The sequence below is a fragment of the Cupriavidus lacunae genome, assembly GCF_003353055.1.
GTDB lineage: Bacteria > Pseudomonadota > Gammaproteobacteria > Burkholderiales > Burkholderiaceae > Cupriavidus > Cupriavidus lacunae.
In genome coordinates, this window is the sequence record NZ_QKWJ01000051.1 from 1 (window position 1) to 51,438 (window position 51,438).

Annotated in this window: 46 protein-coding genes and 4 pseudogenes; 21 read left to right on the forward strand and 29 right to left on the reverse strand. The window is 68.3% G+C overall.

Going from position 1 to position 51,438, the window contains the following annotated elements; all coding sequences use genetic code 11:
- Positions 1 to 180: 180 nt before the first annotated feature.
- On the reverse strand, positions 181 to 876 hold the full coding sequence (locus DN412_RS28625) for a transglycosylase domain-containing protein (RefSeq protein ID WP_115214657.1): 696 nt from the start codon (positions 874 to 876) through the stop codon (positions 181 to 183).
- Between the two features lie 58 nt (positions 877 to 934).
- A pseudogene (locus DN412_RS28630) lies at positions 935 to 1,315 on the reverse strand (Ldh family oxidoreductase); the annotation flags it as partial.
- Between the two features lie 344 nt (positions 1,316 to 1,659).
- Here DN412_RS28630 and DN412_RS28635 point away from each other — a divergent pair.
- Both DN412_RS28635 and DN412_RS28640 read left to right on the forward strand, forming a co-directional pair.
- Positions 1,660 to 1,905, forward strand: coding sequence for an RNA-binding protein (locus tag DN412_RS28635; RefSeq protein ID WP_115214658.1), 246 nt, complete (start codon positions 1,660 to 1,662; stop codon positions 1,903 to 1,905).
- A 49-nt stretch (positions 1,906 to 1,954) separates the two neighbouring features.
- The gene (locus tag DN412_RS28640) at positions 1,955 to 2,779 is read left to right on the forward strand and encodes a tyrosine-protein phosphatase (RefSeq protein ID WP_115214659.1); all 825 of its coding nucleotides are present in this window, start codon (positions 1,955 to 1,957) and stop codon (positions 2,777 to 2,779) included.
- A gap of 1 nt (position 2,780) precedes the next feature.
- Here the strand turns inward: DN412_RS28640 and DN412_RS28645 are convergent, their stop codons facing one another.
- Together DN412_RS28645 and DN412_RS28650 are read right to left on the reverse strand one after the other, a co-directional pair.
- Positions 2,781 to 4,016: an acetate/propionate family kinase gene (locus tag DN412_RS28645; protein WP_115214660.1), complete on the reverse strand. Its 1,236-nt coding sequence runs from the start codon at positions 4,014 to 4,016 to the stop codon at positions 2,781 to 2,783.
- Between the two features lie 47 nt (positions 4,017 to 4,063).
- Entirely contained in the window at positions 4,064 to 5,044 is a 981-nt protein-coding gene (locus DN412_RS28650; protein ID WP_115214661.1) for a phosphate acetyltransferase, read from the reverse strand.
- Between the two features lie 210 nt (positions 5,045 to 5,254).
- Here DN412_RS28650 and DN412_RS28655 point away from each other — a divergent pair.
- The 5 genes and pseudogenes from DN412_RS28655 to DN412_RS28675 form a co-directional block, all read left to right on the forward strand.
- A pseudogene (locus tag DN412_RS28655) lies at positions 5,255 to 5,695 on the forward strand (SDR family oxidoreductase); the annotation flags it as partial.
- A 74-nt stretch (positions 5,696 to 5,769) separates the two neighbouring features.
- Positions 5,770 to 6,012: an RNA-binding protein gene (locus tag DN412_RS28660; protein ID WP_078195421.1), complete on the forward strand. Its 243-nt coding sequence runs from the start codon at positions 5,770 to 5,772 to the stop codon at positions 6,010 to 6,012.
- Between the two features lie 105 nt (positions 6,013 to 6,117).
- Positions 6,118 to 6,912 carry a TOBE domain-containing protein gene (locus tag DN412_RS28665; RefSeq protein ID WP_115214662.1) on the forward strand — a complete coding sequence of 265 codons (795 nt, stop codon included), beginning with the start codon at positions 6,118 to 6,120 and terminating at the stop codon, positions 6,910 to 6,912.
- A 95-nt stretch (positions 6,913 to 7,007) separates the two neighbouring features.
- Positions 7,008 to 7,607 (forward strand): LysE/ArgO family amino acid transporter, encoded by a 600-nt coding sequence (locus tag DN412_RS28670; protein ID WP_115214663.1) that lies wholly within the window; start codon positions 7,008 to 7,010, stop codon positions 7,605 to 7,607.
- A 17-nt stretch (positions 7,608 to 7,624) separates the two neighbouring features.
- Entirely contained in the window at positions 7,625 to 8,164 is a 540-nt protein-coding gene (locus DN412_RS28675) for a class IV adenylate cyclase (protein ID WP_115214664.1), read from the forward strand.
- Here DN412_RS28675 and DN412_RS28680 read toward each other — a convergent pair.
- The 5 genes from DN412_RS28680 to DN412_RS28700 form a co-directional block, all read right to left on the reverse strand.
- Positions 8,134 to 8,856 (reverse strand): ATP-binding cassette domain-containing protein, encoded by a 723-nt coding sequence (locus DN412_RS28680; protein ID WP_115214665.1) that lies wholly within the window; start codon positions 8,854 to 8,856, stop codon positions 8,134 to 8,136. The genes DN412_RS28675 and DN412_RS28680 overlap by 31 nt on opposite strands.
- 11 nt (positions 8,857 to 8,867) lie before the next feature.
- Entirely contained in the window at positions 8,868 to 9,578 is a 711-nt protein-coding gene (modB, locus tag DN412_RS28685; protein ID WP_115214666.1) for a molybdate ABC transporter permease subunit, read from the reverse strand.
- A gap of 18 nt (positions 9,579 to 9,596) precedes the next feature.
- The gene (modA, locus tag DN412_RS28690; RefSeq protein WP_115214667.1) at positions 9,597 to 10,370 is read right to left on the reverse strand and encodes a molybdate ABC transporter substrate-binding protein; all 774 of its coding nucleotides are present in this window, start codon (positions 10,368 to 10,370) and stop codon (positions 9,597 to 9,599) included.
- Positions 10,371 to 10,606: 236 nt separating this feature from the next.
- Positions 10,607 to 10,801 carry a DUF1059 domain-containing protein gene (locus DN412_RS28695; protein WP_115214668.1) on the reverse strand — a complete coding sequence of 65 codons (195 nt, stop codon included), beginning with the start codon at positions 10,799 to 10,801 and terminating at the stop codon, positions 10,607 to 10,609.
- Positions 10,802 to 10,873: 72 nt separating this feature from the next.
- Entirely contained in the window at positions 10,874 to 11,815 is a 942-nt protein-coding gene (locus DN412_RS28700; RefSeq protein ID WP_115214669.1) for a 2-hydroxyacid dehydrogenase, read from the reverse strand.
- 189 nt (positions 11,816 to 12,004) lie between these two features.
- Between DN412_RS28700 and DN412_RS28705 the strand changes: the two genes are divergently transcribed.
- Positions 12,005 to 12,565, forward strand: a complete 561-nt coding sequence (locus DN412_RS28705) for a nucleoside 2-deoxyribosyltransferase (RefSeq protein WP_115214670.1) — start codon at positions 12,005 to 12,007, stop codon at positions 12,563 to 12,565.
- Here the strand turns inward: DN412_RS28705 and DN412_RS28710 are convergent.
- The 6 genes from DN412_RS28710 to DN412_RS28735 form a co-directional block, all read right to left on the reverse strand.
- Entirely contained in the window at positions 12,562 to 13,179 is a 618-nt protein-coding gene (locus tag DN412_RS28710) for a PqiC family protein (RefSeq protein ID WP_115214671.1), read from the reverse strand. The genes DN412_RS28705 and DN412_RS28710 overlap by 4 nt on opposite strands.
- Positions 13,176 to 14,831 (reverse strand): PqiB family protein, encoded by a 1,656-nt coding sequence (locus DN412_RS28715; RefSeq protein WP_115214672.1) that lies wholly within the window; start codon positions 14,829 to 14,831, stop codon positions 13,176 to 13,178. The genes DN412_RS28710 and DN412_RS28715 overlap by 4 nt, the downstream gene beginning before the upstream one ends.
- The gene (locus DN412_RS28720; protein ID WP_115214673.1) at positions 14,818 to 15,582 is read right to left on the reverse strand and encodes a paraquat-inducible protein A; all 765 of its coding nucleotides are present in this window, start codon (positions 15,580 to 15,582) and stop codon (positions 14,818 to 14,820) included. Before DN412_RS28720 ends, DN412_RS28715 begins: the two co-directional genes overlap by 14 nt.
- A complete protein-coding gene (locus DN412_RS28725) occupies positions 15,579 to 16,262 on the reverse strand; it encodes a paraquat-inducible protein A (protein WP_115214674.1) in 684 nt (227 codons plus the stop codon). Before DN412_RS28725 ends, DN412_RS28720 begins: the two co-directional genes overlap by 4 nt.
- A complete protein-coding gene (locus DN412_RS28730) occupies positions 16,262 to 17,422 on the reverse strand; it encodes an AI-2E family transporter (protein WP_115214675.1) in 1,161 nt (386 codons plus the stop codon). Before DN412_RS28730 ends, DN412_RS28725 begins: the two co-directional genes overlap by 1 nt.
- 1,103 nt (positions 17,423 to 18,525) lie before the next feature.
- The gene (locus DN412_RS28735; RefSeq protein ID WP_115214676.1) at positions 18,526 to 19,665 is read right to left on the reverse strand and encodes an HPP family protein; all 1,140 of its coding nucleotides are present in this window, start codon (positions 19,663 to 19,665) and stop codon (positions 18,526 to 18,528) included.
- Positions 19,666 to 20,052: 387 nt separating this feature from the next.
- Here DN412_RS28735 and DN412_RS28740 point away from each other — a divergent pair.
- Both DN412_RS28740 and DN412_RS44755 read left to right on the forward strand, forming a co-directional pair.
- Positions 20,053 to 21,227, forward strand: a pseudogene (locus DN412_RS28740) (chloride channel protein); the annotation flags it as partial.
- Positions 21,228 to 21,266: 39 nt separating this feature from the next.
- On the forward strand, positions 21,267 to 21,557 hold the full coding sequence (locus tag DN412_RS44755) for a CBS domain-containing protein (RefSeq protein ID WP_341868081.1): 291 nt from the start codon (positions 21,267 to 21,269) through the stop codon (positions 21,555 to 21,557).
- A gap of 18 nt (positions 21,558 to 21,575) precedes the next feature.
- Here the strand turns inward: DN412_RS44755 and DN412_RS28745 are convergent, their stop codons facing one another.
- Entirely contained in the window at positions 21,576 to 21,995 is a 420-nt protein-coding gene (locus DN412_RS28745) for an Lrp/AsnC family transcriptional regulator (RefSeq protein ID WP_115214677.1), read from the reverse strand.
- A 190-nt stretch (positions 21,996 to 22,185) separates the two neighbouring features.
- Between DN412_RS28745 and DN412_RS28750 the strand changes: the two genes are divergently transcribed.
- Positions 22,186 to 23,064 (forward strand): dimethylarginine dimethylaminohydrolase family protein, encoded by an 879-nt coding sequence (locus DN412_RS28750; RefSeq protein ID WP_115214678.1) that lies wholly within the window; start codon positions 22,186 to 22,188, stop codon positions 23,062 to 23,064.
- Between the two features lie 22 nt (positions 23,065 to 23,086).
- A complete protein-coding gene (locus DN412_RS28755) occupies positions 23,087 to 24,172 on the forward strand; it encodes an ornithine cyclodeaminase (protein WP_115214679.1) in 1,086 nt (361 codons plus the stop codon).
- Positions 24,173 to 24,183: 11 nt separating this feature from the next.
- On the opposite strand, the gene DN412_RS28760 is transcribed toward DN412_RS28755, so the two are convergent.
- From DN412_RS28760 to DN412_RS28795, 8 genes are all read right to left on the reverse strand, one after another.
- A complete protein-coding gene (locus DN412_RS28760; RefSeq protein WP_115214680.1) occupies positions 24,184 to 24,780 on the reverse strand; it encodes a helix-turn-helix domain-containing protein in 597 nt (198 codons plus the stop codon).
- Positions 24,781 to 25,287: 507 nt separating this feature from the next.
- A complete protein-coding gene (locus DN412_RS28765) occupies positions 25,288 to 26,607 on the reverse strand; it encodes a sigma-54-dependent transcriptional regulator (RefSeq protein ID WP_115214681.1) in 1,320 nt (439 codons plus the stop codon).
- A complete protein-coding gene (locus DN412_RS28770; protein ID WP_115214682.1) occupies positions 26,597 to 28,576 on the reverse strand; it encodes a sensor histidine kinase in 1,980 nt (659 codons plus the stop codon). Before DN412_RS28770 ends, DN412_RS28765 begins: the two co-directional genes overlap by 11 nt.
- Positions 28,577 to 28,743: 167 nt before the next feature.
- Positions 28,744 to 30,054, reverse strand: a complete 1,311-nt coding sequence (locus DN412_RS28775; RefSeq protein WP_115214683.1) for a dicarboxylate/amino acid:cation symporter — start codon at positions 30,052 to 30,054, stop codon at positions 28,744 to 28,746.
- 467 nt (positions 30,055 to 30,521) lie between these two features.
- Positions 30,522 to 31,820, reverse strand: a complete 1,299-nt coding sequence (locus DN412_RS28780) for an MFS transporter (protein WP_115214684.1) — start codon at positions 31,818 to 31,820, stop codon at positions 30,522 to 30,524.
- An 82-nt stretch (positions 31,821 to 31,902) separates the two neighbouring features.
- Entirely contained in the window at positions 31,903 to 33,615 is a 1,713-nt protein-coding gene (hutU, locus tag DN412_RS28785; RefSeq protein WP_115214685.1) for a urocanate hydratase, read from the reverse strand.
- 188 nt (positions 33,616 to 33,803) lie between these two features.
- The gene (gene hutC / locus DN412_RS28790) at positions 33,804 to 34,505 is read right to left on the reverse strand and encodes a histidine utilization repressor (RefSeq protein WP_425267455.1); all 702 of its coding nucleotides are present in this window, start codon (positions 34,503 to 34,505) and stop codon (positions 33,804 to 33,806) included.
- Between the two features lie 99 nt (positions 34,506 to 34,604).
- Entirely contained in the window at positions 34,605 to 37,985 is a 3,381-nt protein-coding gene (locus tag DN412_RS28795; protein WP_115214687.1) for a diguanylate cyclase, read from the reverse strand.
- A gap of 347 nt (positions 37,986 to 38,332) precedes the next feature.
- Here DN412_RS28795 and DN412_RS28800 point away from each other — a divergent pair, with 347 nt between their 5' ends.
- Positions 38,333 to 38,737: a nuclear transport factor 2 family protein gene (locus tag DN412_RS28800; protein ID WP_115214688.1), complete on the forward strand. Its 405-nt coding sequence runs from the start codon at positions 38,333 to 38,335 to the stop codon at positions 38,735 to 38,737.
- Positions 38,738 to 38,836: 99 nt separating this feature from the next.
- Positions 38,837 to 39,724 (forward strand): c-type cytochrome, encoded by an 888-nt coding sequence (locus tag DN412_RS28805; RefSeq protein ID WP_115214689.1) that lies wholly within the window; start codon positions 38,837 to 38,839, stop codon positions 39,722 to 39,724.
- A gap of 16 nt (positions 39,725 to 39,740) precedes the next feature.
- Here DN412_RS28805 and DN412_RS28810 read toward each other — a convergent pair whose 3' ends face one another.
- Entirely contained in the window at positions 39,741 to 40,805 is a 1,065-nt protein-coding gene (locus DN412_RS28810) for an acyltransferase family protein (RefSeq protein WP_115214690.1), read from the reverse strand.
- Positions 40,806 to 41,131: 326 nt separating this feature from the next.
- On the opposite strand from DN412_RS28810, the gene DN412_RS28815 reads away from it, so the two are divergent.
- Both DN412_RS28815 and DN412_RS28820 read left to right on the forward strand, forming a co-directional pair.
- Positions 41,132 to 41,596, forward strand: a complete 465-nt coding sequence (locus tag DN412_RS28815; protein ID WP_115214691.1) for a (2Fe-2S)-binding protein — start codon at positions 41,132 to 41,134, stop codon at positions 41,594 to 41,596.
- Positions 41,597 to 41,612: 16 nt separating this feature from the next.
- Complete coding sequence (locus DN412_RS28820) at positions 41,613 to 43,871, forward strand: xanthine dehydrogenase family protein molybdopterin-binding subunit (protein WP_115214692.1); 2,259 nt, start codon at positions 41,613 to 41,615, stop codon at positions 43,869 to 43,871.
- Between the two features lie 31 nt (positions 43,872 to 43,902).
- On the opposite strand, the gene DN412_RS28825 is transcribed toward DN412_RS28820, so the two are convergent.
- Together DN412_RS28825 and DN412_RS28830 are read right to left on the reverse strand one after the other, a co-directional pair.
- Positions 43,903 to 44,721 (reverse strand): anti-sigma factor family protein, encoded by an 819-nt coding sequence (locus DN412_RS28825; RefSeq protein WP_115214693.1) that lies wholly within the window; start codon positions 44,719 to 44,721, stop codon positions 43,903 to 43,905.
- Positions 44,708 to 45,340, reverse strand: coding sequence for an RNA polymerase sigma factor (locus DN412_RS28830; RefSeq protein ID WP_115214694.1), 633 nt, complete (start codon positions 45,338 to 45,340; stop codon positions 44,708 to 44,710). Before DN412_RS28830 ends, DN412_RS28825 begins: the two co-directional genes overlap by 14 nt.
- Before the next feature lie 188 nt (positions 45,341 to 45,528).
- Here DN412_RS28830 and DN412_RS28835 point away from each other — a divergent pair.
- The 3 genes and pseudogenes from DN412_RS28835 to DN412_RS28845 all read left to right on the forward strand — a co-directional run.
- Positions 45,529 to 46,417, forward strand: a pseudogene (locus DN412_RS28835) (metallophosphoesterase family protein); the annotation flags it as partial.
- Between the two features lie 3 nt (positions 46,418 to 46,420).
- Positions 46,421 to 46,795 (forward strand): cupredoxin domain-containing protein, encoded by a 375-nt coding sequence (locus DN412_RS28840; protein WP_115214695.1) that lies wholly within the window; start codon positions 46,421 to 46,423, stop codon positions 46,793 to 46,795.
- A 189-nt stretch (positions 46,796 to 46,984) separates the two neighbouring features.
- On the forward strand, positions 46,985 to 47,272 hold the full coding sequence (locus DN412_RS28845; RefSeq protein ID WP_115214696.1) for an ArsR family transcriptional regulator: 288 nt from the start codon (positions 46,985 to 46,987) through the stop codon (positions 47,270 to 47,272).
- A 33-nt stretch (positions 47,273 to 47,305) separates the two neighbouring features.
- Here the strand turns inward: DN412_RS28845 and DN412_RS28850 are convergent, their stop codons facing one another.
- Both DN412_RS28850 and DN412_RS28855 read right to left on the reverse strand, forming a co-directional pair.
- Positions 47,306 to 48,847 carry an MltF family protein gene (locus DN412_RS28850; protein ID WP_115214697.1) on the reverse strand — a complete coding sequence of 514 codons (1,542 nt, stop codon included), beginning with the start codon at positions 48,845 to 48,847 and terminating at the stop codon, positions 47,306 to 47,308.
- 180 nt (positions 48,848 to 49,027) lie between these two features.
- Positions 49,028 to 49,438 carry a hypothetical protein gene (locus tag DN412_RS28855; RefSeq protein WP_115214698.1) on the reverse strand — a complete coding sequence of 137 codons (411 nt, stop codon included), beginning with the start codon at positions 49,436 to 49,438 and terminating at the stop codon, positions 49,028 to 49,030.
- A gap of 409 nt (positions 49,439 to 49,847) precedes the next feature.
- On the opposite strand from DN412_RS28855, the gene DN412_RS28860 reads away from it, so the two are divergent.
- Both DN412_RS28860 and DN412_RS28865 read left to right on the forward strand, forming a co-directional pair.
- Entirely contained in the window at positions 49,848 to 50,537 is a 690-nt protein-coding gene (locus DN412_RS28860) for a DUF1120 domain-containing protein (RefSeq protein ID WP_115214699.1), read from the forward strand.
- Between the two features lie 152 nt (positions 50,538 to 50,689).
- On the forward strand, positions 50,690 to 51,220 hold the full coding sequence (locus DN412_RS28865) for a DUF1120 domain-containing protein (protein ID WP_115214700.1): 531 nt from the start codon (positions 50,690 to 50,692) through the stop codon (positions 51,218 to 51,220).
- Positions 51,221 to 51,438 lie beyond the last annotated feature (218 nt).

The following is a 51,438-nucleotide window of genomic DNA, read 5'->3' on the forward strand; positions in this document are numbered from 1 at the left end:
CCGGAAACAGCTTCGGTGCGCTCGATTTCTTGCTCTTCTTCGTCATGCTTGTTGTTTCGGTCATAAGGGCGTTTCTTTCGATATCGTCTCATGACCTCAACACACAAGAAATCTGACAGGCTCCCCACGCCCGCCAAGCACCCCCACCAACCGCATAGCGTCAATCCAGCAAGCCACCCATCACCTCAACCTCAACGGCTCCAACAACGCCCCGTCATACTCCCCCCGCGAAATCCGCCCAAGCTCCAGCATCCGCTTCAGGATATAAACCTGCCGCTGCCGCGCCCGCCTGGGATTCGCCACCGGATTGTTGGCCGAAGGCGCCTTGGGCAGCCCGGCCAGCATCGCGCACTCAGCCAGCGTCAACTGGTCCAGCCGCTTGCCGAAGTAAGTCTGCGCCGCATCGGCAAAGCCATAAGCCCCCTGTCCCAGGTAGATCTTGTTCATATACAGCTCCAGGATCTCGTCCTTGGTCAGCGCCTTTTCAATCCGGAAAGACAGCAGCACCTCGTACAGCTTGCGGGTATAGGTCTTGTCGCGCGACAGGTAAAAGTTGCGCGCCACCTGCATGGTGATGGTCGACGCCCCCTGCGACAGCTCGTCTGACAGGTTGGCCACGCCTGCGCGGATGACGCCGATGTAGTCGATGCCGTCATGCACGTAGAAGCGTTCATCCTCGATCGCGACCACGGCATCGGTCAGCTCGCGCGGGATCTTGGCGATGGGCACGTAGTCGGGCGTCTGGCGGAAGGCGGTAAGCGCGTCGAGCGACGGCAGCTGCCGGTTGGCGGCGAGGATGGCGATGGCGGCCAGCAGCGCGCCGCCGATCACGGCGAGCACCACCAGCTTGATGAAGGCGGACCAGAGGCTTTTCATGGCACGTATTGTGCCAGCCGTGGCCGGCAGGGCGCGAGCCCCGCCGGCCGCTGTGGTCTCAGACGGTGGGCACCGCCACGTTGAGCGACTGCGCCAGGCGCTCCAGGTTGCGCCAGATGGCCGGGTTGATGTCGAGCGTGTCGCCTCCCTGCGCCCGGTTGGCGGCCTCGTACTCGCCGGGATACTGAACGCGGTCCACGCCCGGCGCCGGCGGCGTGTCGTGCAGATAGCGGACAAAGGCCTCGACTTCCGCGCTCTGCCAGTCCAGGCCCAGGTCCAGCGCGGGATTGAGCAGCACCGCGCACAGGTTGTTGGTGGCCACGCCGCCGCGCGGGTTCTCCGGCTGGATGGTGCCGCCGCCGGACAGCACGCCGGCCAGCAACTCAGCCACCACGCCCAGCGCATGGGTGTGGGCACGGCCGCGGCCTGCGCCGCGGGGGCGGGAGGGTGGGAGGGTGGGAGGCGGGAAGTTCTGGCATCGCCGGCATCCGTGTTCGGTGTGCCCGGAGCGGCCTGGCTTCTGGCTCGGCCGCCGCGTTCGACATGACAGAAATTTTCCGGCCACGAGCCGGCCCTGTCGAGGGCAACTCCCAGCTATTTCCGCCCGTCATGAGCGAGATCAATTCCACGCGAGATCCATGGATACCCGGCCTGCCGCACGCGTCATACCAGTGAGAGGCTCGCCACATAAGGCCTGGCGGCGGTTCGTGTGCCCAAGTGTTTCACGATGGCCCCGCCGGGTGATGCATGAGCGGGAGTGATCTGAAATAATTGGAGCCGACCATGAAGGTTTTAGTACGTGGACTGAAGGCGGGGCTGGACGCCGCGGCGCTGCACAAGGCGCTGGCGCGGTATGCGAAGATCCGTTCGGTGGAACTGGTGGAAGCCGGCGACCCCGGGCATCCGTGGGCGTGGGTCGATATTGATGCCAGTGCGCTGACGGTGTGGAAGCTGGTGGCACGGCTGGACCGGCGCTATATCGCGGGCTGCCACCTGCGCTGGCATGTGCCGGCGTACCGCGCGCGCTGAAGCGCCGCACGGCAGCGGCCCGCATCGCAAGGACAATCGGGAAACAACAATGATCAAGTGGCTTCAACGCGCAGGATGCCTGCATACCCGTGCGGTCGTACCGCAGGCTCCGGCGAGTGCCGGCAGCGTACCGGGCGGGCACGACCTGGTATTCGACACCATCAGCAATGCGCGCGATCTCGGCGGGCTGGCTGGCGCAAGCGGACGCCGCGTGCGCCAGGGCCGCCTGTACCGCAGCGGCAACCCCGCGCTGGCCAGCGCCGCGGACCTGGACCGGCTGCAGGCGCTCGGGCTCGACATGGTGGTGGATTTCCGTTCGCCCGGCGAGAAGTCGCCTGACGAAGCCGCCTTTGGCCAGCGCTTCCACTGGAAGGCGGTGCCGGTGCTGGAAGGCAGCATGGCGATGGAGGTGCTGATGCCGCGCCTGCGCGCCAGCACGCCGGCGCAGATGGATGCCTTCATGCTGGAGGTCTACCGCGACTTCCCGGTGCGCTACCGCGACGCCTTCGGTGGCTTTATGCACACCGCGCAGGGCGGCAAGACGCTGCTGTTCCACTGCACCGCCGGCAAGGACCGTACCGGCTTTGCCGCGCTGCTGTTGCTGGCGGCGCTGGGCGTGGCGCAGGACGACATCCTGGCCAATTACCTGGAATCGAACCAGCGCAACGTGCAGTTCAATGAGTCGGCGCTGGCGCGCATGGCCGGGCTCGGCGTGGACCCCGCGGTGATGATGCCGCTGCTGGAGGTCCGCGCCAGTTATCTCGATGCCTCGATGCAGGCCATCGATGTGGCCTGGGGCAGCGTCGACAACTACCTGCGCGACGCCCTGGCAGTGGACGTCGCGCAGCTGCGCGAGCACTACCTGGCGGGCTGACTCAGAGCTTGTTGCTCTCGCGCAGGATGCGGGCGGTGCTCAGCGCGATCATCCCTTCTTCATCGGTGGGCAGCACCAGCACCGGCACGCGGCTGTCGTCGCGGCTGACGCGCTGGCTGTTCGCGCCGTTGGCGCCGCCATCGAGCGTGATGCCGAACAGGCTGGCCAGGTGTTCGCAGATGCGCGCGCGCACCGGCGGCGAGTTGGCGCCGATGCCCGCGGTGAACACCAGCGCATCGAGCCCGCCCAGCGTGACCGCGAGCTTGCCGATTTCCTGCGCGGCGCGGTAGGCGTAGAAATCCACCGCCAGCCGCGCGCGCGGCGCATCGCTGGCCAGCAGCGCGCGCATGTCGCTGCCCACGCCTGACAGTCCCTTCAGCCCCGATTCCTGATACAGCATTGCCTGGATCTCGGCCGGCTGCATGCCCTGCTGCGCCAGCCACAGCAGCGCACCCGGATCGATCGAGCCGCAGCGCGTGCCCATCGGCAGGCCGTCGAGCGCGGTCAGGCCCATGGTGCTGTCCACGCTGCGGCCGTCGCGCATCGCGCACAGGCTGGCGCCGTTGCCCAGGTGCGCCACGACCACGCGCCCCTCGGCCAGGTCGGGCGCGACCTGGCGCAGCCGGCGCGCGATGTACTCGTACGACAGCCCGTGGAAGCCATAGCGCCGGATGCCGCGCTCATAGTAGGCATAGGGCAGCGCCATCAGTTGCGCCAGCACGTCGTGGCCGGCGTGGAAGGCGGTGTCGAAGCAGGCCACCTGCAGCAGGTCCGGCACGGCCTGGCGCACCGCGCGGATCGCGGTCAGATTGTGCGGCTGGTGCAGCGGGGCCAGCGGCACCAGCGCCTCCAGCTTTGCGATCACCTCGTCGTCGATGCGCACAGCCTGCGCGTAGTCGGCGCCGCCATGCACCACGCGATGGCCGATGGCCACCGGCGGGTTGTCGCGCAGGCCCACGCTCAGCACCAGGCGCACCAGCCGGAAGGCGGCGTCGTGGTCGGCCACCTGGGCCTGCGGGAAGCTCTCGTCGGCCACCACGCGGCCGTCGGCCATGCGCGCGGTCAGGCGCGGCGCCACGCCGATACCTTCGATCTGGCCGTGCGCGCTCAGCACCGGGTTGATGTCGGTATTGCCATGCGCGGCGTCGGGCACGGCATAGACCGAGACCTTGACGCTGGACGAACCGGCGTTGACGACGAGGATGACGGGATGCACGGCAGGATGGATGGCGGTCACGCTCGATGGACTCCCAGGTGGTTGCGCGAGGGTTGCACGGGCACGGCTCAGACCTGCGCCGCGGCTTCGGCGCTGCGGCGCGCATGCGCCAGCAGCACGGCGATGGCGCAGCTGCCGATGCGCGCGCGCACGCTGTCGGCCCGGCTGGTCAGGATGATGGGCACGCGCGCGCCCAGCACGATGCCGGCGGCTTCGGCGCCGGCCAGGAAGGTCAGCTGCTTGGCCAGCATATTGCCCGCTTCCAGGTCCGGCACCAGCAGGATGTCGGGGTCGCCGGCCACGTCCGAATCGATGCCCTTGGTGACGGCGGCTTCGCGGCTGATGGCGTTGTCGAAGGCGAGCGGGCCGTCCAGCACGCCGCCGGTGATCTGGCCGCGCCGTGCCATGGTGCACAGCGCCGCGGCGTCGATGGTGGAGGGGATCTTGTCGGTGACGGTCTCCACGGCCGACAGGATCGCCACCTTGGGCCGCTCGATGCCCAGCATGCGCAGCAGGTCGATGGCGTTGCGGCAGATATCGGCCTTCTCGTTGAGCGTGGGGAAGATGTTGACCGCGGCATCGGTGATGAACAGCGGCTTGTGGTAGCGCGGCACGTCCATCGCGAACACATGCGACAGCCGCCGCCCGGTGCGCAGGCCGCTTGCCGAAGCGGTGACCTCGTGCAGCAGTTCGTCGGTATGCAGGCTGCCTTTCATCAGCAGTTCGGCGTCGCCGGCGCGCACCGCTTCGACGGCGCGCGCGGCCGAGGCGTGGCTGTGCGGTGTGTCGATGATGACGGTGTCGCCCAGCGCCATGCCGTGCTCCGCTGCCACCTGCCGGATGCGTGCCGCCGGCCCGACCAGGATCGGCACGATCAGGCCCAGCTCCGCTGCTTCCAGGGCGCCGCCCAGCGAGGCGGCGTCGCACGGATGCGCCACTGCGGTGGGGATGGGCGCCAGCCCGGCGCAGCGTGCCAGCAGCGTGGCGTATTTGTCCGGCGCATCGGCGGGCGCGGCGAGGTCGGACATGGCAGGCGAGGCAGCGGTCATGACGATGTTCCGTGAGCGAAGCAGCGGCTAGGGTACCCGGCCTGCGTATTGACGTCGAGCCTGGCGAGGGCCGCGCCCGAGGCGGAATTGCTGCGATGCGCAAGGTGCGCTGCGCCAGTATAGGCGACGATTCTTTCTTGTCGATGAACAGGTGCGCCGCCAGCGATGTGGCTTTGCGCGCCACCCGTCCGTGGGTTGCAGCGCGCGGCAGCGGCTGGCTTTGCGCGCGCCATGGACATCTCATGCCACTCCTTCGTGCGCATGGCGCGCCTGGCCGTGCCGCTGATGACGCAGGGCGGCACGCTGTTCGCGATGAGCTATGAAGGCGCCAACCGCGTGGTGCCCAACTATGACCTGATGGGGCCGGTCAAGGCGGCGCTGGAGGCCAGCTGCCGCTACCTGGCGCATGAACTGGAGCCCAGGGGCATCCGCGTCCACGCCATCTCGCCGGGGCCGCTGAAGACGCGCGCGGCCTCGGGCCTGAAGGACTTCGACCTGCTGCTGGCCGACGCCGCCGGGCGCGCGCCGCTGGGCGAGGTGGTCGACATCATGGACGTAGGCTTCGCCACCGCCTACCTCGCCACGCCGTATGCGCGGCGTATCTCGGGCAATACCGTGTACGTGGATGGTGGCGTGCACATCATGGCGTAGCGCGCGCCGGACCGCCGGCACGCGGCGCAGGCGGCGCCTACAATGCAGGCAGGGGGCACCGACAGGGAGAATCCATGCAGGTACTGATCCGGGGTTTGCATCGCGATGTGACCGAAGACATGCTGCAGGAAAAGCTCAAGAATCATGCCCCGGTCAAGTCCGTGGAAATCGTGCGCGAGGGCGATCCCGACCATCCGTGGGCGTGGGTGGACCTGGATATCGACCCGTTTGCCGCCTGGCGCCTGCTGCGCCGGTTCGACCGCCAGTACTTTGCCGGCAGCATCATGCGCTGGTATATCCCGGCGCACCAGGACTAAGAACCCATGAAATGGGTTCTTAGTGCCCTGACCGATCCGCAAATCGGATTACCATAGCCGCGTTTCGGACTTCATTGCGGCGCCCGCCAGCGGCGCCCGACATCCATGCTTGAACTCCAGGGAGCCATCTGGTTCCGCTCCGGCTCGCAAGACTGGGGCGGCAAGGACCGCATCGCGCTGCTTGCCGCCATCGGCGAACACGGCTCGATCACCGCGGCAGCGCGCGCGGTCGGCATCAGCTACAAGGCCGCGTGGGACGCCATCGATGCCATGAACAACAGCGCCGGCGAGCCGCTGGTGGTGCGCGCCGCCGGCGGCAAGGGCGGCGGCGGCACGCGCCTGACCGCGCGCGGCGAGCAGCTGATCCGCACCTATCGCGCACTCGAGGACGAGCACAGGCGCTTTGTCGCACAGTTGTCGCGCATGGGCGAGGGCGCGGTCGACGATATCCACCTGATGAGGCGAATGATGATCAAGACCAGTGCGCGCAACAAGCTGTTCGGACGCGTGACCAGCGTGCGTGGCGGCGCGGTCAACGATGAAGTCGTGCTGGCGCTGTCCGGCGGGCAGCAGGTCGTGGCCACCATCACGCACGAAAGCGTCGAGACGCTGGCGCTGGCCGAGGGCGCGGAGGCGTTCGCGCTGATCAAGGCCTCTTCGGTGCTGGTGGGGCTGCCCGATCCGGGGATGCGGCTGTCGGCGCGCAACCAGCTGCCGGGCGTGGTGTCGCGCGTGATGCCTGGGGCGGTGAATGCCGAGGTGGTGATCGAACTCGACGGCGGCGGCACGATTGCGGCGATCGTGACCAACGGCAGTGTCGAGGCGCTGGGGCTGGAGGAGGGGGTAGCGGCTGTGGCGGTGTTCAAGGCGTCCAGCGTGATCTTGGGCGTAGTGGGGTAAGCTAGGCCTGCGGCAGGCATGGCAGGCTGGGAGGGCATGGCGGCACCCTCGGCGTGCAATAATAGCCACCCAAAAAAGCAGCCCTTCCACAACCAATGCACGCCGCCCTGGCCGGCTTCTCCCTCGGTCTTTCCCTGATTCTTGCCATTGGTTCCCAGAATGCCTTCGTACTGCGACAAGGGTTGCGGCGCGAGCATGTGTTCTGGGTCTCCCTGGTGTGCGCGCTCTCCGATGCGCTGCTGATCCTGCTGGGCGTATCCGGCTTTGCCGTGATGATCCGCGAGCTGCCCTGGCTGGGAGCGGCGATGCGCTACGGCGGCGCGGCCTTTCTGGTCTGGTATGGCGCGCGCAGCTTCCTGGCGGCGTGGCGCTCGAACGCGGCGCTGGACCCCAGCGACGCCGCGCCGCGGCCGCTGGGTGCGACGCTGGCGGTGTGCCTGGCGTTCACCTGGCTCAACCCGCATGTGTATCTGGATACGGTGATGCTGATCGGTTCGGTGTCGACCCAGTTCGCGGGCCATGCGCGTGAGTTTGCCGCGGGGGCGATGACCGCGTCGTTCCTGTTCTTTTTTTCGCTCGGGTACGGCGCGGCGCTGCTGCGGCCGGTGTTTGCGCGGCCGCGCGCGTGGCAGGTGCTGGAAGTGGTGATCGGCGTCACCATGTGGGTGATTGCCGCGCGGTTGCTGCTCGGTTGAAATCACGGAAGACACGGATGCCAAGAAACGTCGAGATCAAGGCCCGCATCGACAGCGTCGAGGGTGTGCAGCCACACGCGGCGGCGCTTGCCGACCAGGGTCCCGAATACATTCGCCAGGACGATACCTTTTTCCCCTGCGCCAACGGGCGGCTCAAGCTGCGCGAGTTCGCGCCGGACCGGGGCGAACTGATCTTCTACGCGCGTGCGGACGAGGCCGGCCCGAAGGAGAGCTTCTATATCCTGTCGCCGACGCAAGCGCCTGCCACGCTGCGCGCAGCGCTGGCCGCGGCACATGGCGAGGGCGGGCGGGTGCGCAAGCTGCGTACGCTATACCTGGCCGGCCGCACGCGCGTGCACCTGGACCGGGTCGAGGCGCTGGGCGATTTCCTGGAGCTGGAAGTGGTGCTGGCCGACGAGGAAAGTGTGGAAGACGGCGTGGCCGAGGCGCACGCGTTGATGGCGAGCCTGGGCATTCCTGCGTCGAACCTGATCGAGGGCGCCTACGTCGACCTGCTGCGCGCGGCTCAGGCCACGCGCGCCGACACCGGCGCGTAGACCGGCGGATGGTGGCGGCTGGTGCCGCTGCCGAAGATACGGCCTTCGCGGATCTCCAGCACATGGTCGCCCAGGGCTTCCACGTCGGCAGGGTCGTGCGAGATTACCAGCATCGGCACGTCCAGGCTGGCCTGCAGCGCGCGCAATTCCGCGCGCATGCGCTCGCGCAATGCGGGGTCCAGCGCGGAGAACGGTTCATCTAGCAACACGATATCGGGCTGCGCCACCAGCGCGCGCGCCAGTGCCACGCGCTGCTTCTGGCCGCCGGAGATCTCCGCCGGGAAGTTGCCGACGATCTCGGCCAGGCCGAAGGCGTCGATCCAGCGCTGCGCTTCGGGGTGCACGGCGCCGCGGCGCGGGTTGCGCCAGCCGCGCGACAGGCCGAAGGCGATGTTCTGGCCCACGGTCAGGTGTGGGAACAGTGCGTATTCCTGGAACAGGTAGGCCACGCGGCGCTCTTGCGGACGCACGTCGATGCCAGCTTCCGCGTCGAACAGTGTGCGTTCGTTCAGCACGATGCGGCCACTGTCCGGCGCCAGCAGCCCGGCGATGGCGCGCAGCGTCAGGCTCTTGCCGGCGCCCGAGGGCCCGAACAGCGCGATGCGCCGGCTGGCCGAATCGAAATCGATATCCAGCGCAAAGTGGCGGTCGGCCGAGACCATCTGCTTGCGGATGCTGACATGCATGCTCATGGTGGCTCGGCTCAGCGGGTACGCGGGCGCAGGCGCCGGCGTTCATAGAGTTCAGCGGGATTGCGCGCGGCGGCCGGCACCAGGCGCCCGGCGACCACCAGCAGCAGCACACAGGTGAGCGAGGTCACCAGCACCAGCAGGTTGGCGGTGTTGTCGTCGCCGGCCTGCACGGCCTCATAGATGGCGACCGACAGCGTCTGCGTACGCCCGGGCAGGTTGCCCGCGATCATCAGCGTGGCGCCGAACTCGCCCAGCGCGCGCGCAAAGGCCAGCAGCACGCCGGCGATGATGCCGCGCGCGGCCAGCGGCAGCGTGACGCGGAAGAAGATGCCGGCTTCGGGCACGCCCAGCACGCGGGCGGCGTTTTCCAGCTGATGGTCTACGCCTTCAAAGGCGGCGCGCGCGGACTTGAGCACCAGCGGGAAGGCGACGATGGTGGAGGCCAGCACCGCACCCTGCCAGGTGAAGACCAGTTCGATGCCCAGTCGCGCCAGCCACTCGCCGAAGACGCCACGGCGCCCCACCAGCACCAGCAGGTAGTAGCCCAGCACCGTGGGTGGCAGCACCAGCGGCAGCGTCAGCACCGCGTCGACCACGTCGCGCAGGGGCGAGCGCCAGCGCGCCAGCGCCCAGGCCGCACCGACGCCGAGCACGGCGTTCAGCGCGGTGGCCCAGCCAGCCACCTTCAGCGACAGCAGCAACGGTACCCAGACGGCGTCCATGGTGCGGCGAGAGCTCCGTCAGGGCTTGTGGAAGCCGAAACGCGACAGGATGGCCTGGCCTTCAGGCGAGGCCACGTAGTCGACGAACTGAGTCGCTTCCTTCTGCTGGCGTGTCTGGCTGGTGACGGCGATCGGGTAGGTCACTGGCGTTTGGCTGGGCACTTGCACGGCCACCTTGACCTTGTCCGGCATCACCGCGGCATCGGTGGCGAAGACAAAGCCGGCCTCGACCTCGCCGCGCGCGACGTAGTCCAGGCTCTGGCGCACGTTCTGCGCCGGCACGCCCTTGGCGGCGACGGCGTCCCACAGCCCGGCCGTTTCCAGTGCGCCACGGGTGTAGCGGCCCACCGGCACCGAGGCCGGGTTGCCATAGGCGATGCGCTTGACTTCCGGGCGCGTCAGGTCCTGCAGCTTGCTGATGCCCAGCTTGCTGTCGGCGGGCACGATCAGCACCACCTGGTTGGCGGCGAAGTTGCGGCGCGATGCCGGGGCGATCACCTTCTCGGCCTCGGCCTTGTTCATCGCTTCCTGGTCGGCGGAGGCAAACACGTCGGCCGGCGCGCCCTTGACGATCTGCTGCATCAGCACGTCGGAGGCGCCGAAGTTCAGCACCACGTGCGTGCCGGGATGGGCGCGCTCGAACGACTCGGCCAGCGACTTGAAGGCGTTGGTCAGGCTGGCGGCGGCGGACACCACCAGGTCGGCGGCAAAGGCGGGCGGGGCGGCCAGCGCCAGCGCGGCGACGGAGGCGGCCAGCAGGAACCTGCGGCGGCAGGAACGGAAGGCAGACATCGGAATCCTCGGGATTTGGCCCGCCGGCATGTGCGACACGAGCGGCAAGGCCTGGGCAGGTGGACTGTCAGGCGCAATATACGTCTGTATATAGCGATGCGTCAATGATGCGCCATGACAGGTGTCATGGGTATTCGGATCGGCATAAGTGCCGTATCAGGGGCTGCGAATGCGCCCCGGGAAGGAGGATGGGGTGGCGTCGGGCAGGTGCCAGCCCGGCGCCAGCCTCGCCGGTTTCAGGCCGGCGGCGTGCCTTCCTTGAACATCGTTTTCAACTGGGTGCGCAGTTCAGGCGTGTCCTGATGCTGATGCACCGTCACTGCATGCTGGACCGCGGCTTCGAGCAGTTCGTCCTCGCTGTCGGCGCTTAATGCCACCGTGCAGTGGGTGTCGCTCGGGTAGTCGCGGCAATCGATAAACTTGCGTGCCATGATGCCTCCTGACGCCGGCCCGCAGAGTGGGCTGGAGCCGGTGCCTCCAGTATAGGCACGCGGGTAGGCCGCTTACAGCACCGGCGTCAGCACCTTGCCGCCAGCGAGGAACGCATCCAGGTTCTGCAGCGTCAGCGCGGTCATGGCGGCGCGCGTTTCATGCGTGCCGCTGGCCATGTGCGGCGCCAGCACGACATTGTCCAGCGCCAGCAGCGCGGGCGGCACGTTGGGCTCGTCCTGGAACACATCCAGGCCGGCGCCGCCGAGGCGTCCCTCAAGCAGCGCCGCGACCATCGCCGCCTCGTCGATCACACTGCCGCGCGACACATTGACCAGGATGCCCCTGGGGCCAAGGGCGTCGATGACGTCGCGCGACACCAGCCCGGCCGTCGACGGCCCGCCCACGGTGGCCACCACCAGGAAGTCGGCCCACGACGCCAGCGCCTTCAGGTCCGCCTCGAAGCGCCACGGCGCGCCCTCGCGCGGGCGGCGGTTGTTGTAGGCGATCTCCATGTCGAAGCCCTGCGCGCGGCGCGCGACGATCTCGCCGATACGGCCCAGCCCGAGGATGCCGAGCTTCTTGCCCGATACGCGCGTGGTCAGCGGGAAGCCGCCTTGCGGCCAGCGCCCGGCGCGCACGAAGCGGTCGCCATGGGCGATGCCGCGCGCCGCATCCAGCAGCAGCCCGAAGGCCAGGTCGGCGACGCAGTCGTTGAGCACGTCGGGTGTGTTGCTGACCTGGATGCCGCGCGCGCGGGCCGCGTCCAGCGCAATGGCGTCATAGCCCACGCCGAAGCTGACGATGGCTTCCAGGCGCGGCAGCGCATCGATCAGCGCCGCGCTGCAGCCATGGCGCGCCGAGGTCACCACCACGCGCACTTGCTGGCCCGCGCTGCGCGCCCAAGCGAGCGGACCGGCCTGCTGCCAGAGCGCGGCGGCGCCGTACTGTTGCAGCAGGGTGGCATTGGTCTGCGGCGCGAGGGGGCCGACCTGGACGATCTGGGGAGCGGACATGTGAGGACGCGAAGGCAAGGGGTGACGGGCAATGGTAGCGCAAGGGCCCGCCCTGCGCAGGCGCCAGGCGGCGCCCTGGGCGCGCATGTTGTGCGACCTTCGTGCAGCCCGGTGGTACCACGCCCGCGGGCGCCGGGTTATGCTGCGATCCTCGCTGCCTTCGTCCACATCACGCTCACTCCACGTGCCATGAAAACCATCTACCTGGCTGGCTTTGACGTCTTTCGCAAGGATGCGCGCGCCTGGGGCGAGCACCTCAAGGCGCTGTGCGCGGCGCATGGCTTTGCCGGCCTGTATCCGCTCGACAAGTCCGCACCCGAGGGCCTGTCCGGCCCCGACACCGCGCGCTGGATCTATGACGCCAATATCGCGCTGCTGCGCCGCGCGGACATGGTGATGGCCAACCTGGATGACTTCCGCGGGCCGGGCGAGCCGGATTCCGGCACGGCGTTCGAGGTGGGCTTTGCGGTGGCACTGCAGAAGCCGGTGTGGGGCTACAGCGCGGACGCGGGCACGCTGCGCGAGCGCGTCACGGTGGCGACCGATGCGGACGGCACGCCGCTGGATGCGCGTGGCTTCGTGGTGGAGGACTTCGGCCTGGGCAAGAACCTGATGCTGGCCTGTTCGGTGAAGCTGGTGCAGGGCGGGGCCGCCGAGTGCCTGGCGGCGATGGCCGGGGCGATGCACCGGCGCGCCGCTGAAGCCGCCGCCCGGCGCGAGCGCGATGCCGCGGCGTGGGGCGACGACTAAGGCCGCAACGACTGCACCCCGGCGGCGATATCGGCCGCCGTGCTGGCCACGATCTCGCGGTACGCCGCGACGACACCATCGACCGCGCCGGGCGCAGGCAGTTCTGCCTGGGTGCGGCCGCTGACCACTTTGCCGTCCGGCAGCCGCCGCACGGTCCAGTTGATGGTGGCGCCGGCACGCTGGCCCACGTCGGCATCCAGGCGCAGCACTTCGGTGGTGATCCGGTACAGCGGCTGCACGTCCGACAGCCCCTGCTGGTAGGTGTCGACCGCGCCCAGCGTGGCCTGCAGGCGTTGCGACAGCGCGTCGCGCAGCTCGTCTGGCAGCGGCGCGGACCAGCGCGCCAGGTCCAGCAGGCGCAGGCTGGCGTCGCCGCCATCGCGCACCACCAGTTGCAGGCGGTTGAGCCGCTCCGGCACGCGCACGGGCGCGACTTCCAGCCATAGCGTGTTGGTCGATCCCGGCGTCGTCGTGGCCGCCAGCGGCGCGACCGCGCCCTGCGCCAGCGTGTAGTAGCGCGGCTCGGGCGAGGCGCACCCGGCCAGCACGGCCGCCGCCAGCGTGGCGGCCAGGGCACCAGCGAGCGGGCAGTTCAGAGGGCGGCGCTTCATCATTCTTTCTCCGGCTTGCCGCGCACCAGTGCTTCAGGGTGGCGTTCGAGGTAATCGGTCAGCGTGCGCAGCGACGTGGCGGTACGCGTCAGCTCCTGCAGCATGCGGCGCGTGTCCTGCTGCAGTGGCGCGTCCGAGGCCAGCGTGCCGTTGGCCGCGGTCAGGGTCTTGCGCGCATCCTGCAGCGCGGCCAGCACCTGCGGCGCGACGTCGCCGTTGAGCTGCTGCACCAGCTGGTCGGCGGTGGCCAGCGTCTTGTTCAGGCTTGCCACCGTGGTGCGCAGGTCCTGGCCGATCTGGTCGAACGGCACCTTGTCGATGCGGTTGACGATGTCGCCCACCTGCGCCTGCAGCTGGTCGAAGGTGCCCGGCGTGGTGGCGAACTCGGGAATCGGCGCGTCCAGGTCGACCTTGGCCGGCGCCGCCTTCGGGAAGAAATCGAGCGCCACATACAGTTGGCCGGTGAGCAGGTTGCCGGTGCGCAACTGCGCGCGCATGCCACGCTGCAGCAGGCCCTGGATGATCTTGCGCGCGCGCTCGCGGTCCTCGACGTCGCGTTCGCGGAAGCCCATGCGCGACGGGTACAGCTCCACCACCACCGGCATGCGGAAGGCGCGCTTCTCGCGCTGGTACTCGATGCCGATCGAACGCACCTGGCCCACGATCACGCCGCGGAAGTCCACCGGCGCCCCCGGAGACAGCCCGCGCACGGACTGGTCGAAATTAAGCACCGCCAGCGTCGGCGCCAGTTCCTCCGGCTCCTTCATCGCCTCGGCCTGGTCGTTGGCGAGCAGGAACTGCGTATTCTCGACCGCGGCGTCGGTGGCGGTGGAATGGTCCGGCGCCTGGAAGGCGACGCCGCCGAGCAGCACCGTCACCAGCGACTGCGTCGACAGCTTGAGGCCGCCCGCATCGAGCTTCAGGTCGACGCCGCTGGCATGCCAGAAGCGTGTGTCGGCGGTCACCAGCTTGTCATAGGGTTTGTTGACGAACACGCGCAGCGTGAGGTCGCGCCCGTTGGGATCGAGCTGGTAGGCCACCAACTGCCCCACCAGCACGCGCCGGTAGTAGACCGGCGAGCCGATATCGAGCGAGCCCAGCTCGGAGGCGCGCAGCACGAACTGCTTGCCGGAGGCATCGGTGGTCACCGCCGGCGGCACTTCAAGCCCCTTGAAGTCGCGCGCGGATTCCTGCGACTTGCCCGCATCCACGCCGATATAGGCGCCCGACAGCAGCGTCTCCAGCCCCGACACGCCGCTGGCCGCGAAGCGCGGGCGCACCACCCAGAAGCGCGTGTCGGCCACGGCGAAGTTCTCGGCATCCTTGGTCAGGTCGATCGATGCCACTACGTGCGAGCGGTCGCGCGCCAGGCGCACCGACTTGACCAGGCCGATGTCGACATCCTTGTAGCGCACCGCGGTCTTGCCGGGCGTAAGGCCCTCGGCCGTGCGGAAGGTGACGGTGATCTCGGGCCCGCGCGAGGCCAGCGTATGCACCAGCAGCGAGATGCCGACCACCGCCGCGACGATCGGGATCAGCCAGACCAGCGAGGGCAGCCAGCGCGCGCGGCGCCGACGTTCGGGCCGCGGCAGGCCTGGCGGTGCCGGCGGGGATGAGCCCGCGGGCGGGGTGTCTTGGTTGTCAGTGTCGGGCATTGTCGTCTTCCAGCGAATCCCACAGCAGGCGCGGATCGAAACTGAGCGAGGCCAGCATGGTCATGACTACGACCGCGCCGAAGGCCATGGCGCCGCCGCCGGGGATGATGGTGGCCAGCGCCCCGGCCCGCACCAGCGAGGCCAGCAGCGCCACCACGAAAATATCAAGCATCGACCAGCGGCCGATCACCTCCACCAGCCCGTACAGCCGGGTCTGCTGCCGGATCCGCCAGGTCGAGCGGAAATGCACGGACAGCAGCAGGAAGGTGAGGATCACCATCTTCAGCAGCGGCACGATGATGCTGGCGATCAGCACCAGCCCGGCCAGCATGTGCGAGCCGGACAGCCACAGGTAGAGCACGCCGGACAGGATGGTGTCCTGCTGCGTGCCGAGGATGGACTGCGTCACCATCACCGGCAGCACGTTGGCCGGAATATAGAGGATATAGGCGGCCAGCAGGAACGCCCAGGTGCGCGCCAGGCTGTCGGGCTTGCGGTGATGCAGGGTGGCGCCGCAGCGCGGGCAGGGCTCGCCCTCCAGCGTGCGCGGGCTGACCAGGTCGCAGGCGTGGCACGACAGCAGGCCGAGCCGGCTCGCGGTCGGCACCTGCGGCAGCGGGGTGTTCTCGTCGTCGTCGGTGAGCTCGGCCACCACCTCGCGCGCCAGCTGGCGCGGGCGGGCCAGGCGCCCGCCCGGTTGGCGGGGACGCTGCGCCGGCGCTTGTGCCGGAGGCTGCTGCTGGTCCGTCATCGGCCTTCCTCGGCCGCGGCCGCGTCGTCGTCATCGGGCGTTTCCAGATGGCGCCACAGGTCGCGCGGATCGAACGACAGCATCGCCGCCAGCACGATCACCAGCGCGGCAAACGACCATAGCGCGATGCCGGGCAGTACGCGCGCCATGGTGGACAGCTTCACCAGCGTGACCAGCACGCCGATCATAAAGACTTCGATCATGCCCCAGGGCCGGGTCTGGCGGATGCCGCGCACGATGCGGTCGAAACCCGGCGGCATGCGGTGCTGTGCCATCGGCACCAGCAGGTAGGCCATCATCAGCATTTCGGACAGCGGGAACAGGATAGTGGTGGCGAACACCAGTGCCGCCACCAGCCCCATCTTGTCGGTGTACAGGGCCTGCACGGCGCCCAGCAGCGTGGTCTGGGTGCGGACCCCCTGCAGGTCCATCTCGACGATCGGGTAGGCGTTGGAAACCAGGAACAGGATCAGCGCGGTGATCACCAGCGGCAGCAGCCGCTGATACTGGCGATGGCTTTCGCGGTAGAGCTGGCCGCCGCAGCGCAGGCACAGCGCGCGCTCGCCGGGCGCGATCGGCGCGCGCTCGTAGATCGCGTCACAGTATTCGCATGCCACCAGCCGGTGCAGCGCGGCCGGCGAGGTGTCGGCGGTCGCGGCCGGCGCTTCGTGTCCTGCCATCAGCCGGGATGCTTGCTGGTGGCGGCCGGCGGGACATCGGGGTTGTCGACCACGGCCGGGGCGGCCGCGGGTGCCGATGCCACCGCGGCGCCTTGCTTCAGGTCGTGGTGCAGCTCGCCTTGCGAGCCGATGGTCCAGTCGCGCAGCAGCGCATAGGCCACCGCCAGCAGCGTCGGGCCGATGAACACGCCCAGGAAGCCGAACGCCAGCGCGCCGCCGAGCACGCCCAGCATGATCCAGATCAGCGGCATGCCGGTGCCCTTGCTGATCAGCAGCGGCTTGACGATGTTATCGGCCATGCTGACCACTCCCACACCCCACACCACCAGGAAGATGGCCCAGCCGGTGGCGCCGGTGTGGTACAGCCACAGCGCGGCCGGCAGCCACACCAGCGGCGGGCCCACCGGGATCACCGAGAGGAAGAAGGTAACAAAGCCCAGGATGGCCGCGCCCGGCACGCCTGAGATCCACAGGCCGATGCCGGCCAGCACCGCCTGGATGAAGGCCGTGCCCAGCACGCCGTAGACCACGCCCTTGACGGTGCTGCCGGCCAGTTCCAGCAGGTGGTCGGCGCGCTCGCCGGCGATGCGGCGCATGCCGGCGCGCAGCCAGGCGATGGCGAACTCGCCGCCGGTATAGAAGAAGAACGCCAGGATGATCGACAGCGCCAGCTGTCCCAGCCCGGCACCGATCGACAGGCCGGCCCCCAGCAGCACGTGGCCGACCGGGGCGATCAGCTTGCGCAGGTTGGCGACCATCTCGGAATCGGCGTTGATGACGCTGTCCCATGACCTCTGCAGGTAGGAACCGACATAGGGCAGGCTGCTGAGCCAGGCCGGCAACTGCGGGAGGCCGTGTTCCATATAGCGGTCGACCAGCGCGGACAGGTCGTCCAGGTGCGCCGAGAAGCTCGCGCCGGCGTAGACGAACGGGCCCAGCACCACTACAGTGGCCAGCAGCACGCAGATCAACGCGGCCAGGCTGCGCCGGTTGCCCAGCCAGCGTGACAGTACCGTGTACGGGTGCCACGAACTGAAGGCCAGGATCGCGCCCCACAGGAGCGCGGTGGTGAACGGTGCCAGCACCAGCAGCGAGCCGCCGATCAGCACGATCAGTGCGAAGACGGCTGCGATTTTTTCAATTAACTGGCCGGAACTCATGGTTTGGCTCTCCCTTCCTTGGCCCCGCCGGTGTGACGGGAACGGCGTAAATATAGCTTACGTCGGGGGGTGGGAATGTGAAACGGGGACGCGGGGTGGGGCGGGCGTCACTGGGGGCAATGATTGTGCCGCCGGGGGCGGGTGTGTTTCCCGGACACAGTGCCATAGGTTTGGGGCTGTGGATAGCGGGGAGGGGGCTATGGGGGTGCTTGTGGCTATGGCGGGCGTGGGCTGTTTCGCTGGCGTGGCCGGTGGGGCTCCTTGCTCGTTAGCTGGGGTATGTAGGGCGGGTTCGATGTTGTCATAGGATTAACCGCCTGGTTTCGCCCTGCTGGGCGGGTCACTTTTTGTCCGAGCGACAAAAAGTAACCAAAAAGCGCGTCGCCTCAGGCGGCTGGCCATCCATTCCACGGTGTGGGTGGTTCGGGCGGTGGTGATTTCCATTTGACGTGGTGGGTGGTTCGGGCCTGCTACGCACCCTGTCTGTGCCCACATCGACGGACTATTGGACGAACCCGACTTTAGGCTGTTGGCAGCCTGCTAAGTACCGCGTCGGTGGGACGCCTTCGGCTGCGCTGCGCGCCGGCCCTAACGTGGCAGGCGGACGGCCACGTCCTGATTTGCGCCTTTGGCCCGGCAATACGACCGCGCAGTGCGAGCGCAGCGACGCATTCCGTGCCCCAGCACCCGACCTACGATACTGAGTGCGCGCAGCGCAGCCGTAGGCGTCCCACCGATAACGTGCTTAGCAGGCTGCCAACAGCCTAAAGTCGGGTTCGTCCAATAGTCCGTGGACGGAGGCACCGGACAGGGAGCGTAGCTGGGTCGAACGGCCAACCACGCCAAACGGCAAGCACCGCCGCTCGAATCACCCCCAACACCAAATTGGTGGCCAGCCGCCAGAGGCGACGCGTTTTTTGGTTACTTTTTGTCGCTCGGACAAAAAGTGACCCGCCCAGCAGGGCGGAACCAGGCGCTTAAACCTACGACAACATCGAACCCNCCCAAGCAAGCCAACGACCAAGGAGCCCCGCCGGCTACGCCGGCGTATCAGCCCACGCCCGCCAAGAGCCACAATCCAACCCCATAACCCCAACCAAAACTCATTCCGGCACCGCCATCACCCCACTCTTAAGCAGCGCAGCAACAAGATCAGACTGCGTCACCATCCCCACCACCCGCCGCTGCTCGTCAATCACCGGCGCATGGTGCAGCCCGCCGTCTGAGAACGCCTGGGCCAGCTCCACCATCGGCTGATCGGGCCGGGCGGTGACGACGGCGCGCGTCATCAGGTTGCGCACGGTCCCTGCCAGGCGGCGCGCGCCGGTATCGCGCTGCGCCGCGAAAAAGTCGCTCTGGGTGATGATGCCCACCAGCTTGCGGGTGGCGTCCACCACCGGAAGGGCCTTGATGCGGTGCCGCGACAGCAGGTGCCCGGCTTCATGCGCGGGCTGGTCCGGCGTGACCGTGATCACGTCACGCGACATAATCTCGCCGCACAGCACGTTGCCGAAGTGGCGCCGGTAGGCGCGCAACTGCGCTGCCACCAGGATCTGTTCAAGGTCGTCTTCTTCGATATCGAGGAATTCGCCGCGCAGCTTCAGGGCTTCGTCGAGGTCGGCGCGGGTGACGCCCAGGCGCTGGGATGGCGGCACGTCTTTCGTGCCATGCTGCACTGCGGGCTCGGGCGGGCGGTGCGGGTAGCGCCGCCGCGACAAGTTGTTGAAGGCGAGCGCCATCATCAGCAGCAGCATCGAATTGAACAGCACCGGCACGGCAACGAAGCCGAAGCCCAGTGCACTGACCGCAGGCCCGCCGAATACGGCGGTGATGGCCACGGCGCCGCTGGGCGGGTGCACGCAGTGGAACTGGAACATCAGGGCGATGGCGACGGCCACGGCGACGGCTGCCGCCAGGCCGGGGTCGGGGATCCAGCGCGCGCACGCCACGCCTATCACGGAGGCGATCAGATTGCCGCCGATGATCGACCAGGGCTGTGCCAGCGGCGATGACGGCACCGCGAACAGCAGCACCGCAGAAGCGCCCATCGGCGCGACGAACCACGGATTGAAGCCGCCCAGGGTCTGGTGGCTGATCCATTCGGTGCAGAGCAGGCCCAGCAGGGCGCCCAGGCAACTCTTGAGGCGCTCCTTGCGGCTGGCGGCGACGGGCAGCGGAACGAATGTGCGCAGCCATGCACGGGCATTCTGCGCCAGGGCGGAGACGGCGGGGGCGGTGGGCATTCTTGTGACGGGGGGCGCGTTGGAATGGTGCGCGTAATATATCACGGGGTGATATATTTGGCCGCCTTTGGTGCAGTGCATCCCGACCCAGGGCATGACGCACCGCACAAGTCTGCACAAGAGCAAGGAGCCCCCATGTCGTCTGTCATGCCGGTCGAAAAACGCGACTATGCCGTCAACCGCCGCCTGCTGATGCTGTCCGTGATCGCGCTGGGCATCGGTGCCCTCAGCACCGTGGCGGCGGATGTGCTGGTGAACCTGATCCGGTTCTTCACCAACCTGTTTTTCTACCAGACGCTGTCGCTGGCCCAGCGCTCGCCGGCCGACCATGCGCTGGGGGCGTGGGTGATCGCGGTGCCGGCCATCGGCGGCCTGATCGTCGGCCTGATGGCACGTTACGGCAGCGACAAGATCCGCGGCCACGGCATTCCCGAGGCGATCGAGGCGGTGCTGTTCGGCAAGAGCAAGATGTCGCCGCGGGTGGCGGTGCTCAAGCCCTTGTCGTCCGGCATCGTGATCGGCAGCGGCGGCCCGTTTGGCGCCGAGGGGCCGATCATCATGACCGGGGGCTCGCTGGCGTCGCTGCTGGCGCAGTACCTGCACCTGACCGCGGGCGAGCGCAAGGCGCTGCTGGTGGCGGGCGCGTGCGCGGGCATGACCGCGATCTTCGGCACCCCGGTGGCGGCGGTGCTGCTGGCGGTCGAGCTGCTGCTGTTCGAGCTGCGCCCGCGCAGCCTGTTGCCGGTGGCGCTGGCGTGCGCGGTGGCGGGCTTCCTGCGGCCGCTGTTCTTCGAGGCCGCGCCGCTGTTTCCGCTGCAGACCGCCGCGGCGGGCACGCCGGCGCTGCTGTCCTGCGTGCTGGCCGGCCTGCTGTGCGGCGTGCTGGGCGCGGGGTTGACGCTGGCGCTCTACCGCACCGAAGACGCGTTCTCGCGCCTGCCGGTGCACTGGATGTGGTGGCCGGCGCTGGGCGGGCTGGTGGTCGGCATCGGCGGCTATTTCGAGCCGCGCGCGTGGGCGTGGGCTATGACGTGATCGGCGACCTGCTGAACAACCGCATCGCCATCGAGATCGCGCTGGCGCTACTGGCGGTCAAGGCCGTGATCTGGATCGCGGCGCTGGGCTCGGGCACCTCGGGCGGCGTGCTGGCGCCGCTGCTGATGCTGGGCGCGGGCCTGGGCGTGGTGCTGGCGCCATGGCTGCCGGGCGGCTCGCCGCAGTTGTGGGCGCTGGTGTGCATGGCCGGGGTGCTGGGCAGCGTGCTGGGCGCGCCGCTGACCGCGATCGTGTTCGCCTTCGGGCTCACGCATGATTCACAGGCGCTGCTGCCGCTGCTGTTGACCACCGCGGTGGCCTATGGCATCTCGGTGCTGGCGATGAAGCGTTCGATCATGACGGAGAAGATCGCCCGGCGCGGCCTGCATATCTATCGCGAATATGGCGTGGACCCGCTTGAGCGCGCCCACGTGGACGAACTGATGACGCGCAACGTGGTCGCCATCGACGCCGACCTGCCGGTCGCGGAAGCGATGGCGCGCTACTTTGGAGAACACGCGGCCCATCGCGCCTACCCCGTGGTGGCCGACGGGCGCGTGCTGGGCATGCTGGAGCGCGCCGCCATCCGTGGCCTGGCCGCCGGCGAGATCCCGCCCGGCATGCGCTGCCGCGACCTGCTCAGCGCGCCGGCACATGTGCTGCTGCCCGGACAGACCGCGCGCGTGGCCGCGGGCAGCATGGCCGCGCTGAGCGTGGCGCGGCTGCCGGTGGTGGAAAGCGCCGAGACCATGCGTCTGGCCGGCATCCTGTCGCTGCGCGACCTGCTGCGTCCCAGCGGCAGCGTGTTCCACGAGGAATCGCGGCGCGAGCGCCTGCGCGGCCGCGCCACGGCCTGAGCGAGGGCTTGCTGCGTCCTACTTGTAGGTCGACAGGAGGATGCTGGTCTCGGTGGCGCTGATGCCGTCGATCAGCCGGATCCGGTCCAGCGCGCGGTCGAATGCCTCCAGCGTCTCGGCGCGCAGCTCGGCAATGATGTCCCAGCGGCCATTGGTGGTGTGCAGCGCCTGCACGTTGGGCTCGCCGCGCAGGGCCTGCAGCACGGTGCGGGCCTTGTTGCCCTCCACGGCAATCGTCATCCAGGCGCGGATGCGGTGGGCCTCGGCCTCGGGCCGCAGGCGCACCGTGTAGCCGACGATCACGCCCTCCTGTTTCAGCTTGTCGATGCGGTTCTGCACGGTCGCGCGCGACACGCGCAGCGCCTGCGCCAGCGCCGTGACCGGCGTGCGCGCGTTGTCGCGCAGGAGGGAAATCAGCTGCTGGTCGGTGGCATCCATGGGGGCGGGGGCGGTGGTTTGGCAAAACGCCAGCTTGACCTGGCGTTTTGAATAATGGTAGGCGCAAATTGCGCAAATTGCTGGCTTTTGGCTAACGCACGCTTGCCCGAGAATTCAATCGACCGATTGATTTCCCGGATGCATTGCCAAGCGATGCATCGCCAACCCTGCCATTTGAAAAGGAGCCGCCGTGACCCAGACCCCCACGATCCTGCTTGTCGAGCCGACTTTCTACGACGTGTCGTACAGCATCAATCCGTGGATGGACCCGGCTGCCTGGGCGCGCGACCCGCGCGGCATGCATCGCAGCGCGATGCAGTCGTTCGACGCAATGCGCGAGGCGCTGGGCCGCGCCGGCTTTGCCGTGGAGGTGGCGCCCGGCGCACCGGGGCTGCCCGACATGGTGTTCCCGGCCAACGCGGCCGTAGTGCTCGACAGTCGCGCGCTGCTGGCGCGCTTCCGCTACCCGCAGCGCCGCGGAGAGGAAGCGCCGTTCGCCGACATCTTCGGCAAGCTGCGCGAGCGCGGCCTGCTCGACGAAGTCGCGCTGCTGCCCGAAGGCTGCTACCAGGAAGGCGCGGGCGACTGCATCTGGGATGCGGGCCGCGGCCATTTCTGGGCCGGGTTCGGTCCGCGCTCCTCGCATGAGGCGGCGGTGGCGGTGTCGAACTACTTCGGCAAGGACGTGGTGGCGCTGGAACTGGCCACCGAGCAGAGCTACCACCTCGACGTGTGCTTCTGCCCGCTGTCCGGCGGCGAGGTGCTGTACTACCCGCCGGCCTTCAGCGAAGCGGCGCTGCAGGAACTGCGTGCGCGCGTGCCGGCGCGGCTGCGCATCGAGGCCAGCGCCGATGACCTGCGCCACTTCAGCGTCAATGCCGTCAATCTCGACGACCAGGTGGTGATGACCCGCACCACGCCGCATCTGCGCACCGAACTGGGCCGGCGCGGCTACCAGCTGCATGAAGTCGATTTGTCGCCGTTCATGCTGTCCGGCGGCGGGGCCTATTGCATGACCTTGCGCCTGGACCGCAGCAGCGGGCGTGGCGTGGCCGCGGCGGCGGCCTGAGCAGACCATCAAGGAGAGGGTCATGAAGCACACCGCCCGAACATTGTTTCTCGACGCAACGGATGCCGCCCGGCTGGTGGCCGCAATCGGCCCGCAGGCCGCCATCGTCGACCTGGCCGGGCAAGTCCGGCAGGCGTTCCTGCACTGGGACGATTTCGACAAGTCCGCGCGGCTGGCGAGCCATTCCGCGCGCGGCGTGATCGAACTGATGCCGGTCAGCGACGGCAGCCAGTATGCGTTCAAGTACGTCAACGGCCATCCGCGCAATGCGGAGCACGGCATGCCCACAGTGATGGCCTGCGGCATGCTTGCAGAAGTGGAAACCGGCTTCCCGCTGATGCTGGCCGACCTGACGCTGGCCACCGCGCTGCGCACCGCGGCCACCTCGGCGCTGGCGGCGCGCGCCATGGCGCGGCCCGGTGCGGCGACCATGGCGCTGATCGGCAACGGCGCGCAGGCCGAGTTCCAGGTGCTGGCCTTCCACGCGATGCTGGGTGTGCGCGAGATCGCCGCCTATGACATCGACCCGGCCGCCACGGCACGGCTGATGCGCAACTTGGCCGGCGTGCCTGGCCTTTCGATCCGGCGCGCCGGTTCGGTCGAGGCCGCGCTGGCCGGGGCCGACATCGTCTCCACCGTCACGGCCGACAAGACCCGCGCGACCATCCTGACGCCGTCCATGGTGCGGCCCGGCATGCACCTGAACGCGGTTGGCGGCGACTGTCCCGGCAAGACCGAGCTGCATGCGGACATCCTGCGCCGCGCGCGCATCGTGGTGGAGTACGAACCGCAGACGCGCATTGAAGGCGAGATCCAGCAGTTGCCGGCCGATGCGCCGGTGACCGAGCTGTGGCAGGTGCTGGCCGGCCACGCGCCTGGCCGTGCATCGGCGGACGAGGTGACCGTGTTTGATTCCGTGGGGTTTGCGCTGGAAGACTACGCCGCGCTGCGTTGGCTCTACGTCGCCGCGCAGGCGCACCGGGCGGGCAGGGCCGTGGAACTGGTGGCAATGCCGCCCGACCCGCGCAACCTGTACGGCTGGATGCTGGCGCAGGCGGGGGACAATGAAACGGGGCGGTCAACGCCCCGGCAGGAGGCTGTGGCCTGAGGCCGGTGGCCTCAGGTCGCGCGCCCCATCATCAGCTGCGCGCGCAGGAAGCCCTTGACCTCTTCCAGCGACGGCGTCTTCAGGAACACCATGATGCCCCAGTGCTGCAGCGCATCGGCCACGCCTTCATAGGCCTGGCGGTTGGTGATCACGGCAAAGATCACGTGCTGGCTGGCAAAGAAATTCTGCAGTTTTTCAATGGTGGCCGACTCGGCGTCGTTGAGTTCATCGACGTAGTACAGCACCACGCGCGGATGCGCGCTCACCGAGGTGATGACCGTGTCCAGGACATCGTCGACCACCACGCTCTTGAGCGGCAGCCCCCACTTGGCGAGCTGGCCGTGGATGCGCTGCGCTTCCTGGTGGTTGGGGTGGAACACCACCAGGTCCAGGCCGTGCGGCGACGCCGACTCCGGCCCGATGCGCGTCGCCAGCAGGCGATGCACGGTTTCCTTGTGGATGCGCCGATGTCCGCCGTTGGTCTTCCAGGCGCCAAGCTCGCCGCGCTCGACCATCTTCTGGACGGTGCCAAGAGAGACGTTAAGCAGTTTTGCCGCTGTACGCGTGCTGTAATAAGGCTTTTCAGCCAGTGCCGGATCCAGTTTCATCCCATCACCCGTAGTCCTGAAGGCAGCCGCGCCTGAACGGCGCACGCGGCTCCTGGCACATGCGCCACGCGGTTGTCGCTGCCAATAGTTGACTGACCCATTGTGCCGGCCCGCTCCCCCGCCGGCCGAATTGCTTTTTGTGATTGTTTTGGTCTTTTTTTCATTTCCAGCATACCTTGGCGTCTCCGAATGTCTTGGATAGCTTCAGTGCTGGGATCTGCTGGAAGCTAATAATATGCCGCAAACGACAAAGTACCTGTAGGAAAAAACATAAGTCTGTCGCGCTTTTGTTTCTTAACGCACATTGCGTGCGTTCTGATGACACAGAAGCAGTAACTGCAGACAATCAGTGCCGGGGGTGGTTCCCCGGGCGCGATGCGAGGTCTGTGGCGCGTGCGGAATTCAGCGGGCGCTTCAAAGTCCTGTCGCGGCGTGACAGATTGCGCGGCCAGCGGCCGTCCTCGCCTTACGATCACCTTTCACGGCCCAGGCTTCACGGCCCACGTTTCACAGCCCGTACTTGCGCACCTTGTCGAACAGCGTGGTCTTGGCCATGCCCAGCGCTTCGCTGGCGCGGCTCAGGCTGCCGTCGTGGCGGCGCATGGCGTCGGCAATCAGCGCGCGCTCGAACTGCTCGACGGCCTGCGCTAGCGGCATGGCCGCCGGGGCAGTGGCACCATGGCCGGGGTTGCAGCCCAGCCCCAGCACGTGGCGCTCGGCCAGGTTGCGCAGCTCTCGCACATTGCCCGGCCATGGGTAGGCCACCAGCCCGGCCAGTTCCGCCGGCGTGGCGGGCACCGCATCGCGCCCGAAGCGCAACGCGGCCTGCGCGACGAAATGCTCGAACAATGCCGGCACGTCTTCGCGACGCTCGCGCAGCGACGGCAGTTCCAGCGTGATCACGTTCAGGCGGTAGTACAGGTCGGCGCGGAATTGGCCGGCATCGGACAGTGCGCGCAGGTCCGCCTTGGTGGCGGCCACCACGCGCGTGTTGACCGGCACCGGCTGGTTGGAGCCGAGCCGTTCCACCACGCGTTCCTGCAACACCCGCAGCAGCTTGATCTGCAGCGGCATCGGCATGCTCTCGATTTCATCGAGAAACAGCGTGCCGCCTTCGGCGTGCTCGATCTTGCCGATGCGGCGGCGCGCGGCGCCGGTGAAGGAGCCGGCCTCGTGGCCGAAGATCTCGCTTTCGAACAGCTGCTCGGGCAGGCCGCCGCAGTTGATCGCGACAAAGTTGCGCGCATGGCGCTGGCTGGCCTCGTGCAGGCAGCGCGCGACCAGTTCCTTGCCGGTGCCGGTCTCGCCATGGATCAGCACGTTGGCGTCGGTGCCGGCGAGGTCGGCAATCAGGCGCCGCAGCCGTTCCACCGCGGGCGAATGACCGATCAGGCGGGTTTCGAGCTTCTGGCGACCTGCCAGCCGTTCTCGCAGTTCTGACACTTCCAGCGCCAGCCGGCGCTGTTCCAGCGCGCGGCGGGTGGCTTCCACCAACTGCTCGGGCGAGAACGGCTTTTCCAGGAAGTCGTAGGCGCCTTGCTTCATTGCCTGCACGGCGAGCCCCACGTCGCCGTGGCCGGTGATCATGATGACCGGCAAGGCGGGATCGCGCGCGCGCAACTGCGCGAGCAGCGCCATGCCGTCCTGGCCGGGCAGGCGGATGTCGCTGACCACTACGCCGGCATAGCCCGGTCCCGCTTCGCGCAGCGCGGCCTCGGCGCTGCCCACGCCGCGCGTGGCGATGCCTTCCAGGCGCAGCGCCTGCTCGCAGCCCAGGCGCACATCGGCATCGTCCTCGACGATCAGTACGGTCAGGTCAGCCGGCATGCTCTGCATCCTGTGGGTTGGCGTCGTGCGGCGCCAGCGGCAGCACCAGCGTGAAGCAGGCGCCGCCGTCCGGGTGGTTGGCGGCGGACAGGCTGCCGCCGTTTTCGTTGAGGATGCCGGCCGACAGCGTCAGCCCAAGTCCCAGCCCTTGTCCGGCGGGCTTGGTCGTGAAGAAGGGTTCGAACAGCCGCGCGAAGGCTTCCTCGGATAGTCCGGCGCCGTTGTCGCGCACGGTCAGGTGAACCATGGCGCCCGCCAGGTGCGCATGCAGCGCAATACGCGGTCCGGGCGGTCCGGCCTTGCCGGCCACGGCGTCGAGCGCATTGCCAAGCAGGTTGACCAGCACCTGCTCCAGCCGGTTGGGATCGCACACCACCGCCAGCGTCGGATCGATATCGCGATGCAGGTCCGGCTGCACCGCGTCAACGCGGGTCTGCAGCAGGAACAAGGCGTTGTCCACCGCCTCGGCCAGCTTGGCCCGGCGCCTGCCGTTGCCGGATTTGCGCGCAAATGACTTGAGCGCGCCGGTGATGCGGCCCATGCGCTCGACCAGTCCGATGATGGTGTCGAGGTTGGCGCGCACGGTGGCGTAGTCGCCGCGCTCGAGGAACTTGCCGGTATTGCCGGAGATCGTGCGCAGCGCCGCCAGTGGCTGGTTCAGCTCATGCGCGATGCCGGTCGACATCTGCCCCACGGCGGCCAGCTTGCCTGACTGCAGCAGCCCGTCCTGGGCCTGGCGCAACACGGTTTCGGCGCGCACGCGTTCGGCGACCTCGGCCTGCAGGCGCTGGTTGGAGGTGGACAGGTCGGCGGTGCGCTCGGCCACCTTGCGCTCGAGCTCGCTGTTGGCCGCTTCCAGCGCGGCGCGCGCCGCCAGGCGCTCATTGATAATGCGCCGGCGCACGTTCCAGGCGGCGCCCAGCAGCAGCACGAAGGCCGTCAGCACCCCGGCCAGTGCCGCCGTGTTGAGCGCGGCCACGCGTGCCTGCGAGGTATTGGTCAGCAGGGTCAGTTGCCAGTCGGTGCCGGGCAGGGCGGCGTGCTGGGCCAGCATCGGCGGCCCGAGGCGCAAGCGCACCAGTTCGTCGCTGGTGGCGTTGCCGCTGCGGTTGCCATCGCCATCGCCATTGCCGAGCGTGCGCACGGTGGTGAGCGGCAGTTGCGGCAGCGGGGAGCGGTTGTATTGCAGGCTGCGCGTGAACCGATCGCGTGCCTCGGGTGACAGCGGGCGCAGCGCGGCCAGCTTCCACGACGGGTCCGAGGCCAGGATCACCACGCCGTTCTCGTCGGTCAGCAGCATCTGGCTGTCGGCGCCCTGCCAGCGGTTTTCCAGTGGGTCCAGGCCGATCTTGACGACCGCTACGCCTGCCGGGTTGTCACGCTCGCCCAGCGGCGCGGACAGGTAGTAGCCGGATTCGCTGCGGGTGGTGCCCACGCCGTAGAAGCGGCCCAGCTGGCCCTCCATGGCGGACCGGAAATACGGGCGGAAGCTCAGGTCTTCGCCCAGGTAGCTGTCCGGGCGCTGCCAGTTGCTGGTGGCCAGCACCTTGCCGCGCGCATCGAGCACATAGACCACGCGCGTGCCGGCGCGGGTGTTGAGGGCGCTCAGGTAGTCATTGGCGCGCGCCGCGCGGGCCGGGTCGTCCGGGCGCAGCAGCAGGGCGGCGATGCGCTCGTCCAGCGACAGCAGGCCGGGCACGTAGTCGTAGTGGGCCAGCTCGCTTTCCAGGGCCTGGGCGTACAGCCGCAACTGCACCTGGCCGCGCTCGGCCTGGCGGGCCAGCGCGGAGTCATAGCTGTAGCGGTAGCCGAGCGATCCCGCCAGGCTCACCAGCACGGCCAGGGCCAGCAGCGCGAGCAGCGGCGCGGCGCCGCGCAGGCCGTGGGGCAGGCACGATCCGGTGGGTGCGGCGGACGCAGGTGCGGTGGCGCGGGTGGTATCGCCGGGAGGGTGTAGCGGGCCGGTCATCAGGTGTTGGGTGAGGCAGGTGGCAAAGCCGCCGCGCGGGCAAAACGGGCAGGGGGCCGGCGCGGGTGCCTACTTTTACCACACCAGGGGGGCAGTGCCGCGCCAGAATGCAAAAAGGCCCGGTCGCCTTATCGGCAACCGGGCCCTGGCACGCCTGGCGGACGGTATTACTTGCCCGCGAGGACCTGGGCAGGTGCCAGGCCGGTGGTGGTATCCGCGGCGGGTTCATCCTCCTCGGACGGTACCGGCGCGCCGATGGCGCCTTCGCTTTTGGCGACGACGGCGGTGGCAATGGCATTGCCGAGCACATTGGTCACGGTGCGACCCATGTCGAGTACGTGGTCGATGCCCAGCACCAGCAGGATGCCGGCTTCCGGCAGGCCGAACATCGGTAGCACGGCGGCGACCACCACCAGCGAGGCGCGCGGCACGCCGGCGATGCCCTTGCTGGTGACAAGCAGGACCAGCAGCATGGTGATCTGCTGGGTCAGCGACAGCTGGATGCCATACACCTGCGCCACGAACAGCGCGGCGAACGAGGTGTACATGATCGAGCCGTCCAGGTTGAACGAATAGCCCAGCGGCAGCACGAAGTTGGTGATGCGCTCCTTGACGCCGAAGTGGGTCAGCTGGTCGATCACCTTCGGGTAGGCCGATTCGCTGCTGGCGGTGGCGAAGCCGATCATAAGCGGCGTGCGCATCAGCTTGAGCAGGCGGAACACGTCGCGGCCCAGGAAGAAGTAGCCGCCGGCGATCAGCGCCACCCACAGCAGCGCCAGCGCCAGGTACAGGCTGCCCAGCAGCTTCGCGTACACCACCAGCACGCCCAGGCCCTGCGCGGTGATCACCGCCGAGATCGCGCCGAACACGCCCACCGGGGCAAACGCCATCACGTAGTTGGTGACCTTGAGCATCACCTGGCCCAGGCCTTCGATGCCTTGCAGCACCGGTTTGCCGACGCCGTCCTTGACCGTGCCCAGCGCAAAGCCGAAGAACAGCGAGAACACCACGATCTGCAGGATCTCGTTGTTCGCCATCGCCTCGACAAAGCTCTTGGGGAACATGTGGGCAATGAAGTCGCGCAGGTTCAGCGCGCCGGTCTTCAGGTTCGAGGCGGCGTCAGCCGGCGGCAGCGGCAGGTTCATGCCGTGGCCGGGATGCAGCAGGTTGGCCATCAACAGGCCGAGCAGCAGCGAGGTGATCGAGGCGCCGACGAACCACATCATCGCCTTCAGGCCGATGCGGCCCACGGCGCGGCCGTCGCCCATGCTGGCGATGCCGGCCACCAGCGTGGCGAACACCAGCGGCCCGATGATCATCTTGATCATCCGCAGGAACACGTCGGTCAGGATGGACAGGTGGTCCGCAATCGATTTGGCGGTGGCGGCGTCCGGCGCCAGGTTGTGCGCGGCGGTGCCGACCAGCACGCCGAGCAGCATCGCAATGAAGATCAGGGTGGGCAGTCGATTCAGTTTCATCGTGGATCAGGCCTGTGCGTCCGTTTCCTGTGGCAGGGACGGGCGACTGTGTATTGCAGGAAGGCGGGGCGGCGACGTCGGGGCGCCGTGCCGGCCTTGTCGTGGTTCAGCGCGGCAACAGGTGCCGGGGGTTCGCCGGGGTGGCGAAGGGGGTGGGCAAGGCGGGGTCGGTCATGGGTGTGTCCTCCTTTGTTTTTTGGCATCGGCCGGGACGCTGGGGGCGTGCCGGCGTACCTGTCTGGCGCTGTGAGCGGCGGCCTATATTGCACGCGCCGTGCCAGGCCGAAGGGGCCGCTGGCATTGCGCAAGCTATTGAATGCAAAGGAGAAAAAGATGTGATTCCGGCGCACGGTTCGGGAATCCGGACCCACAAGCGACAAAGCCGTTCGGAAACCCGAACGGCTTTGTAGGTGTTAACCCGCAGTTTTAAGGGGCGCTGGCAGCAGGCCCTCTCCTCATGGCTTCACTCATTTCAGCCGCCGTCCCAGCGTTTCCGGCACCATCGCCAGGCCGATCAGCGACACCAGGCCGCAGCCGATCACGTACAGCGCGGGCGCATTGACGTTACCGGTGATCTGGATCAGCCGGGTCGAAAAATATTGCGCAAAGCCGCCGAAGATCGCGATCGCCACGCAATACGCGATCGACAGCCCGGTGGCGCGCAGCCGCTGCGGCAGCACTTCGCTGACCAGCACCATCGAGGCCGGCGCGGTCATCGACATCGGCACCGACAGGCAGCCCACCACCACCAGCAGGCGCGTGAGCGACGGCTCGGCGTTGATCAGCACGAAGGCCGGGTAGACCATCGCCAGCAGCGCCACGCGCGACCACAGCACCACGGTCTTGCGGCCGATGCGGTCAGCCAGCCAGCCCGCGAACGGCGACAGCGCCACCTGCACCAGCGCCGCCACGCACGCCGCCCAGATGCCCAGCGACAGCGGCATCTTCAGCACGCTGACCGCGTAGTTGCTGAGGTAGTACACGACGATATAGGTGGACGAAGCCAGGCCGATCATCAGCAGGATGCTGGCGATCACCTCGCGGCCATGGCGGCGCAGCAGCGGCCATTGCGCGGCATGTTCGCCGTGGCGCGCGGGCGCGGCGGTCTCTTCCAGCCGGCGGCGGATCACCAGGCCGACCGGGATCACCAGGATGCCGATCAGGAAGGCGAGGCGCCAGCCCCAGGCTTCCAGCGCGGCCGGCGCCAGCACGTTGCTCAGGACCAGCCCGGTGATCGCGCCCAGCAGCGCCGCCAGGCCCTGGCTGAACGGCTGCCAGGCGGTATAGAAGCCGCGCGTGCGGTCATCGGCGTATTCCAGCAGCAGCGCGGTCGATGCGCCCATCTCGCCGCCGATGGCAAAGCCCTGCACCAGCCGCGCCACCACCACCAGCACCGGCGCGAAGATGCCGATCTGCGCATACGGCGGCGTCACCACAAAGATCAGCGAGCTCAGCCCCATCAGCCACAGCGTCAGCGCCACCGCCGGCTTGCGCCCGGCGCGGTCGGCGTACATGCCAATCAGCAGGCCGCCCAGCGGGCGCATCAGGAAGCCGACGCCAAAGGTGGCGAACGACATCAGCAGTTGTCCGGTGGGATTGTCGACCGGGAAGTAGAGCCGGCCGATCAGCGTGGCAAAGAAGCTGTAGACGACGAAATCGTAGAACTCCAGGCCGTTGCCGATGGTAATGGCGGCAATGGCGCGCGTGCGTGACAGCTGCGCCTGGGGCGCCGCGACCGCCACGCCGGCGGTGGTGTCGATGGACATGGGTGTCTCCGTAAAACGATAAGGCGCCGGCCGGGACGCACGTGGCGGCCCGGCGGCAGAACGGCTCTTGCTGGCCGCGGGTTCAGTCGCGCGAGGCGTGGTTCAGCATCGGCAGGTCCAGGCCCTGCTCGTGCGCGCAGTCGACGGCGATCTGGTAGCCGGCGTCGGCATGGCGCATCACGCCGGTGGCGGGGTCGTTGTGCAGCACGCGGGCGATGCGCGCGGCGGCTTCGTCGGTGCCGTCGCACACGATCACCACGCCGGAATGCTGCGAGAAGCCCATGCCCACGCCGCCGCCATGGTGCAGGCTGACCCAGGTGGCGCCGCTGGCGGTATTGAGCAGCGCGTTCAGCAGCGGCCAGTCGGACACGGCGTCGGAGCCGTCCTGCATGGCTTCGGTTTCGCGGTTGGGGCTGGCGACCGAGCCCGAGTCCAGGTGGTCGCGCCCGATCACGATCGGTGCCGACAGCTCGCCGCTGCGGACCATCTCGTTGAAGGCCAGGCCCAGCTTGGCGCGCAGGCCCAGGCCCACCCAGCAGATCCGCGCCGGCAGGCCCTGGAAGCTGATGCGCTCGCGCGCCATGTCGAGCCAGCGGTGCAGGTGCTCGTCATCCGGGATCAGTTCCTTGACCTTGGCGTCGGTCTTGTAGATGTCCTGCGGGTCGCCCGACAGCGCGGCCCAGCGGAACGGCCCGATGCCGCGGCAGAACAGGGGGCGGATATAGGCGGGCACGAAGCCGGGGAAGTCGAAGGCATCGGCCACGCCTTCTTCCTTGGCCATCTGGCGGATGTTGTTGCCGTAGTCGAAGGTCGGCACGCCCATCTGCTGGAAGGCCAGCATGGCGCGCACATGCGCTGCCATCGAAGCCTTGGCGGCCTTGACCACCACCGCCGGCTCGCGCTGCGCGCGCTCGCGGTACTCGTCCCAGCTCCAGCCGGCCGGCAGGTAGCCGTTGAGCGGGTCATGCGCGCTGGTCTGGTCGGTGACCATGTCCGGGCGCACGCCGCGGCTCACCAGCTCGGGCAGCACCTCGGCGGCGTTGGCGCACAGCGCGATCGATATCGCCTTGCCCTGCGACGTATACCGGTCGATGCGGGCGAGCGCGTCGTCCAGGTCGGTGGCCTGCTCGTCGACATAGCGGGTCTTCAGGCGGAAGTCGATGCGGCTCTGCTGGCATTCGATGTTCAGCGAGCAGGCACCGGCCAGCGTCGCGGCCAGCGGCTGCGCGCCGCCCATGCCGCCCAGGCCGGCGGTCAGCACCCAGCGGCCCTTCAGCTCGCCGCCGTAGTGCTGGCGGCCGGCCTCGACGAAGGTCTCGTAGGTGCCCTGCACGATGCCCTGGCTGCCGATATAGATCCAGCTGCCGGCGGTCATCTGGCCATACATGGCCAGGCCCTTGGCATCGAGTTCGTTGAAGTGCTCCCAGTTGGCCCAGTGGGGGACCAGGTTGGAGTTGGCGATCAGCACGCGCGGCGCGTCGCGATGGGTGCGGAACACGCCTACCGGCTTGCCGGACTGGACCAGCAGGGTCTGGTCGTCTTCCAGGCGGGTCAGGGCCTCGACGATGCGGTCGTAGCATTCCCAGTTGCGGGCGGCGCGGCCGATGCCGCCATAGACCACCAGCTCCTTCGGGTTCTCCGCGACCTCGGGGTCGAGGTTGTTCATCAGCATGCGCAGCGGGGCTTCCGTGAGCCAGCTCCTGGCCGTCAGCGTGGTGCCGCGGGGGGCACGGATTTCGGTATCGCGGAAACGCGTGGTGGGCGTGGTGGGCGCGTTGGGGGTGGTCTTGGTCACGGGAACTCCTTCGGTCGTGCTGGTCTGGAACGCTCGCTTTTTCGGGCGACGCATAGGCATGTATATTCCTGTATATACAAGTACGTATGAATCGGGGTAATCCCGTAGGATCGAAGGGTTCAACGCGGCGCTTTAATCACAAATGATGTTTAGGTCCCTTATGCCCTGGCGGGCAAGCAGCCCTCGGGCTAGGACGTGAACCGGCCTTCCAGGCGATGTAGCGAGCCGGGATGCACCAGCCTCACCGACGTCACCACACGGCCTGCGGACCAGGTGCGGCGCCGGATCAGCAGGCACGGCTCGCCGCGCTGGATGGCCAGCAGCTCGCACTCTTCGGGCAGCGCCAGCACGGCCTCGACTACGTGCTCGCCTTCGGTCAGCGGCGCGACGCGCGAGAGGTATTGGTAGGGGGTTTCGCTGGTGAAGTCCTGCGCGAGGTAGTCCGGCGCCACCGCGGCGTTGACATAGCGGTCCTCAAGCTGGATCGCCACGTCGTCCTCGTAATGCACGATCACGGAATGGAAGACCCGCTCCTCCAGCGCCACCTCCAGTGCCGCGGCCTGTGCCGGGCCGGCGCGTTCGGCCTTCAGACTGATGACGCGCGCGTGATGCCGGTGCCCGCGTGAAGCGATGTCCTCGGCGATATTGTTGACCGCATACAGCGCGGTCCGCCGCTTCGGCTCGGCGACGAACGTGCCGACGCCCTGCAGCCGCACCAGCATGCCTTCCGCGGTCAGTTCGCGCAGCGCGCGGTGCACGGTCATGCGGCTCACGCCCAGGGACTCGACCAGCTCGGTTTCGGACGGCACGCGGTGATGGGGCGGCCAGCTGCCGTCAGCGATCCTGCTGCTGATGTGCTGCTTGACGCGCGCATAGAGCGGCGCCGGCATAGAGTCGGACACGAGCGACAACGGGTTCCCCTTGGATTCGGCCTTGCGGCCATGCGACAGGCGCCGAATTTATCACGGGCCGGCGCCCCGGCTGGTGGACTAGGATGCCTGCGTGTCCCGCTGCTGGCATCCGGCCAGGAACACATCCAGCGCCACCGGCCGCCCGATCACATACCCCTGTGCATAGTCCACCCCGATCGCGCGCAGCGCATCGAGGGTGCGTTCATCCTCCACCCATTCCGCCACCGTGCGCACGCCCAGCCGGTGGCCGATATCGTTGATCGAACTGACGATCTCGCGGTCGACGGCGTTGTCGGCCAGTTGCCGGATAAAGCTGCCGTCGATCTTCAGGAAGTCCACCGGGAACTGCTTCAGGTAGGCGAACGACGACAGGCCCGAGCCGAAGTCGTCCAGCGACACGGTGCAGCCGGCGCGTCGCATCTCCACCACCAGCCGGTTGGCCGCGGCCATGTTGTTGATCAGCGCGGTTTCGGTGATCTCCAGCCGGATACGGCTGGCGGGCAGGGCGCTGGCCTCCAGCTCGGCATGCAGGAAGGGCAGCAGGAAGGGCTCGCCGAGCGAGTTGGCCGACAGGTTGATCGATACCGACAGCCCCGGCACGGCGCCCAGGCGTTCGCCGTAGCCGCGCAGCACGTTGCGGATGACCCAGCGGTCGACATGGCCCATCAGGTCGTAGCGCTCGGCCGCGGGAATGAAGGCACCGGGCATGATCAGCTCGCCGTGCTCGTCGACCATGCGCACCAGGATCTCGATGTGGCGGGGGTCGCCGTCTTCGTCCGCTTCCGGCTGCAAGGCGCGGATCTCCTGCGCGAACAGGCGGAAGCGGTTGGCTTCGAGCGCCGAGTGGATGCCGGCGGCGACTTCCAGCTCGCGGTGGTGGCGGCGGGCATCGCTCTCGTCGCGGCGGTACACCGACACGCGGCTGCGGCCCGCTGCCTTGGCGGCGTAGCAGGCCACGTCGGCGCGGCTCATCAGTTCGCTGACCGGGGGCACGTCCAGGTCGATTGCGGCGATGCCGATGCTGGCGCCCACGTCGTACACGCGCCCTTCCCACGGGAAGCGGCGGCCGCGGATGGCGTCGATCACCCCCTGGCAGACCTGTTCGGCCTGGTCGACGGTGCAGTCCTTGAGCAGCAGCGCGAACTCGTCGCCGCCCAGGCGCGCCAGCACGTCGTCCGGGCGCACGTGGTGGCGGATCATGTAGCCGAGTTCGCGCAGCAGCACGTCGCCGGCGCCATGGCCGGCGGTGTCGTTGACGATCTTGAAGCGGTCCAGGTCGATAAAGCACAGCGCGGCATGATGGCCGTGCAGCCGCGCCGCGTCGCAGGCTTCGCGCAGGCGCTTCTCGAACCAGGTGCGGTTGGGCAGGCCCGTGAGCGCATCGTGCATGGCCGAACGCGCCAGCTCGCGCTGCAGCGCGCGCGCGGTGGTGATGTCCTGGAACACCAGCACCGCGCCCAGCACCTCGCCGCGCGCGGTCAGCACCGGCGCGGCCGAGTCCTGCACGTCGTGGCGCTCGCCGGTCAGGCTCTGCAGCACGGCGCCGTCCTGCAGGTAGGCGGGCGTGATCGTGCGCAGGCAGGCCTCGACCGGGCTCGGGATGGGCTCGCCGGTCGCTTCGTCGACGATGCGGAAGACCCGCTCCAGCGGCAGGCCGGTGGCGCTGGCCATGGTCCAGCCGGTCAGCTGCTCGGCAATCGGGTTCATGAAGGTCACGTGCATGGTCGCGTCGGTGCAGATCACCGCATCGCCGATCGAACGCAGCGTGATGTGCAGGCGCTCCTTCTCCTCGAACAGCGCCTCGGTCAGGCGCCGCTGCTCGGTGATGTCCCAGTTGGTGCCGATCAGCGCGTGCGCGGTGCCGTCAGGGGTGCGGGCCACCATGGCCATGGCGCGCACGTGGCGGACTTCGCCGCCGGGGCGCACGATGCGGTATTCGGTGTCATACGGCGCCTCGCCCCGGATGGCCCGGCGCATCTCGCGGTTGACGCGGCTGACATCCTCCGGATGCAGCAGCGCGGTCCATTGCTCCGCCAGCGGTGCGCCGTTGGCGGGGTCGGTGCCGTGCAGCGCATGCATGCGCGCGTCCCAGGTGATGTCGGTACTGATGAGATCCCGCTCCCAGATGCCCACGCCGCCGGCTTCCACGGCCAGCTGGATGCGGCGCGACAGCCGTTCCAGCTCTTGCTGCGCCAGCTTGCGCGCGTGAATGTCTTCGACCTGCGTGATGAAGTGCTGCGGCTCGCCGGTCTGTTCGTCGCGCACCAGCGATACCGCCAGCAGCACCCAGCGGTAGTGGCCGTCCTTGTGGCGGTAGCGCTTTTCCAGGCGATAGGACTCGATTTTCCCGGACAGCAGGTTGGCGACCTGGCGCAGGTCGCCGGTCAGGTCGTCGGGATGGGTCAGCTGCTGGTAGCTCAGTTCGCGCAACTCGTCAGCGCTATAGCCCAGCAGTTCGGTGATGGAACGGTTGACCGTCTGCCAGCCGCCGTCCATGTCGACCAGCGCCATGCCGATGGCCGAATGTTCCATGGCCTGGCGAAAGCGCTTGTCGCTGCTGCGCAGGCTGGCGCGGCCGTGCCGGTTCTGCTCGGTCAGGTAGGCGATGCAGACCGGGAACACCATGATCACCGCCGCCGACAGCGGCACGGCTTCATGGCGGTGCGTGAGCAGCATCAGGGCCTGCAGGCAGAGCGTGGCCACCAGCGTCAGCAGCGCGGTGGCAAACGGATTGCCGGCCAGCGCCACCAGCACCAGCGGCAGCGACATCACGGCAAACGGGTCGTGGCCCTGCCATTGCGCAAAGGCGCCGATGACCAGGCACAGCGCCAGCGCGCCCGCCTGCGGCGCCAGCACCGGCCGCGCGATGGCAGCGCGCACGCGCACCGCCGTCATCGACAACATCATCGGCAGCAACAACGCCATGCCGAGCGCGTCGGCCTGCCACCACGTCCACCAGACCGAGGCGAAGCTGGTGCCCTGGGTGGCCGCAATCGCCGCCGCGCCGCCCGTGGCGCCGACCGCCGGCGCCAGGATGCCGCCCACCGCCAGCATCACCGCGAACGCCGCGAGCGGCCCGTGGCGACCCAGGAAGGCATGCCGGTCCAGCCGGCGCAGCAGCCCGAGCGCGAACAACATCTCGGCCAGGTTGGCGCCGGTCAGCATCAGAGCAATGCCGACGCTGTCGCCGGCCGCGTGGTTGGCCAGCACGCTGGCACCCAGCATGCCCGCCAGCAGCCACGGCCCCTCCGCGCGCGGCCGGTGCAGCAGCAGGCCCAGCCCGAAGGCGTTAGGCAGCCACACCGCCGCGACGGTGCCGGGCAGCCGCGCCAGCCACAGCGCCGCCGCCGCCAGCACGAAGAAGCCGGCGCCGGCCAGCAGCAAGGGCAGCCAGCGGCGCTGCGGGGCGGAAGGGCCTGGAGCGGCCTGGTGGCTTGGCGGGGCCGTGTCGGGCGTCATGGACGAGAACGATGCAAAGGCGGTGCGTCTGGGTGGGAAGGAGGCGGCTTGGCCGGCGCGCCCGGCGGCACGGCCCCGGAACGCCCGGACGGACTGCCGCCCAGCTTAGGGGCAATGTAGCGAGGATAGGGGGGCGGCGATCGGAAGGACAGGGGGCAGGTTGGGGGTTTCTTGCCTCTGGTGTTCTGGGTGATTTTTTGGTAGGGGCAGTGTCGGCGCCGCCAAGTCCCGGTAACCCCGCCGATAACCTCCCCGGTAATCGCGCCGCGGCCCCGCCGCGCCCATCATGCAGCCATGGCCTGACGCCAGGCCCCGCCGGATTCCCAACCCAAGACCAGGAGAATGCCATGTCCGCTGCCATCCAAGCCCAGCCCGCCCCGGTTGCCGATGCCGCCACGCTTGCCGACCGCTACCTCGCCGCCTGGAACGAAACCGACGCCGTGTGCCGGCGCGAGCTGATCGCGCTGGCGTGGACGGAATCGGCCAGCTATGTCGATCCGCTGATGCGCGGCGACGGGCATGCCGGCATCGACGCCATGATCGCCGCGGTGCAGGCGAAATTCCCCGGCTTGCGCTTTACCCGCGTGAGCCCGGTCGATGCCCATGGCGAACACCTGCGCTTTACCTGGGAACTCGGCCCGGCGGGAGAGCCGGCGCTGGTGGTCGGCACTGACTTTGCCACGATGTCCGCCGACGGCCGGCTGGCGCGCATGACCGGCTTTATCGACCGGGCCCCGGCCGGGCTGGCCTGACCGCGGCGCGCGCCGCCGCTATGTGGCCTTGCCCACCGACAGCCCCCCGTCCACTGGCTGCAAGCTGCTGCATCCAGTGCGGCGGACAGGGGGCGGCGAATGGCGCGATTTCTGCGGGTGGCGGCATGGGCGCTGGCCGGCACGGCGGTCGTCGTGGCCGCGGCGGCCTATGCCGCGGCATGGGTCGGGGAGCACAAGGCACAGCGCATTCTCGACGTCAAGGTGGCGCCGGTTGCCATCCGTGAAGACAACGCCGCCATCGCCCACGGCAAGTACCTGTACGAGTCGCGCGGCTGCATGGAGTGCCATGGGGCCGGCGGGGGCGGCAAGCAGGTGATCGACGATCCGGGCGGCCTGCGCGTGCGCGCGCCGGACCTGACGCGCGCCAATCCGGCCATTGCCGCCTACCAGCCGGTCGACTGGGTGCGGAGCATCCGCCATGGCGTGGCGCCCTCGCACCGCCCGTTGCTGATCATGCCCAGCGAGGACTACAACCGCCTGAGCGATGAGGACCTGGGCGCGCTGGTTGGCTACCTGCGCAGCCTGCCCCCGGCGATGGGGGCGCCCGCGGAGATCACCATGCCCTGGCTGGTACGCGCGCTGTATGGCGTGGGGGTGGTGAAGGATGCCGCGTCCAAGATCGACCATAGCCTGCCGGTGCAGGCGGCGATGGAGGCGGCGCCGACGGCCCGGTATGGGGGCTATGTGGCCAACGTCTGCATGGGGTGTCACGGGCCGGAGTTCCGTGGCGGCAAGATCCCGGGGGCGCCGCCCGACTGGCCGCCGGCGGCGGACCTGCGCCCCGTGTCCGGCGGCCCGATGGCACGCTACGGCCATGCGTCGGCCTTTATCGAGATGATGCGCAGCGGCAAGCGGCCCGATGGCACGGCGGTGAGCCGCGTGATGCCGTTCGATTCATTCGGGCGTATGAACGATACCGACCTGACAGCCTTGTACCTGTTCCTGGCCGGCCTGCCTGAGCGCTGAACCCAGGCGCTGAACCCTAGCCCCGTGCCAGCCGCCGGCCGGCCGCGATGCCGGGCAGCTCCACCCAGCGGTGCAGCAGCAGGGCCAGTGCCAGCGCCAGGCCGGCATCGATGGCAAAGCGCAGCAGCTGCAATGCGGTCTGGTCCGGCGTGAGCTCCGGCATCAGGCGCTTGACGCCTTCGATCACGGTGGGGTGTGTCAGGTAGAGCGCGTAGGACAGCTCGCCCAGCCATATCAGCGCGCGCGGCACGCGCAGCATGCCGGTGTGCTCGGCCGCGACCACGCCTGCCAGCAGCAGCGCCGCGGGCAAGCCCCGCCCCGGCAGGCTGAAATCGGGCCCGACCAGCGGCAGCGACAGCGCAAATGCCACGCTGCCGATGGCCAGCATCGCTACCGCAAGCGTCCGCGTCAGCAGGTGGCGCCAGCGCGCGTAGGCCCACGCCAGCCCGCTGCCCAGCAGGAACTCCAGCACCAGCGGATTGCTGGCCATGGCCAGCCACGGCGCGGCGAACGGGTAGCCCTGCGCGGGATCCGCCACCAGCGTGCCGAAGTGCCACCACGGCAGCACCAGCATGAACAGCGCGAAGAGGCCCAGCACCACCAGCAGCGCGCGCCGCCCGGCCAGCAGCAGGCCGAGCGCGAAGGCCGCGTAGAACGCCAGTTCATAGTTGAGCGACCAGCCCACGTACAGCGCTGGGTAGCCGTAGTAGGGCGCGTGGTCGATGGAAGTCGGCAGGAATGCCAGCGACGCCGCGAACAGCGCCGGCGTGACCGGGTTCAGCAGCAGCACATGGATGGCCGACATGGTCCAGTACGGCGGCGCCAGCCGGCAGCAGCGCCGGATCACGAAGCCGAGCGGGCGCTCTGGCCGAGGCCGGGCCAGTACCGCGACCCAGGCGATGATGAAGCCGCTGATGACAAAGAACACGTCCACGCCGACATGGCCCCGTTTGATAACGTTGTGGGTCAGCCAGCTCAGCACCGGCGCATCGGCGCCGCCCAGCGTGAGCCCGGAGTGGTAGACCACCACGAAGGCGGCGGCCAGCCCGCGCAGAGCCTGGATGCCGTCGAGCCGGGTCACGGACGGCGACTGCGCCGATGGGGCGCGTGCGGCGGCGGTGACCTGCGGGACGGAGGTGGGCGGGGTCGATGCCGTGCCGGTCCCGGGAGGATGGTGTTCTGGAATAGTCGACGGCACTGTTTCAACGACAGCAATCGGATTGCAGGGAACTCATGAGGGACAGCCGCTCCTTGCACAAAGTTCGTGCAAAGATTGCTCGCGGGCAGGGTAGTGCGCAAAGCGCACGGCAAGGTGCGGGAAATTGCACTATCCTCACTTGTCCATTGCGCCAGGCTGCGGCGCACCGGAATGAACCAGCGGGCAACGTACCCAAGGAGTGTCCCCCCATGACCACCCTCACTATCAACGTCAACGGCAAGACCCGTGAAGTCGACGTGGACCCGTCCACGCCGCTGCTGTGGGCGCTGCGTGACAACCTTGAAATGACCGGCACCAAGTTCGGCTGCGGCATGGCCGCATGCGGTGCCTGCACCGTGCACGTCAACGGCCAGGCCACGCGCAGTTGCGTGACGCCGGCATCCGCGGTCGCCGGCGCGCGCATCACCACCATCGAAGGCATTGCCACCGACCGCGTCGGGCGCGCCGTGATGGACGCCTGGCTCAAGCACGACGTCGCGCAATGCGGCTACTGCCAGAACGGCCAAGTGATGAGCGCCATCGGCCTGCTGCGCACCAAGCCGCGGCCCACCGATGCCGACATCGACCAGGCCATGGCCGGCAACCTGTGCCGCTGCGGCACGTACCAGCGCATCCGCGCGGCGATCAAAGACGCCGCCCGTGCGCTGGCCTGAGCGGGAGGAAACCGATATGCGTATCCGAGGCATCGAAGCCCTGGCAGGCGGCCAGGCCGCCAATAGCGGCGAAGCCCTTCCGAACACCGGCGTGGCGACGCTGGACCGTCGCAGTTTCCTGAAGCTGACCGGCCTGGCCGGCGGCGGGCTGGCGCTGGGCGTGGCCCCGCTGGCACAGGCGCAGGAGGGCGCCAGGCCCAAGACGCCGCCGGCGCCGCCGCAGGCGTTCCTGATCATCGCGCCGGACAACACCGTGACCGTGGCCGTGAACCGGCTGGAATTCGGCCAGGGCGTGCACACCGCGCTGCCGATGGCGCTGGCCGAAGAGCTGGATGCCGACTGGCGCAACGTGCGCGCCGCGCTGGCACCGGCAGGCGACCCGTACAAGGACCCCGGCTTCGGCATGCAGATGACCGGCGGCTCCACCGCGTTGAACCACTCGTTTGAGCAGTACCGAGAACTGGGCGCGCGCGCCCGCGCGATGCTGGTGGCGGCAGCGGCGCAGCAATGGAAGGTCGATGCGGCGAGCTGCAAGGTCGAGCAGGGCGTGGTCACCTCCGGCAGCCACCGCGCCACCTTTGGCGAACTGGCGCCGGCGGCCATGGCGCTGCCCGTGCCGCAACAGGTCACGCTGAAAGACCCTTCGCAGTTCCGCATCGTCGGCAAGCCCACGCCGCGGCTGGATGCGCGCGGCAAGATGGAAGCGACCACGCCGTTCGGCATCGACACGCACCTGAAGGGGATGGTGGTCGCCGTGGTGGCGCGCCCGCCGCGCTTTGGCGGCAAGGTGAAGAGCTTCAGCGCGGACAAGGCCCGTGCGGTGCAGGGCGTGCGGGGCGTGCTGCAGGTGCCGGTCGACCGCGGCGGCAGCGGCGTGGCTGTGATTGCTAGCGGCTACTGGCCCGCCAAGATGGGCCGCGATGCGCTCGATATCCAGTGGGAAGACGCGGGCTCGAAGGTGTCGTCGCCGGCGCTCTTCGACGAATACGCGAAGCTGGCAGCGCAGCCCGGCACCGTGGCGCGCGCGGGGACTGGCGATATCGGCTCGTCCATCGACGGCGCAGCGCGCAAGATCGAGGCGGACTTCCGCTTTCCGTACCTGGCGCACGCGCCGATGGAGCCGCTGAACTGCACGCTGCAGCCGGAAGTCGCGGGCGGCAAGGTGGCGTCGGTCAAGGTCTGGGTGGGCTCGCAGTTCCAGACCGTCGACCAGGCTGCCGTGGCGCGCACGCTGGGGCTGACGCCGGACAAGGTGGTGCTCAACACCATGATGGCCGGCGGCGGCTTTGGCCGGCGCGCGGTGCCGACCTCGGACTACATCGTGGAAGCGGCCAACGTGCTCAAGGCCTGGGTGGCCGCGGGCCACACCGAGCCGCTCAAGGTGGTATGGAGCCGCGAGGACGATATCCGCGGTGGCTACTACCGCCCGCTGCACCTGCACCGCGCCCGCATCGGGCTGGATGCGCAGGGCAAAGTGGTGGGCTGGCAGCACACCATCGTCGGCCAGTCGATCCTGAAGGGCACGCCGTTTGAGCCCTTCATGGTCAAGAACGGCGTCGACGCCACCATGACCGAGGGCATCGTCGAGAACGACTATGACCTGCCGCTGCAGATGTCGGTGCACCATCCGCAGGTGGATGTGCCGGTGCTGTGGTGGCGCTCGGTCGGCAATACGCACACCGCCTTCGTCAAGGAAACCCTCGCCGACGAGATGGCCGCCGCCGCAAAGCAGGACCCGGTGGCGTTCCGCCTGGCGCGGCTCGACGAGAAGAAGCACGCGCGCCACCGCGCCGCGCTGCAGCTGGCGGTGGACAAGTCCGGCTACGGCAAGCGCAAGCTGCCCAAGGGCCATGCCTGGGGCGTGGCCGTGCATGAGTCGTTCAACACCGTGGTGGCCTATGTGGTCGACGTCTCGGTGGTGAAGGGCGAGCCGCGCGTGCACCGCGTGACCGCCGGCGTGCATGCCAACCGCGTGGTCAACCCGATGTCCGCCGAGGCCCAGATCCAGGGCGCCTGCGTGTTCGGGCTGGCCATGACCAGGCCGGGGTTTGCCATCGAGATCGAGAACGGCGCCGTGAAGAACAGCAACTTCCCGGACTATCCGCCGCCGCGCATCACCGATGCGCCGGTGGTGGACGTGTTCTTCGTGCCCTCGCAGGAGAACCCCACCGGCCTGGGCGAGCCGGGCGTGCCGCCGATCGCGCCGGCGGTGGCCAATGCGCTGTTCACACTGACCGGCAAGCGCCAGCGGCAATTGCCGTTCGTGATGGCGTAGGCGGGCCTGGCTGGATGACCAGCGGCGCGCGCTATGGCGTGCCGCCGCTGGCCATGCGCCATGCCTGGCTGAAGCGTTGCAGGTCGGCGGCCGAGGCATCGGTCACGGCCCAGTAGTCCATGCCGCCCGCCTGCCAGTGCGTGATCTGGTAGCCCTGCCGGGTCAGGGTGCTGTCGAAGTCCGGCGCCGCCTTGCGCGACCCGGCGCCGCGCAGCACGAAGACATCGATCGGATGCTGGTTGCGTCGATAGACCAGCACCGCCACCCGCTGCCCGTTGAGGTAGTCGAGCCGTCCGCCGACGAGCGGAAAGCCCTCGGCCGCCATGTCATGCACCGGCGGCGCGTACTCCAGGCGTCCGTTGAACCACGGCTTGACCGTGTGACGATCGGTGGAAACCACGTCGATGGCGTGGTCGGCGATCAGCGCGCGCACGTGGCTGGTGACGACTTCACGCGCCATGGCATCTTGCGGGGAATCCTGCAGCATGAACGAGGTCAGCCCGAATGCCATCGAGGCTACGGTCAGGGCCGCCAGCCCGGCATTGGCGGCCGGGCGCCAGGCAAACCACTCGAGCCAGCGCGGACGCGATGCCGGGGCGGCAGCAGGCACGGCGGCAGCAGGCACGGCGGCCGCGGGCAGCGCGGCCGCAATCCGGGCGCGCAGCGCGGGGCTGGCACGATGATAGGTCGTGCCTTCCCGTACGGCCGCGCGCAGCGCGCGCAGGCGTCCCAGTTCAGCCGTGCATGCGGCACATTGCGCCAGGTGCTGCTCCAGGCGCAGGCTTTCCGCCGCGCCGAGTTCGTCATCGGCGCAGGCAGGCAGCAATTCGCAATACTCATTGCAATCCATGACCTGTCTCCCCGGCGGGGTGCGGTGCCGGCGCCAGCGCACCGGATGGTGTGCGAGCATGCGCCGGCCCTTGTGCCGTGCTCCCGTGTTGCAGCGCAGTGACCGCCGCCGCCAGCATTCGCCGCCCGCGCGCGAGCCGCGACATGACCGTGCCAATGGCGATATCCGCGACGTGCGCGATGTCGCGGTAGGGCAACTCCTCCAGTTCGCGCAGCACCAGAACTTCGCGGAACGCTACCGGCAACTGCTCCAGCGCCCGGTGCACCAGCCGCACGTTTTCCTGCCGCAGCAGCCACTGCTCGGGGTCGTCCCGGCCGTCGTGCCAGGCCGGCAGGGGCTGGTTCTCGTGCAGGTCGTCATAGCCGCACACCTCGGCGGCCGACTTGCGCTTCTGGCAGGTGGTGAACCACGTATTGCGCACGATGGCCAGCAGCCACGGCCGCGCCTGGTCGCCACGGAAACTGCCAAAGAGCCGGTAAGCGCGCAGGAAGGCCTCCTGGACCACGTCGTCGGCCTCGCTGGCGCTGCCCGACAACCAGCGCGCGAGGTTGTAGGCGGCATCCAGGTGCGGCAGCACCAGCTCATCGAAGCGGCGGCGTTCGTCGGATGCGTGATCCATGCGTGCCTTGGTCGGTTTGTGCGCCGGCGCCGGTGGCGCTCGTCGCGGCGCGTGTCCGGGGTATACCGGTGTTCCATGCAGTTTATTCCCGCCGCGCCTGAATTTTTCGCGGATCCGAATTACCGGGAATAAAACTGTGCGCAAGCCGGTATGACAAGAACACCCCTGTAACCATGGACGGAGGCACCATGAATACACTGAAGCGACGCGATTTCCTGAGGCTGGCAGGCGCTGCCGGGGGCGCGGTGTTTGCGTCCGGGCTGCCGGGCTGGGCCTTCGGGCGAGATGAGGACTTCTACTTCGTGCAGTTGTCGGACTCGCATTGGGGCTTCCAGGGGCCGCCCAATCCCGATGCGCGCGGCACCCTGCCCAAGGCCGTCGCCGCCGTCAATGCGCTGCGGCAGCCGCCCGACTTCATCATGTTCACCGGGGATCTCACCCACACCACCGACGATCCGCAGGAACGGCGGCGGCGCCTGCGCGAGTTCCAGTCCGTCATTGCCGGCCTGGAAGTCAAGGCGGTCCACCTGATGCCGGGCGAGCACGATGCCAGCCTCGATGCCGGCGCGGCCTACCAGGAGCTGTTCGGACCCACGCACTACACCTTCGATCACAAGGGCGTGCATTTCATTGTGCTGGACAACGTTTCCGATCCGGCCGGACGGGTCGGGGATGCACAGCGCGCATGGCTGGCCGCGGACCTGGCACGGCAGCCGAAAGGGGCGCGCATCGTGGTGTTCACGCACCGCCCGCTGTTCGACCTGTATCCGCAATGGGACTGGGCCACGCGCGACGGCGCGCAGGTGATCGACACCCTGATGCCCTATCCGAACGTGACCGTGTTCTACGGCCATATCCACCAGGAACATCACCACATGACGGGCCATATTGCGCATCATGCCGCGCGCTCGCTGATGTTCCCGCTGCCGCCGCCCGGCTCGCAGCCGCAGCGCCTGCCAGTGCCGTGGGATGCCGCGCAGCCCTATCGCGGGCTGGGCTGGCGCGAGATCGAAGCGAAAGCGGCGCCCGGCTCATTCGAGCTGGCCGAGCAGCCGATCGTGACCTGAACCGGAGCCCGCCATGAGGATTTCATCGATGGTCGGACGGCGCACGGCGTTGGGCTGGATGCTTGGCCTCGGGGCGGCCATGCTGGCCGGCGCCGGCCGGGGCGATGCGGCTGAGCCGCGCGTTATACGCATCCACGCGCGCAAGTTCATCTTTACCCCGAACCGCATCCCGCTGCGTGCCGGCGAGGCGGTCGTATTCGAACTGACCGCGCAGGACGTGATCATGGGCTTCAGCGTGCCGGATTTCGGCGTGCGTGCCGACGTGCCGCCAGGCGTGACGGTGCGTTTGCCGGCAACGGCGCGTGGCAGCGGCAGCTACGGCTTCCTGTGCGACATCTTCTGCGGATCAGGGCATGAGACCATGAACGGTGTGATCGAGGTCACGTAGGCGCTGCCTGCCCGATCCCTGTTGAGCCCGCGGGCGTGACGGTTGGTGTTGTAATCGCGCAGCCCGTGGGCGGCCCTATTGCCTTTGCCCTGCGAGCCGCGTAGAACGTTGGGGAACGGCACCTGGAGAGGGCCGGCAGCCGCCCGTCGTGGGCGGCGCAGCACAACGCCAGAGGATCGAGGTGTGGCCATGGAGACCCAAGAGAGCGCGCTGACGCTTGCCCTGATGACCGAGCCCGCGCGGGCCACGATCTGCCGCGCGCTGCTCGAAGCCGGCGAGGACGGGTTGCCCGCCGCCGCACTGGCGCAACTGGCCGGGCTGAGCCTGCCGCGCGCCGCACACCTGTTCCAGGAACTGATGCAGGCCGAAGTGGTGGCACTGTCCATCCGCGAGCGCCAGGTCTGCTACGTGCTCAAGGCCCGGCGCGCGGTGCGCGATGCGCTGGGCTACATCGACAGCAGCGGCCTGGCCGACTGATCCCGTCCCGCCAGCGTGGGTGCCGGCGGCAGGCTACTTCTGCACTTGCTTCAGTGCCCGCTCACGCGCGGCCTCCCTGTCCTGGGTCAGCCGATAAGCCGCGTAATACTTGTAGATGTTGCGCACATAGGTGGTGGTTTCTATTCCGATCTTCTCGGCCACCACGATCTCGACATTGTTGAACCACTTGTCGGGATCCAGCCCCCGCGCCGCAGCCTCCTTGCGCATCTTCGCGATATTGCCGGGCCCCGCGTTGTAGCTGGCAAAGGCGAACAGCGGCCGGTTGGATTCCGAGAAATGCGCGTCGGGGAAGTACTTCGTCATCAACCGGTCCATGTACTTGGCGCCGGCATGGATGTTGGATTCCACCGTCTGGATATTGCCCACGTTCAGTTCCTTGCCGGTGGCTGGCATGATCTGCATGATGCCGATGGCACCCACGCGGCTGCGCGCGCGCTGGTTGAGCTGTGACTCCTGGAAGCCCTGTGCTGCCAGCATCAGCGGGTCGAAACTATAGTCCTTGCCGTACTTCTCGAAGAAGGCAACGGTCTGCTGGAAGCGCTTGTATTCCGCGTCGTCGGTGTTGTTCTTGATCTGCTTGACCCGTCGCATGGTCTGCTTGAGCAGGTATTCCGCCACGCCGTGCTTCTTGACGTGGTTGACATAGAAATCGTGGATCACCTGCCGCAACTGCGGGCTGTTCTTGCGGAAGGCCCAGCCGACGTAGCCGCCTTCGCGCACGGCCAGGTCCTGGCGCACCTTGATGTCGGGCAGGATCTGCGCCCACGTTGCCGCCTTCCAGTCATCGACCACGACGATCTCCAGCAGGCCCGCATTCACCATCTCGAGTACGTCTTCGTCTTCGAGGGCGTCGGGCAGCAGTACCAGTCGCATCGGCGCCTTGCCAGACTGGCGCAGGCGGCTGTCCAGTGCCGTCAGGCTGTCGTAGTAGCTGCTGGCGCGGCGCACGTGGACGGTCTTGCCCGCCAGGTCGTCCAGGCTCTTCAGCGCCGGCGACTTGGGGCCGGTCACGACCAGCTCGCGCACCGGCTTGCGGTCACGCGGCGCGGCAAAGTCGACCAGCTTCAGCCGTGCCTCGGTCTCGGTCAGGTTGCCGGCGGCAATATCGCCAAGGCCTGCCGCCAGGTCGGGCAGCAGGCGGTCGCGCGTGGTGGGGATGATGATGATGGTAAGCGGGCGCTTGCCAAGGCGATCGGCGTAGGTCTTGTTCAGGTAGCGCTCGAACTCCCGCACCAGTTCTGCCGTGATGCCGCGCTCATGGCCTTTGTCGCTGAAGTAGAGGGTGCGGCTGTATGGCACCAGCACGCGGATGACGCGGCTGTTGATCATCACGTCGAAGTCGCCGGTGCGCGGCTTGTTGGCCAGGTTGAGGCCGCGCGGCTTGGCGGAATCCGCCGTGCCGCGCGCGGCTTTCGTCGCGAGGGCCGCAGCAGGTGCGGACGCCGGCGCCGGCTTTTGCTGTGCTACGGCAAACGTGCTGCACAGGCTGAGCGCGCCCACCAGGCCGGACAGGAGCAGGCCTGCGAACCAATGGTGTGGGTGGGCAGCGGCCATGGCGCAGATGGCAAGCCGGGCGGAGAAGCACGCGGCTGACTCACATCGAGTCTAGGCGTGATTGGAGCGCTTGCAAGCCGCTTGTATGCAAATGCTGCCGAGGGGATAAACGGAGGGAATGTGTGAGGCAAAAAGGCAGGTGGCCGGCTGAGCCCGGCCACCATCGTGCAACGGCTGAAGCTATTGCTTCGGTGCAGCCATTTCCTGCTTGGCCGTTGCGTCCGCTGCCTTGTTTTCAACCTTGCGTTCCTGCTTGGCAGCGCCGACTTCTCCCTTGTACTCCCCCTTGGCTGCCTGCTTCTTGGCCTTGTATTCGGCGGCGGCTTTCTGGCGCGCCTCGCGGCGTTCGACCAGCGGGTCCTTCGGCGGCTGGATCTGGGTCATGCCGGGCGGCACGCCCTGACCGCCGGCCGGGCTGGCCGAGGTTGCCGGCATTGCCGGGGCCGCTGGCATGCCCTGCGCAGCAGGCGCGGCCTGCGTGTCCGGGGTGGCGGTGGTCTGCGCGATGGCCGCGGCACAGCCGAGGCCTGCCAGGCCGGCGGCAATCGTGCTGGCGATTCGGGTAAGGCGAGCGTGCTGTTTCGGATCCATGGATTACCTCCAGGGTTGTTGTCGGAGGCGCCGGCAGGCAACGCCAGGCGCGGCGCATGCCGCACATTCCTGCCCTGGGACAGGCATGCAACGGCAGTCCTCAGTCTAGGTAGCGACTGGGTGTTGCGCTGTCAGGCGCAGGCCGAAGCAGTGTGCGATGAACGCCTACAAGCGGCCCACCTTGCCAGCCGCTGCGGGATCGGCGCACCGCCCCTTTTGCCGTGCCGTGGATGCCTGATGCCGCACATCCGGAGACCTCTCACGATTCGTGCGGGACTTTCGGTAGCAATAAGCCCTGCAGAAAAATCAGAGCAGTCTGAATTTAAGGGTTGCCTGATTTCCATGTCCCGCTTGTTTTCGGATCATTACGTTATGCACCAATGCTGGTGTATGACCCACTGAAGACACCATGAAACGACTCAAGAACATTGCTCTCCTGACGCTGCTGGCTGGTGGATCGACGGCGGCCCTGGCTGTCGGTCCGACGGCCGAACTGAAGGTGACCGGCCGGATCAGCCCACCGGTATGCACGGTGGCGCTGGCCAGCAACGGCGTCGTCGACTACGGCACGCTGATGCACGGCGTCACCTGGACGACCGACCTGAAGCTGCAGGAACGGACACTGGCCAACGCCTTCACCATCACCTGCGATTCGCCGACCGCGATCGGCGTGGCCTTTACCAACAACCGCGTGCCTTCCAACGGCGGCAACGCCGCGCCCACCAATGCAGCGCAAGGCGTGATCGCCGCGGGCGCGAACGGCGGCTGGGGCCTGGGCCTGGATGCATCGGGCAACAAGGTCGGCGGCTATACCTCGTCGGTGGGCAATGCCACGGTGGATGGCACGGCTGCGAAGTGGATCCTGAGATCGGCCCAGGGCGAGATCAAGAACAACTGGGCCCAGGTTGCGGGCGACGAAGGCGGCGCGGCCGACAGCCGCGCCTACGCATTCTCGAGCGACGGCACTGCACTGGCGATCGGCCAGGTGTTCAAGGCCGACTACTCGGTGGCGGCAAGCGTTGCGCCGCGCGACAAGCTGGACCTGAGCCAGGCCGTGAACCTCGATGGCTCCGTGACGCTGCAGGTGAATTACCTGTAAGCAGGCGCCGCAGGGCATGAGCGACTCGCGGAAAAGAAGACATTCCAGGAAAGAAGACAACCATGAAACGGATTGAAAAGCTCGTGGCAATGGCGCTGCTGGGCACCGGCGCAGGCGCGGTGTTCGCGGCAGGCCCCACGGCGGAACTGTAAGTGACCGGCCAGATCCTGCCGGCCAGTTGCACGATCGCGACCGCCAGCGGCGGTGTGATCGACTACGGCACCATTGCACGCACCAGCCTGTCGGCGACCACAGATACGAAGCTCACCCGGAAAAAACTTGCCAACGCCATTACGGTGACATGTGAGTCGCCAACCGCCGTTAGCCTGGCCTTTGTCAACAACCGATACAGTTCCAACGGTGGCAATACGGGAAACACTAACACTGCTGACGGCGCGATCTACTTGAGCGCCGGATATGGTGCGGGTCTTGGTTTTGATGCCTCAGGCAACAAGATTGGCGGGTACGTTGCAAGCGTGGGCAATTTCAAGGTGGACGGAGCCGTCGCACAGGTTAAGGCTGGCACTAACGGCGATGTGGCTAACGGCTGGGGATTCGTCTCACAGGACACTACCTCTAGGAGCTACTACTACTCCCTGGATGGGGCCACCAGCGCCATCGGACGCGTGTTCACGGCAGACTATTCGGTTGCCGCCAACATTGCGCCCTGCCAGCCGGCTTGATCTGAACCACGACATCGTCCTGGACGGCTCGGTGACGGTGCAGGTGAACTACCTGTAACGGACCACTTCGAAAGCAGAGGGCCCGGCCGAAGCGCCGGGCTTTTTTTCGGTGTGCCGAGCATGCGCAACAGCTTGGGGGTGAAAGTCCCCTGTCCAGCCTGATGGTGGCGAAGGACTAGCGAAACGCAAGGGCGTCGTCGTGAGGCGGGGTCTGAAGG

What these genes read in the sequence shown, in the direction of transcription:
- DN412_RS28625 (WP_115214657.1), bottom strand. Translation starts at nt 876, where the DNA reads ATGAAAAGCCTCTGGTCCGCCTTCATCAAGCTGGTGGTGCTCGCCGTG.
- DN412_RS28635 (WP_115214658.1), top strand. Translation starts at nt 1,660, where the DNA reads ATGAAGGTTTTAGTACGTGGACTGAAGGCGGGGCTGGACGCCGCGGCG.
- DN412_RS28640 (WP_115214659.1), top strand. Translation starts at nt 1,955, where the DNA reads ATGATCAAGTGGCTTCAACGCGCAGGATGCCTGCATACCCGTGCGGTC.
- DN412_RS28650 (WP_115214661.1), bottom strand. Translation starts at nt 5,044, where the DNA reads ATGACCGCTGCCTCGCCTGCCATGTCCGACCTCGCCGCGCCCGCCGAT.
- DN412_RS28660 (WP_078195421.1), top strand. Translation starts at nt 5,770, where the DNA reads ATGCAGGTACTGATCCGGGGTTTGCATCGCGATGTGACCGAAGACATG.
- DN412_RS28665 (WP_115214662.1), top strand. Translation starts at nt 6,118, where the DNA reads ATGCTTGAACTCCAGGGAGCCATCTGGTTCCGCTCCGGCTCGCAAGAC.
- DN412_RS28670 (WP_115214663.1), top strand. Translation starts at nt 7,008, where the DNA reads ATGCACGCCGCCCTGGCCGGCTTCTCCCTCGGTCTTTCCCTGATTCTT.
- DN412_RS28675 (WP_115214664.1), top strand. Translation starts at nt 7,625, where the DNA reads ATGCCAAGAAACGTCGAGATCAAGGCCCGCATCGACAGCGTCGAGGGT.
- DN412_RS28680 (WP_115214665.1), bottom strand. Translation starts at nt 8,856, where the DNA reads ATGAGCATGCATGTCAGCATCCGCAAGCAGATGGTCTCGGCCGACCGC.
- modB (WP_115214666.1), bottom strand. Translation starts at nt 9,578, where the DNA reads ATGGACGCCGTCTGGGTACCGTTGCTGCTGTCGCTGAAGGTGGCTGGC.
- modA (WP_115214667.1), bottom strand. Translation starts at nt 10,370, where the DNA reads ATGTCTGCCTTCCGTTCCTGCCGCCGCAGGTTCCTGCTGGCCGCCTCC.
- DN412_RS28695 (WP_115214668.1), bottom strand. Translation starts at nt 10,801, where the DNA reads ATGGCACGCAAGTTTATCGATTGCCGCGACTACCCGAGCGACACCCAC.
- DN412_RS28700 (WP_115214669.1), bottom strand. Translation starts at nt 11,815, where the DNA reads ATGTCCGCTCCCCAGATCGTCCAGGTCGGCCCCCTCGCGCCGCAGACC.
- DN412_RS28705 (WP_115214670.1), top strand. Translation starts at nt 12,005, where the DNA reads ATGAAAACCATCTACCTGGCTGGCTTTGACGTCTTTCGCAAGGATGCG.
- DN412_RS28710 (WP_115214671.1), bottom strand. Translation starts at nt 13,179, where the DNA reads ATGATGAAGCGCCGCCCTCTGAACTGCCCGCTCGCTGGTGCCCTGGCC.
- DN412_RS28715 (WP_115214672.1), bottom strand. Translation starts at nt 14,831, where the DNA reads ATGCCCGACACTGACAACCAAGACACCCCGCCCGCGGGCTCATCCCCG.
- DN412_RS28720 (WP_115214673.1), bottom strand. Translation starts at nt 15,582, where the DNA reads ATGACGGACCAGCAGCAGCCTCCGGCACAAGCGCCGGCGCAGCGTCCC.
- DN412_RS28725 (WP_115214674.1), bottom strand. Translation starts at nt 16,262, where the DNA reads ATGGCAGGACACGAAGCGCCGGCCGCGACCGCCGACACCTCGCCGGCC.
- DN412_RS28730 (WP_115214675.1), bottom strand. Translation starts at nt 17,422, where the DNA reads ATGAGTTCCGGCCAGTTAATTGAAAAAATCGCAGCCGTCTTCGCACTG.
- DN412_RS28735 (WP_115214676.1), bottom strand. Translation starts at nt 19,665, where the DNA reads ATGCCCACCGCCCCCGCCGTCTCCGCCCTGGCGCAGAATGCCCGTGCA.
- DN412_RS44755 (WP_341868081.1), top strand. Translation starts at nt 21,267, where the DNA reads ATGCTGGAGCGCGCCGCCATCCGTGGCCTGGCCGCCGGCGAGATCCCG.
- DN412_RS28745 (WP_115214677.1), bottom strand. Translation starts at nt 21,995, where the DNA reads ATGGATGCCACCGACCAGCAGCTGATTTCCCTCCTGCGCGACAACGCG.
- DN412_RS28755 (WP_115214679.1), top strand. Translation starts at nt 23,087, where the DNA reads ATGAAGCACACCGCCCGAACATTGTTTCTCGACGCAACGGATGCCGCC.
- DN412_RS28760 (WP_115214680.1), bottom strand. Translation starts at nt 24,780, where the DNA reads ATGAAACTGGATCCGGCACTGGCTGAAAAGCCTTATTACAGCACGCGT.
- DN412_RS28765 (WP_115214681.1), bottom strand. Translation starts at nt 26,607, where the DNA reads ATGCCGGCTGACCTGACCGTACTGATCGTCGAGGACGATGCCGATGTG.
- DN412_RS28770 (WP_115214682.1), bottom strand. Translation starts at nt 28,576, where the DNA reads ATGACCGGCCCGCTACACCCTCCCGGCGATACCACCCGCGCCACCGCA.
- DN412_RS28775 (WP_115214683.1), bottom strand. Translation starts at nt 30,054, where the DNA reads ATGAAACTGAATCGACTGCCCACCCTGATCTTCATTGCGATGCTGCTC.
- DN412_RS28780 (WP_115214684.1), bottom strand. Translation starts at nt 31,820, where the DNA reads ATGTCCATCGACACCACCGCCGGCGTGGCGGTCGCGGCGCCCCAGGCG.
- hutC (WP_425267455.1), bottom strand. Translation starts at nt 34,505, where the DNA reads ATGCCGGCGCCGCTCTATGCGCGCGTCAAGCAGCACATCAGCAGCAGG.
- DN412_RS28795 (WP_115214687.1), bottom strand. Translation starts at nt 37,985, where the DNA reads ATGACGCCCGACACGGCCCCGCCAAGCCACCAGGCCGCTCCAGGCCCT.
- DN412_RS28800 (WP_115214688.1), top strand. Translation starts at nt 38,333, where the DNA reads ATGTCCGCTGCCATCCAAGCCCAGCCCGCCCCGGTTGCCGATGCCGCC.
- DN412_RS28805 (WP_115214689.1), top strand. Translation starts at nt 38,837, where the DNA reads ATGGCGCGATTTCTGCGGGTGGCGGCATGGGCGCTGGCCGGCACGGCG.
- DN412_RS28815 (WP_115214691.1), top strand. Translation starts at nt 41,132, where the DNA reads ATGACCACCCTCACTATCAACGTCAACGGCAAGACCCGTGAAGTCGAC.
- DN412_RS28820 (WP_115214692.1), top strand. Translation starts at nt 41,613, where the DNA reads ATGCGTATCCGAGGCATCGAAGCCCTGGCAGGCGGCCAGGCCGCCAAT.
- DN412_RS28825 (WP_115214693.1), bottom strand. Translation starts at nt 44,721, where the DNA reads ATGGATTGCAATGAGTATTGCGAATTGCTGCCTGCCTGCGCCGATGAC.
- DN412_RS28830 (WP_115214694.1), bottom strand. Translation starts at nt 45,340, where the DNA reads ATGGATCACGCATCCGACGAACGCCGCCGCTTCGATGAGCTGGTGCTG.
- DN412_RS28840 (WP_115214695.1), top strand. Translation starts at nt 46,421, where the DNA reads ATGAGGATTTCATCGATGGTCGGACGGCGCACGGCGTTGGGCTGGATG.
- DN412_RS28845 (WP_115214696.1), top strand. Translation starts at nt 46,985, where the DNA reads ATGGAGACCCAAGAGAGCGCGCTGACGCTTGCCCTGATGACCGAGCCC.
- DN412_RS28850 (WP_115214697.1), bottom strand. Translation starts at nt 48,847, where the DNA reads ATGGCCGCTGCCCACCCACACCATTGGTTCGCAGGCCTGCTCCTGTCC.
- DN412_RS28855 (WP_115214698.1), bottom strand. Translation starts at nt 49,438, where the DNA reads ATGGATCCGAAACAGCACGCTCGCCTTACCCGAATCGCCAGCACGATT.
- DN412_RS28860 (WP_115214699.1), top strand. Translation starts at nt 49,848, where the DNA reads ATGAAACGACTCAAGAACATTGCTCTCCTGACGCTGCTGGCTGGTGGA.